47 protein-coding genes and 1 pseudogene (1 of these 48 running past the window's edge) are annotated in these 57,671 nt (G+C 57.9%); 39 read left to right on the top strand and 9 right to left on the bottom strand.

The genetic code is table 11. The features are described 5' to 3' along the window. The 3 genes from ACESLM_RS14210 to ACESLM_RS14200 form a co-directional block, all read left to right on the top strand. Positions 1–316, top strand: the 3' portion of a protein-coding gene (locus ACESLM_RS14210; RefSeq protein WP_372632232.1) for a 2-oxoacid:acceptor oxidoreductase family protein. Its footprint begins 689 nt before the window's first position; the window shows 316 of its 1,005 coding nt (coding positions 690–1,005); its start codon lies beyond the left edge, outside the window; it ends in the stop codon at positions 314–316. 65 nt (positions 317–381) lie between these two features. Next, complete coding sequence (locus ACESLM_RS14205; protein WP_372632230.1) at positions 382–2,691, top strand: thiamine pyrophosphate-dependent enzyme; 2,310 nt, start codon at positions 382–384, stop codon at positions 2,689–2,691. 19 nt (positions 2,692–2,710) lie between these two features. Further along, complete coding sequence (locus tag ACESLM_RS14200; protein WP_372632229.1) at positions 2,711–3,022, top strand: hypothetical protein; 312 nt, start codon at positions 2,711–2,713, stop codon at positions 3,020–3,022. A gap of 118 nt (positions 3,023–3,140) precedes the next feature. On the opposite strand, the gene ACESLM_RS14195 is transcribed toward ACESLM_RS14200, so the two are convergent. Then, on the bottom strand, positions 3,141–3,653 hold the full coding sequence (locus ACESLM_RS14195; protein WP_372632228.1) for a hypothetical protein: 513 nt from the start codon (positions 3,651–3,653) through the stop codon (positions 3,141–3,143). 159 nt (positions 3,654–3,812) lie between these two features. On the opposite strand from ACESLM_RS14195, the gene ACESLM_RS14190 reads away from it, so the two are divergent. Genes ACESLM_RS14190 through ACESLM_RS14180 form a run of 3 tightly spaced genes read left to right on the top strand, consistent with a single transcriptional unit; the run spans position 3,813 to position 7,391 of the window. Continuing rightward, positions 3,813–4,337 (top strand): ADP-heptose synthase, encoded by a 525-nt coding sequence (locus tag ACESLM_RS14190; RefSeq protein WP_094042521.1) that lies wholly within the window; start codon positions 3,813–3,815, stop codon positions 4,335–4,337. 57 nt (positions 4,338–4,394) lie between these two features. Beyond that, entirely contained in the window at positions 4,395–6,359 is a 1,965-nt protein-coding gene (locus ACESLM_RS14185) for a tetratricopeptide repeat protein (protein ID WP_372632227.1), read from the top strand. Between the two features lie 24 nt (positions 6,360–6,383). Next, positions 6,384–7,391, top strand: coding sequence for a CobW family GTP-binding protein (locus tag ACESLM_RS14180; protein WP_372632226.1), 1,008 nt, complete (start codon positions 6,384–6,386; stop codon positions 7,389–7,391). A 51-nt stretch (positions 7,392–7,442) separates the two neighbouring features. On the opposite strand, the gene ACESLM_RS14175 is transcribed toward ACESLM_RS14180, so the two are convergent. From ACESLM_RS14175 to ACESLM_RS14165, 3 genes are read right to left on the bottom strand one after another with little or no spacing between them, the layout of a single operon-like run. Further along, a complete protein-coding gene (locus ACESLM_RS14175; RefSeq protein ID WP_372632225.1) occupies positions 7,443–8,600 on the bottom strand; it encodes a Ger(x)C family spore germination protein in 1,158 nt (385 codons plus the stop codon). 1 nt (position 8,601) lies between these two features. After that, positions 8,602–10,152, bottom strand: a complete 1,551-nt coding sequence (locus tag ACESLM_RS14170; RefSeq protein WP_372632224.1) for a spore germination protein — start codon at positions 10,150–10,152, stop codon at positions 8,602–8,604. Continuing rightward, entirely contained in the window at positions 10,127–11,236 is a 1,110-nt protein-coding gene (locus ACESLM_RS14165; RefSeq protein WP_372632223.1) for an endospore germination permease, read from the bottom strand. The genes ACESLM_RS14170 and ACESLM_RS14165 overlap by 26 nt, the downstream gene beginning before the upstream one ends. Positions 11,237–11,424: 188 nt before the next feature. On the opposite strand from ACESLM_RS14165, the gene ACESLM_RS14160 reads away from it, so the two are divergent. The 3 genes from ACESLM_RS14160 (at position 11,425) to ACESLM_RS14150 (ending at position 14,949) form a co-directional block, all read left to right on the top strand. Further along, positions 11,425–11,868, top strand: coding sequence for a GNAT family N-acetyltransferase (locus tag ACESLM_RS14160; protein ID WP_372632222.1), 444 nt, complete (start codon positions 11,425–11,427; stop codon positions 11,866–11,868). A gap of 139 nt (positions 11,869–12,007) precedes the next feature. After that, entirely contained in the window at positions 12,008–13,969 is a 1,962-nt protein-coding gene (locus ACESLM_RS14155) for a copper amine oxidase N-terminal domain-containing protein (protein ID WP_372632221.1), read from the top strand. A gap of 179 nt (positions 13,970–14,148) precedes the next feature. Beyond that, the gene (locus tag ACESLM_RS14150; RefSeq protein WP_372632220.1) at positions 14,149–14,949 is read left to right on the top strand and encodes a hypothetical protein; all 801 of its coding nucleotides are present in this window, start codon (positions 14,149–14,151) and stop codon (positions 14,947–14,949) included. Between the two features lie 26 nt (positions 14,950–14,975). Here ACESLM_RS14150 and ACESLM_RS14145 read toward each other — a convergent pair whose 3' ends face one another. Together ACESLM_RS14145 and ACESLM_RS14140 are read right to left on the bottom strand one after the other, a co-directional pair. After that, entirely contained in the window at positions 14,976–16,478 is a 1,503-nt protein-coding gene (locus ACESLM_RS14145) for a sensor histidine kinase (protein WP_372632219.1), read from the bottom strand. Further along, a complete protein-coding gene (locus ACESLM_RS14140) occupies positions 16,475–17,167 on the bottom strand; it encodes a response regulator transcription factor (RefSeq protein ID WP_372632218.1) in 693 nt (230 codons plus the stop codon). Before ACESLM_RS14140 ends, ACESLM_RS14145 begins: the two co-directional genes overlap by 4 nt. A 219-nt stretch (positions 17,168–17,386) precedes the next feature. Between ACESLM_RS14140 and ACESLM_RS14135 the strand changes: the two genes are divergently transcribed. The 20 genes from ACESLM_RS14135 (at position 17,387) to ACESLM_RS14040 (ending at position 41,734) form a co-directional block, all read left to right on the top strand. Further along, entirely contained in the window at positions 17,387–18,841 is a 1,455-nt protein-coding gene (locus ACESLM_RS14135) for an efflux RND transporter periplasmic adaptor subunit (protein ID WP_372632217.1), read from the top strand. Further along, entirely contained in the window at positions 18,841–19,554 is a 714-nt protein-coding gene (locus tag ACESLM_RS14130) for an ABC transporter ATP-binding protein (RefSeq protein ID WP_372632216.1), read from the top strand. The genes ACESLM_RS14135 and ACESLM_RS14130 overlap by 1 nt, the downstream gene beginning before the upstream one ends. After that, positions 19,551–20,726 carry an ABC transporter permease gene (locus tag ACESLM_RS14125; protein WP_372632215.1) on the top strand — a complete coding sequence of 392 codons (1,176 nt, stop codon included), beginning with the start codon at positions 19,551–19,553 and terminating at the stop codon, positions 20,724–20,726. The genes ACESLM_RS14130 and ACESLM_RS14125 overlap by 4 nt, the downstream gene beginning before the upstream one ends. 33 nt (positions 20,727–20,759) lie before the next feature. Continuing rightward, positions 20,760–21,329, top strand: coding sequence for an RNA polymerase sigma factor (locus ACESLM_RS14120; RefSeq protein WP_372632214.1), 570 nt, complete (start codon positions 20,760–20,762; stop codon positions 21,327–21,329). 69 nt (positions 21,330–21,398) lie between these two features. Then, on the top strand, positions 21,399–22,097 hold the full coding sequence (locus ACESLM_RS14115) for a response regulator transcription factor (RefSeq protein WP_372632213.1): 699 nt from the start codon (positions 21,399–21,401) through the stop codon (positions 22,095–22,097). Continuing rightward, the gene (locus tag ACESLM_RS14110) at positions 22,094–23,467 is read left to right on the top strand and encodes a sensor histidine kinase (RefSeq protein ID WP_372632212.1); all 1,374 of its coding nucleotides are present in this window, start codon (positions 22,094–22,096) and stop codon (positions 23,465–23,467) included. Before ACESLM_RS14115 ends, ACESLM_RS14110 begins: the two co-directional genes overlap by 4 nt. Before the next feature lie 173 nt (positions 23,468–23,640). Continuing rightward, positions 23,641–26,745 carry an efflux RND transporter permease subunit gene (locus ACESLM_RS14105; RefSeq protein WP_372632211.1) on the top strand — a complete coding sequence of 1,035 codons (3,105 nt, stop codon included), beginning with the start codon at positions 23,641–23,643 and terminating at the stop codon, positions 26,743–26,745. Between the two features lie 24 nt (positions 26,746–26,769). Beyond that, entirely contained in the window at positions 26,770–27,963 is a 1,194-nt protein-coding gene (locus tag ACESLM_RS14100; RefSeq protein ID WP_372632210.1) for an efflux RND transporter periplasmic adaptor subunit, read from the top strand. 38 nt (positions 27,964–28,001) lie between these two features. After that, positions 28,002–28,571, top strand: coding sequence for an RNA polymerase sigma factor (locus ACESLM_RS14095; RefSeq protein ID WP_372632209.1), 570 nt, complete (start codon positions 28,002–28,004; stop codon positions 28,569–28,571). A gap of 101 nt (positions 28,572–28,672) precedes the next feature. Then, positions 28,673–29,830, top strand: a complete 1,158-nt coding sequence (locus tag ACESLM_RS14090; protein WP_372632208.1) for a metallophosphoesterase — start codon at positions 28,673–28,675, stop codon at positions 29,828–29,830. A gap of 476 nt (positions 29,831–30,306) precedes the next feature. Then, entirely contained in the window at positions 30,307–31,272 is a 966-nt protein-coding gene (glpX, locus tag ACESLM_RS14085; RefSeq protein WP_372632207.1) for a class II fructose-bisphosphatase, read from the top strand. 238 nt (positions 31,273–31,510) lie between these two features. After that, entirely contained in the window at positions 31,511–33,580 is a 2,070-nt protein-coding gene (locus ACESLM_RS14080; RefSeq protein WP_372632206.1) for a bifunctional aldolase/short-chain dehydrogenase, read from the top strand. A gap of 24 nt (positions 33,581–33,604) precedes the next feature. Continuing rightward, positions 33,605–33,976, top strand: coding sequence for a sensory rhodopsin transducer (locus ACESLM_RS14075; RefSeq protein ID WP_094042497.1), 372 nt, complete (start codon positions 33,605–33,607; stop codon positions 33,974–33,976). Between the two features lie 26 nt (positions 33,977–34,002). After that, entirely contained in the window at positions 34,003–35,280 is a 1,278-nt protein-coding gene (gene rhaA, locus ACESLM_RS14070) for an L-rhamnose isomerase (RefSeq protein ID WP_372632205.1), read from the top strand. Positions 35,281–35,286: 6 nt separating this feature from the next. After that, complete coding sequence (locus ACESLM_RS14065; RefSeq protein ID WP_372632204.1) at positions 35,287–36,768, top strand: rhamnulokinase; 1,482 nt, start codon at positions 35,287–35,289, stop codon at positions 36,766–36,768. 26 nt (positions 36,769–36,794) lie between these two features. Beyond that, the gene (locus ACESLM_RS14060; RefSeq protein WP_372632203.1) at positions 36,795–37,562 is read left to right on the top strand and encodes a DeoR/GlpR family DNA-binding transcription regulator; all 768 of its coding nucleotides are present in this window, start codon (positions 36,795–36,797) and stop codon (positions 37,560–37,562) included. 482 nt (positions 37,563–38,044) lie between these two features. Beyond that, positions 38,045–38,767, top strand: coding sequence for a (Fe-S)-binding protein (locus ACESLM_RS14055; protein WP_372632202.1), 723 nt, complete (start codon positions 38,045–38,047; stop codon positions 38,765–38,767). Position 38,768: 1 nt separating this feature from the next. Beyond that, complete coding sequence (locus tag ACESLM_RS14050; RefSeq protein ID WP_372632201.1) at positions 38,769–40,289, top strand: LutB/LldF family L-lactate oxidation iron-sulfur protein; 1,521 nt, start codon at positions 38,769–38,771, stop codon at positions 40,287–40,289. After that, the gene (locus ACESLM_RS14045) at positions 40,279–41,007 is read left to right on the top strand and encodes a LutC/YkgG family protein (RefSeq protein WP_372632200.1); all 729 of its coding nucleotides are present in this window, start codon (positions 40,279–40,281) and stop codon (positions 41,005–41,007) included. Before ACESLM_RS14050 ends, ACESLM_RS14045 begins: the two co-directional genes overlap by 11 nt. 19 nt (positions 41,008–41,026) lie before the next feature. Beyond that, complete coding sequence (locus tag ACESLM_RS14040) at positions 41,027–41,734, top strand: FadR/GntR family transcriptional regulator (RefSeq protein ID WP_372632199.1); 708 nt, start codon at positions 41,027–41,029, stop codon at positions 41,732–41,734. 52 nt (positions 41,735–41,786) lie between these two features. Here the strand turns inward: ACESLM_RS14040 and ACESLM_RS14035 are convergent, their stop codons facing one another. Then, positions 41,787–42,224, bottom strand: coding sequence for an alpha/beta fold hydrolase (locus tag ACESLM_RS14035; RefSeq protein WP_372632198.1), 438 nt, complete (start codon positions 42,222–42,224; stop codon positions 41,787–41,789). Between the two features lie 108 nt (positions 42,225–42,332). On the opposite strand from ACESLM_RS14035, the gene ACESLM_RS14030 reads away from it, so the two are divergent. From ACESLM_RS14030 to ACESLM_RS14000, 7 genes are all read left to right on the top strand, one after another. After that, positions 42,333–42,521, top strand: a complete 189-nt coding sequence (locus ACESLM_RS14030; protein ID WP_372632197.1) for a hypothetical protein — start codon at positions 42,333–42,335, stop codon at positions 42,519–42,521. Positions 42,522–42,974: 453 nt separating this feature from the next. Continuing rightward, positions 42,975–43,751: a CPBP family intramembrane glutamic endopeptidase gene (locus ACESLM_RS14025; protein WP_372632196.1), complete on the top strand. Its 777-nt coding sequence runs from the start codon at positions 42,975–42,977 to the stop codon at positions 43,749–43,751. A gap of 32 nt (positions 43,752–43,783) precedes the next feature. Continuing rightward, positions 43,784–44,947 carry a sensor histidine kinase gene (locus ACESLM_RS14020; RefSeq protein ID WP_372632195.1) on the top strand — a complete coding sequence of 388 codons (1,164 nt, stop codon included), beginning with the start codon at positions 43,784–43,786 and terminating at the stop codon, positions 44,945–44,947. 2 nt (positions 44,948–44,949) lie between these two features. Then, positions 44,950–45,618, top strand: coding sequence for a response regulator transcription factor (locus ACESLM_RS14015; protein WP_372632194.1), 669 nt, complete (start codon positions 44,950–44,952; stop codon positions 45,616–45,618). A 140-nt stretch (positions 45,619–45,758) separates the two neighbouring features. Beyond that, a complete protein-coding gene (locus tag ACESLM_RS14010) occupies positions 45,759–46,796 on the top strand; it encodes an ABC transporter substrate-binding protein (RefSeq protein WP_372632193.1) in 1,038 nt (345 codons plus the stop codon). A 3-nt stretch (positions 46,797–46,799) separates the two neighbouring features. Next, positions 46,800–47,549, top strand: coding sequence for an IucA/IucC family C-terminal-domain containing protein (locus tag ACESLM_RS14005; protein WP_372632192.1), 750 nt, complete (start codon positions 46,800–46,802; stop codon positions 47,547–47,549). A 171-nt stretch (positions 47,550–47,720) separates the two neighbouring features. Continuing rightward, the gene (locus ACESLM_RS14000; RefSeq protein ID WP_372632191.1) at positions 47,721–49,460 is read left to right on the top strand and encodes a helix-turn-helix domain-containing protein; all 1,740 of its coding nucleotides are present in this window, start codon (positions 47,721–47,723) and stop codon (positions 49,458–49,460) included. A 108-nt stretch (positions 49,461–49,568) separates the two neighbouring features. Here ACESLM_RS14000 and ACESLM_RS13995 read toward each other — a convergent pair. Both ACESLM_RS13995 and ACESLM_RS13990 read right to left on the bottom strand, forming a co-directional pair. Continuing rightward, positions 49,569–50,473, bottom strand: a pseudogene (locus ACESLM_RS13995) (VOC family protein). 72 nt (positions 50,474–50,545) lie between these two features. Continuing rightward, positions 50,546–52,630 carry a bacterio-opsin activator gene (locus ACESLM_RS13990; RefSeq protein WP_372632190.1) on the bottom strand — a complete coding sequence of 695 codons (2,085 nt, stop codon included), beginning with the start codon at positions 52,628–52,630 and terminating at the stop codon, positions 50,546–50,548. A 133-nt stretch (positions 52,631–52,763) separates the two neighbouring features. On the opposite strand from ACESLM_RS13990, the gene ACESLM_RS13985 reads away from it, so the two are divergent. The 3 genes from ACESLM_RS13985 to ACESLM_RS13975 all read left to right on the top strand — a co-directional run bounded on the left by ACESLM_RS13985 (position 52,764) and on the right by ACESLM_RS13975 (position 57,360). Continuing rightward, positions 52,764–55,859, top strand: coding sequence for an S-layer homology domain-containing protein (locus ACESLM_RS13985; RefSeq protein WP_372632189.1), 3,096 nt, complete (start codon positions 52,764–52,766; stop codon positions 55,857–55,859). A gap of 330 nt (positions 55,860–56,189) precedes the next feature. Next, positions 56,190–56,669, top strand: a complete 480-nt coding sequence (locus ACESLM_RS13980; RefSeq protein WP_372632188.1) for an SH3 domain-containing protein — start codon at positions 56,190–56,192, stop codon at positions 56,667–56,669. Position 56,670: 1 nt separating this feature from the next. Continuing rightward, on the top strand, positions 56,671–57,360 hold the full coding sequence (locus ACESLM_RS13975; protein ID WP_372632187.1) for an AIM24 family protein: 690 nt from the start codon (positions 56,671–56,673) through the stop codon (positions 57,358–57,360). Positions 57,361–57,671 lie beyond the last annotated feature (311 nt).

Raw genomic sequence — 57,671 nt, 5'->3', positions numbered from 1 at the left:
CACGAACCCCGGCAACAGCATCCTGAAGGATCTGAGCATTTCCCGCGCGGGCAAGATGCCGCACTTCGCCGACGACAAGTGCATTCATTGCGCGGCCTGCGACAACGTCTGCCCCGATTTCTGCTTTGTCTGGGATGAGCTCCCGGACAAGAAGGGACGTCCGCAGATGTTCCTGCAGGGCATCGATTACCAATACTGCAAGGGCTGTCTGAAGTGCGTGCAGGCTTGCCCGACGGACGCGCTCTCTTCCGAGCTGGAGGAGGACGGATACGCGGACGGGCACCGCGTCGCCCACAAGTTCCATTTGGCCATGTAAAAGTAAAAGAGAAAGCGCCTTGTGATCTTTCAACGAGAACCCGATAGGAAAGGTGGAGTCTGAACATGTCGATCGACATTCGCAAAGAAACGGTCAAGCAAGGCACCGTCGAGCAACGAATCGTCTACGAATCAGGCAACGAGATGGCCGCATACGCCGCACACCAGATCAACTATCACATCATGGGTTATTTTCCGATCTCTCCTTCGACGGAAGTCGCGCAGTTTCTCGATCTAATGAAGGCTAACGGGCAGCACGACATCGTGCTGATTCCCGCGGACGGCGAACACGGCTCGGCTGGGGTGTGCTACGGGGCGTCGGCGGCGGGCGGACGAGTGTTTAACGCGACCTCCGCCAACGGTTACCTCTACATGCTGGAGCAGATGCCCGTCCAGTCGGGAACGCGGTTCCCGATGGTGCTCAACCTCGTGTGCCGCTCGGTGTCCGGGCCGCTCGACATTCACGGGGACCATTCGGACTTGTATTTCGCGCTGAATACGGGCTGGCCGATCGTGCTGTGCCGCGATCCGCAAGCCGTGTACGATATGAATATCATCGCGCTGAAGCTGGCGGAAGATCCGGAGGTCCGGCTGCCGGTCATCGTCGCTTCGGACGGATATTTCACCAGCCATCAGAAGCGCAGGGTCATGACGTTCACCCATCGCGAGGACGTGCAGAAGTTCGTCGGCGAGCACCCTCCGGAAGGCTTCCAGCACGTGCTCGACCGCGACAACCCGATTACGGTCGGGCCGTATATGAACGAGCCGGATTACATCAACAACTGCTATCAGCAGAGCATGGCGATGTATCGGGCCGAGGCGGTGTACGACCGCATTCAGAAAGAGTACGCGGAATTGACCGGACGGGAGTATCCCATCCTCGAGCTGTACCGGATGGAGGACGCGGACGTCGCCGTCTTCCTGCTGAACTCGTCGGCGGAGATCATCAAGGACGTCGTCGACCAGCTGCGCGGACGCGGAATCAAGGCGGGGGCGATCTCGCCGAACATCATCCGTCCGTTCCCGGCGAAGCTGATCGCGGAGGCGCTCAAGCAAGTCAAGGCGGTTACGGTCGGCGACCGCGCCGACTCGTATGGCGGCCATGGCGGCAACATGGTGATGGAGGTGCGCGCCGCGCTTCAGCAGTACGGTAATTCGTCCACGCTGGTCATCAGCCGCATCTACGGGCTCGGTGGCAAAGATTTCTACGCCGAGGACGGCTTGGCCTTGTTCGAGGTGGCGATCGACGCGATGAACAAAGGGTACGTGGAGAAGCCGTTCGACTACCACGGCGCGACTCCGGGAGATCCGGCGAAAGCGCCGAAGCGCGTGCTGGAGCCGATGAAGTACGAGGATTTGAAGACGGGCCTCATCACGGTTACGCCCGACGAGGCGACGGGCAAAGTCAACGTGCGCATTCCGCCACTGCGTTCCCTGACGAAGAAGCCGAAGCGGATCGCTCCGGGACACGGGGCATGTCCGGGATGCGGCATTTTCTCGGGGCTGGAGCTGTTCTTCAAAGGAATCGAAGGCGACATCGTCGCCTTGTTCCACACCGGCTGCGCGATGGTCGTCACGACGGGGTATCCGTATTCGGCGCATAAGGCGACGTACATTCATAACCTTTTCCAGAACGGCGCGGCCACGCTGTCCGGCGTCGTCGAGATGTTCCACGAGCGCAAGCGCCGGGGCGAGCTCGACCAATACGGGCTGAAGGACGACTTCACGTTCGTCATGATTACGGGAGACGGCGGCATGGATATCGGCATGGGCCCCGCGATCGGCGCCGCGCTCCGCAACCACAAGATGATCATCCTCGAATACGACAACGAAGGCTACATGAACACGGGAGCCCAGCTATCGTATTCGACGCCGATGGGGCACAGGACGTCGACGTCCAACGTCGGCAAATTCCAGGGCGGCAAAGTGTTCCACCACAAGGACACCGCGCAGATCATGGCTGCCACAAACATTCCTTACGTCTTCACCGGCAGCGAGGCGAGCCCGCAGGATCTCGTGCGCAAAGGGGCCAAGGCGCAATGGTATGCGCAGAACGTCGGTCTCGTGTATGGCAAAATTTTGATCACCTGCCCGCTCAACTGGCTGTCCGAGGACAAGGATGGGGCCGACATTATCGACAATGCGGTCAACAGCTGCTTCTTCCCGCTGTACGAGGTCGAGCGCGGCATTACGACGATCACCTACAACCCGGAGGAGAAGGGGAAAAGGGTGCCCGTCGGCGACTGGTTGAAAATGATGGGCAAGACGCGTCATCTGAACAAGCCGGAATACGCGGAGACGCTGCGGGAGTTCGAATCCGAGATCGAGCGGCGCTGGAACGCGCTGAAGGCGAAGCACGAAAATCCGTATCTCTGACCGGGCGGGAGCTGAGACGATGCCGTACGCGCTACGCCATGCGGCCACGGGAACGCTGCTGGCCTGCATGCAGACGAACGGATACAAGCTGAGTTATTACGGAATCGTAACGTGGGACGACGAGCCGGCCGTTCCGGCGATCGCGGAAGCGCTGGCCCGGGCCGGAGTCTCTTCGGAGGACGAGGCGGGGAGGCTGGACGCTTGGGAGGCGCTTCGGCTGCCGGAGCATGCGGCGAAGCTGGCCAACGTCAAGCTGCGCAACGATCCGGGCAGAGTCGTCTACTATCGGGACGGCGTGCTCGGATCCGGTACAACGGTTCCGGAAGCTTAACGGCATTAAATAACAAACAAGCGTCCTTCGGATGTCGAGGGACGCTTGTTCGTTGCGCGGATGCGCTTGATCGTCATGCCGATGCGATTCCGCGCAGATTTCGGGACGGTTCGGAATGTCAAGTTTCCGGAAGCAGCGACGCCGCCCTGCTTCCGTTGACGGACAGAAGATCCGACACTTTCTGCAGGCGCAGCAATTCGTTGGGCTTCAGTTCCCGCTGAAAATAGCCGTACAAATACGCCGCTTCGAGGAACGGCAGGCCCGGATAGCAGACGACTTGCTGGTGCGAATACGGGTTGTCGAGCAGGATTTGCCATTCCCCGCCGCGTTCCGCGACCGGGATGGCGGCCAGCACGTCGTTCTTGATGCCGAAGATGAGTTCGAATTCGTCCCAGACGGCCGCCCAGGAAGGGCTGAACCGCTCCGGATCGGGGAACAGCTCGCGAGCGCGGGACAGCTTGCGGCGGACCAGAGCGGTATCGTCATCGGCATACGTTTTCAAATAAACGCGGAAATCCTCGATAAACCGGTAGAAGGAAAAATATCCTCCCAGGGCGACCCGTTCGCTGTACGTTTGCTCTAGTTCCTCCGGCTCGGCCCGCATATACTGGTGGAAGGCAGACTCCGACATCTCCGACAGCCCCTTAACGGCAATAATATGGAAAACATCATGAATTATTATACCGCAGCCGCGCCGCCATTCAAAGAACGGCGACAGCCGTTTAGGCTTGTGATATAATGTAAAACAATGCGCAAGGCGCGGGAAGATTTGTGGGAGGGAAATGCAAAGATGAGTCGGCGTTTTGTCATCGAGGCCGTCATGATCGCCATCTACGGTCAACTGCTTCTGCCGAAACGTCCTGTCGAGTACAGGATACCTTACACTTCGGTCATGGAGCTCTACGATATGAAAGACAGTCCGGAACCGGTGATGCCGGAAGCGGAGGACGATGCGTACGTAAAGACGAAGATCGGAGAGATGATTGCCTACTTCGAGGATTCGTTTAATAAAAAGAAGATCGAGCGGGCGTTGATGGCGCCTTGGCGGGAAAGCCCGCCTCTGCCGATCAACGACAACGTCTCGCTGATCATCGTGAACGCGGCGGAGAACATGCAGTACGGAGAAGCGTTCGATCCGATCGAGACGGAGATCATTTTATTGGCGAATAAGCTGCAGTGCCCGATTCTGACCGATCAGATCGAATTCCAAGACAAGGTCGTGCAGAACGCGGTTCCCGTGCAGCTGTTCGATATCGACGATTTCGAATATGCCGTCGAGGAAGAAGCGGACGCCGCGGAAGAGTACAAGGAATAAGGAAGCTGCCGAGCCGCTCGGCAGCTTTTGCGTCAAGCCGGAGGGAGGACGAAGCCGATGCTGTATCCGATCGCCCGCTGGATGGCCAAGAGGCTGAGACAACAGCGGAAGCTGGGGCAGTCGATCCGCTGGCACGAGCGTTGGGGAGTCGACAGGATGAGCCTGGAAGAGCGGATCGATTACGCCGGGCTCCTTCACGAATGCGGGAAGTCCGAGCAAGCCGTCGAGCTGCTGACAGCTCTCTTGAAGCGAACGCGATATGCGCAAGCCTATGAAAGACGAGCCCATATCTATAACGAAACAGGCCGGGAAGAGGAAGCGATCGCGGACTTGGACGCCGCGATCGAGCTGGATCCGGAATCTTACATGGTCTGGTATACGAGAGCGATCTCGCACAACAATCGCGGCAACTACGAGCTGGCCGTGCGCGATTTTCTGGAAGTGCTTCGCAGAAGGGAAGATTCCAAAGCTTCCACGCATTACGAATTAGGCAACGTGTATATGAAAATGGGCAAATACGAGTCCGCGGAAGCCAGCTACGCGAGCGCCTGCTCGAACGCGGGCAAGGCGATTCCCCACTACTATTTCCGGCAAGCGCAAGCGCTGGAAATGCTGGAGCGGATGGACGACGCCCGGCGCGCGCTGTCGCAAGCGATCGAGCTGCAGCAAAGCTGGCGCGCCGAGGAGCGGCGAGGCGCCGACCAATACAGAGCCAGGACGAGGTATTCTCCCGCCGCGATCGACACGTTTATCCAAGGAGCGGAGGAAGAATACGGCTTTCTCGTCTATGAATCGAAGCTGCGGGAAGCCGAAGGAGACTTGTCCGGCGCCCTCGATTCGATTCGTCAAGCGATCGACCAGTATCCGGGAGGGGCCGACGTTCAGCTTCGCCACGGACAACTGCTGCGCCTGCTCGATCGTCCGCAGGAAGCGGAGGAGGCGCTGGAGCGTCTCGTCTCCGACAATCCGCTGTGGCTGCCCGGCTATATGGAGCTAAGCGCCCTGCATCGGTCGCAGGAGCGGCCGGAGGAGACGGTGCGCGTCCTGTTGGAGGCCAAGCAGCGATATCCGGAGCATCCGGTCGTCCGTTACTGGCTTGCGGACGCCTATCGCGAAGCCGGTCGTGGGGAAGAGGCGCTTAAGGAGAACGCGGATTTGACGGAGCTGGAGCCCGACGATCCGCTGAACTGGAAGCAGCGGGCCGAAATTCTGATCGACGCCGCCGAGTACGGCGACGCCGACGAAGCATATACGCAGGCTCTGCTGCTGGAGCAATCGGCGGAATGCTATATGCGCCGCAGCTATTCGCGCTATATGGAGGACCGGTACGAGGAGGCCATGCTCGACATTCAGGCCGCCGTAGCGCTGGACGAAAGCCTGCTGAAGGAAAGCAAGACGGCTTACGCGCTGGCGGAGCTGTACATGGGGATGGGCAACCACGAGCTGGCGGATGCCGAATATTCCCGGGCGCTCGCGCTGGAGCCGGACAATCCGCAGATCTACGATCGCCGCGCGCGCTGCCGGTTTGCGGCGGAACGCTGGCAAGCAGCGCTCGAAGACTGCGACCGCGGGCTGCAATTGACGGGGACGAATCCCCGGCTCACGTGGCTTCGCGGCTTGATCCAATATCGGATGGAAGATTTGGAGGGAGCTCTGCTCGATATCGGGGCTTACACGGAGCTTGTCCCGGACGACGCGCAAGGCTTTTACAATCTTGGCCATCTGTACAGCCACCTGGACCGGCACGACGAAGCGATCGCCGCGTTCACGAAAACGATCTCGCTGAATCCGTTCGACGCCCAGGCTTATCTGGAGCGGGCTTCATTATGGTACCATCAATATTTCGATCGAACGCGCGCGGTCGACGATCTGGCGCAATGGCTGCTCTACGCGGAGCCCAGAGCCCATGACGGTGACCGGTTCGAATTGCTGAGCGAAGTGAGAGGCTTCGACGACGAGATGAGAGAGCGCGCCAAAGAGCAGTTTCTGCGCGTGTACGGCAGCTCGCAATATTTATCATAGATTTGCAAAGGGGCTTCATCCCATATGGATTCGCTTGTTCCTGTATACGTGCTAACCGGGTTTCTCGGGAGCGGGAAGACGACGCTGCTGAACCGGATGTTGGAAGAGGCCCGCTCGTCGGGCAAAAAGGTTGCGGTGCTGCTTAACGAAGTCGGCGACGCCAACGTGGAAGGGCAAATGCTGGGCGCGGACGTTCCGATGGCGGAGATGCTGGGAGGCTGCATCTGCTGCACGATTCGGGCGGACCTAGGCATGGAGCTGACGAAGCTCGCCCGCGAACATCGTCCGGACGCGATATGGATCGAGACGACCGGAATCGCCAAGCCGCTCGAAATTATGGACTCGGTCACGGAAGCCTCGATGTACGAGAAGCTGGAGCTTAGAGGCGTCGTCGCGGTAGCGGACGCCCGCCATCTGCTCGATCGGGTCCGGATCGGCGCCGGCAAAACCTACAAGCTGATGAGAGAGCAGATTTCGGCCGCAAGTTTCGTTGTGCTGAATAAATCCGATCTCGTCGGAGCCGCCGAGCTGGCCGAGCTGGAGCGACTGATCGCCGATTGGAATCCAGCGGCTAGGCTCGTCACGACCGTGCGGACGCAGCTCGATCCGGACCTGATCTACGGCCATGAACGGACTTCTCCGGCCATTGGAAGCGAACACGGCGAGGCTTGCCCCCCGGACTGCGATCACGATCATGGCTCGCACTCGCATTCCAACGGGCATCACGGACATGCCGCGCACGATCACGTCAACGCTCTGACGCATTATTTGTCCGGTCCGGTCGACAGCCTCGCTTTCGAGGAATGGGTCGCCGGCTTGCCGGAAAGCGTCTACCGGGGCAAGGGGATCGTCACCTTCCGGGATACGGGGAGCCGCTTCCTGTTTCAATACGCCTATCGGGAGAGCGACTTCGTGCGGATTGCGCCGCAGGGAACCGTACATGACGTCGTCGTGCTGATCGGAGAGCATTTTCCGCGCGAAGGATTGCTGAAGCAGTTGGAGCAACTAACGAAATCCGCGGAGAGCTCATGATGCTTGAATGGATCATCAGCTGAGAATTTCCCGGCAATAGGAGAAGCTCCCTCAGTGAGGCGTCATTCTTCTCTTCATCTTGTACGTTCCGCCATGAGCGATCTTGACGGTCGCTTTCACTTCTCCGAGGCGGACCGGCGCAAGAGGCATTCGGCCGTTCGACGTCAATCGTTTCCAAGTCGCATTATCCCGACGGTAGAGATGATGCTCCAAGTTAAGCACATCGGCGTTGGCCTTCATGCCTAGGCGATGGCTCTTTCGTATCTGATCCTCTATTTCCGCTTCGGCCATTCTCTCCAGCTCCGTTTCGGACTTCGATTTCCACTGCTCCAGAACTCCGGCGGCAACTTCGACCTCGATGTCGAATGTGGGTTCGCGGCCCTGCTTGGAGATCCGCACTTTCGTTCTCGGCTCGGCGAGACGCAAAGTCGCGATGGGTTCATCCCCTTCGGCAAGCATCACTCTCGCTCCTTGCTTTCTGTTGGCGATCCATCTCACCCCGAGCAGCTTCTCGGCCGGCAGCCACTCCAGGTACCGGGTATTGCGAATGACGTAAACGCCGTTGATCTCCAGCTTCGGGTCGGGCTTTTTATCTTGAACCCACGTATGGTCGGTTACGGACAGGGAAGGAAGCAGCGTTGTCTCTCCCGGGTCGCGGATTCCCCTGGCGAATTGGGAGAGCCTCATTGGCGCGATGATTGGACGCTGGCTGTAGTTGGTTTCCGGCGCATATAAAATGGAGTTCATCGGGGACAGGTTGAAGAACGGCTTGGTCGTAAACACCTCATTTAGGGTTCTGTCCGTTCCGTAAATCCAAGGCGTGTAGCGAATCTCCGGAAAACGGATCAAGGAGTCGATAACTCCGAGAAAATCTCCCTTCTTCAAAGCTTTCTTGGAAATGACGATGGAATTGAGGTGTCCCCAAAAGACGGTCTGCTGAGTCGTCTGATACAGCTCGACAACCGCTTCCGAGAGCGTCTTGCCGCTGGCGTGTCCAACCCAGACTGGAGTGGGCTTATCACTCTTACCCGCCTCGGTTTTGGCGACGCCGGAGAAATCGAGCTGCTGTACGTACACCTCGTAACGATTGTTCTCGTAATCGATGCCGATGCCGGTAAAATAATTGACGTCCTGCAGCGATTTAATGTCCCAGCATCCCGCGAGCAGACAGGAGCCGATGACCCAAACGCAGAGAAGTCCTCTTCTCATTTCATTTCTCTCCTTGGCGGGTTGGATCTTGCGGAGCGTTTATGGTCGGCCTCTTCTTATACGAAGTCTCGGGGAATGCCAGCAAGGCGAACAGAGCTTCCTTGAAGCGCAACGGAGAGATCGGCGACAAATACGGCCTACCGAACGAGGTCAGCGACGACAGGTACACGATGATCAGGAAGGCCGAAAGGAAGAAGCCGAGCATGCCGAACAGACTGCTCAAGACGAGCACGAACACACGGATGAACGTCACCGCTCCGCTCAGCGACTGATTGACGAGCGTGAAGGTCGCCACTGCCGTCATCGCGGCTACGACCAGCGTCGTCGGTCCGGTCAACCCCGCATTGATCGCGGCGTCCCCGACGATCAATCCTCCGACGACGGCGACGGTCTGACCGACTGCTTTCGGCAGGCGCATGCCCGCTTCGCGGAACAGCTCGAACAAGCCGATCATCAAAAATAGATCTACCGGGCCCGACAGCGGCAGTCCGAGACGGGCTACGACGATCGTCGCAAGCAGCGGGAACGGGATTTGATCGAGATTAAAGGCGGAGACCGCCACCCAGAACCCGGGGAAGAAGATGGCCACGAGAAGGCCCACGACGCGAAGCAGCCGCTCCAGTGCGACGTAGTAGAAGGGGAGGTGCATGTCTTCCGGCGACTTTAGCAAGGTCATCATGTTGGACGGGGCCATCAGCACCATGGGGGATCCGTCCACGACGATCGCGAACCGGCCCCGCAGCAATCCTGCGGCAATGTAGTCCGGGCGCCCCATATATTCGATAAGCGGGAAGAGAGAATAAGAGGAGTCTGCCAGCGCTTCTTCGAGCAGTTGACTGGACAGTACTCCGTCGATCTCGATTTTGCGAATGCGTTTCCGCGCTTCGTCCAGCAAATCCCGGTTCGTAATATCCGTCATATAGAGGAGGGCGACGGTGGTGACGCTGCGAGTGCCAAGTTTGAAGTATTCGACTCCAAGGGTAGGCGTCTTCAAGCGCTTGCGAACGAGGGCGACGTTCATTTCGACCGCTTCCGTAAATCCGTCGCGCGGTCCCTTGACAGAAATCTCGGTATTGGATTCGCTCGTCTCCCGCTGCGGAATCGCCGCCATCTGGACGACGAACATTTGCTTCGTTTGTTCGAAGAAGAGCACAAGATTGCCGGAGAATACTTGCTGAATCATCTCTTCTACCGCGTCGTCGCCTTCGACGCGATAGAAGTTTTGAGAGCGGAAGGGAAGATCGTCTGTGCCGGATTCGCCGCTTCGGGAATCGTACGAAAGCAAGCCTCTTAGCCGGGCGTACAGGAAATCGTTAAGCATTTGAACGTCGATCATCCCGTCGCAATAAACGAGCAGAGGGTTTAGAGAAACCGGGGCTTCGCCTTCGGTATAATACGCGCGTATGCTTACGTCACCGGATGCGCCGAACATGTCCGTCAGCTTCGCTCGGTCCAGCTCGTCCAGGGAGATCCTGGGCGGAGCCGATCCGCTCCGGACGTCTTGAGCACGTTCCGGGTCGCCGGTTTTACGCAGCGGATGTTTGAGATTCATGGGCACTCCCTCGTTTTGGAATAATCAAGAGCAGCAGGGCAAACGGAAAGGCGTAGAAGAACGCCATGACGATCGGAAAGTAATAGCGGCCGATAAAATGAAAAAAGAGTTGGTCGCTGAGTTTGGCATGTGATGCGATGACGACGAGCAGGCAGCCGGCAACGGCCATTAAGGGAAGCCTCAGTCTGCGTCCGGTCAGATGAAGCAGATCGAACAGGAGATAGAAGGCCAGCGCGACGCGAATCAGCGCCCCGGACAGCCATTGGTAGATGGATAGAAAATCCAGGTGCGAAATAAACTTGCCCAGCAGCACCATTCGCCATTGCTCGAAGGCCGGGTAGCGCTGATCGGCGGCTTCATAGGGGCCGAAGATCGTAATTGATGCGAGGATCGGTCCGAAGACGAGCCCGGTTACGGCGAGCGTAAGAAGAAGCAGCGCGGGCAGTCGGAACCGCTTGCTGAGATGCTGCTGCAATCCGAGCAGCAGAATAAATTCAACCAAGCCGCCAAGCGTATACTGCGTTCCGCGCAAGATCGACGCCGTGTCGTTGGCGAACAGCGGGAGCAGGTAACTGTAATCCTTGAATTGAAAGTTAACGAACATGACGAACAGCCCGAAGACGATGACGGCGGGCAGCAGAACCCCGGCCGCGATCGCGATCGTTCGCAATCCGGCCGCAGCGGCGGCCATGCCCGAGACGACGAACAGGGCGGAAGTAACCGGATAGGGCGTTTTCGGCAGATAGGTCACTTTGGTCCAGATGGTCGTATCCCTGACGGTCACGAACAAGATCATCATGCAAAGGAGAATCAGGGGCAGGACCACAAGCCAGGCGACCGCCGCGTTGTAATGCCGCTTAAACCAGCGGAAGAGCGACTGCTGCCCGGTCAGCTTCATGATCCAATAGACGGCGATCGTCCAGACGATGACCGGCGGGATGGCCAGGAGGGCGCTGATCCAGGAATCCCGGTAGGCGGATTGCAGAATAAGCGGGACGATGATGACGTGGTTCGTAATTCCGATGGCGAGATTGAACATCAACATCGTTTGGATCACGTTGATTCTGATCTGCAGCATAGCCATGGGCAGTCTCTCCTTCCTCCATGTTCCGGTAGTATGAGCGGACGGCTGGAATCGTATGCAAATAATGGAATCGCATGGCCGTTGATCATTGCTGGAGGCTCGGTTATGCTGTAGAAATGCGGGCTATCCGGCCGTCACGCCGGACGGGCCCGGGAACAATACGGATTTGTCGGCAGGAGGGAAGCAGAATGGAATGGATGCGGGTGGAAACGGCCGAGCAGCTGAGGGAAGCGTTCGCCGTTCGCATGGAAGTGTTCGTGAAAGAGCAGGGCGTCCCGGCCGACATCGAGCTGGACGAGTACGACGATTCGCCGGCCGCGTGCCGTCACTATATCGTCCGATCCGAAGAGGAGACGATCGCGGCGGGCAGATATCGCGCCTACGAGCCCGGAGTCGTCAAGATGCAGCGGATCGCCGTCGTTAAGCGCTGCCGAGGGACGGGCGTGGGATCGTTCTTGCTGAAGGCGATGGAGGACGAGGCGAGGGGAGAAGGCTATCGGGCCTCTATTCTCGACGCCCAATGCTCTGCGGAGCCTTTTTATGTCAGACTGGGATACGTGACCGTCTCCGAAGAGCCGTTCCTGGACGCGGGCATACCGCACGTCCGCATGCGCAAAGGATTGGCGGAGTAAAAGAGTCTGGACCGTAGATCCGGAAGGTTTATTTTTTCGCGAAATCTAGCAACCTTTAACTGTTTTTTGCGTTAAATCATATGATCCGGTTTACGGGAGTGGTTAACCCATTGGCCAACTAGATTAGAAGGAGCAGAGTATGAAGAAGAGATTTACGCTTTTGTTGCTATCGGCACTTATGTTGTTATCGTTCCAATTGCCTCGGCCCGCGCATGCCGAAGGCAGCGCAAGCGGCCTGGAGAAGCTAGTCCTTACCCGGGAATCCAAAGAGATGCTTCACAACGGCGTTTCCGTTTCGGCTCCTCAGCCTCTGTCCGAAGTCAAAGGCGTCACTTACGTTGCCGCTCGAGCATTCATGAACGAAATTTACGGCACGACGGCTTACGATTCGAAGAGCAAGAAGTATACGCTGACGAGCGGCGACAACGTACTGCAGCTCGTCGCAGGCAAGTCGTCCTACACGATTAACGGCGCAACGAAGAGCATGACCGGCGCTCCTTATGTTTTGAAAGGGACGCTGATGCTGCCCGTGCGCGTAGCCGCCCAAAGCTTTGGCCTGACGATGAAATCTTTGCCGGCGACGAAGCAGATCGAGTTGACGTGGTCCAACGCTCCGATCGCCAAGTTTTCCGTATCGGACCTGAACCCTTACGCACAGCAGACGGAAGTCCGCTATGTCAACGAATCTTACCATCCTAGCGGTCTGGCGATTATCGAGGAACGGTGGGAGAACAATTATTCGATCTTCGAGCAGCCGGGAACCTACGTCGTCAAGCTCTGGGTTAAGGACGAATCCGGCAGATGGAGCGAGCCTTATTCGGTAACGGTCACGGTCAAACCGCCGAACCAGCCACCGGTCGCGAGCTTTACGACCGACAAGACGACGTACAAAATGGGCGAATTCATTACCTATAGCGACTGGAGCACGGATGACGAGAACCGGATCGTGAGCCGTGTCTGGACGAACGCCCAGCGCGGATTTTTCGAGCCGGGAGAGCAGACTGTCACACTGAAAGTGACCGACGCGCTCGGCGAGGTGGACGAAGTGTCCAAGAAGATTACGATACTCGACGAAGTGCTGTATACGAAGGAAGAGTTCGATCTTCTGTATACGGAGATCGGAGAGAAGTTTGAGATGAGCGGCTCCTCGGTGCTCCAGTGGCCGACGGTTCCCTACATCATCAACGATCGCCAGCAGACGCTTATTCGCGCTAACAGCCCGGAGACGATTCGCGAAGAGGGCATTTACTATGAAGACATGGTGTCGGGCGACGTGAGGTTCCTGCTCCACAATCAGAACGGGCGCTCCAAGCCGGTCAAAATCTACATTATCCTGACGAACAACAATGCGGAGCCGGCAACGGTGCGCATGGGCGCCAAAGGCATGGCCGGGCCCAATCCGATCGTATCGACGGTTGGACGCGCGGTGACGGGAAGATTCCTGGAGTCCCTGCTCTCGACTCAGTACTCGTATCTGCAAGTTCCTGCGGGAGAGAGCCGTCTCATCTTCCAGGAATACAGCGATAAGGCGGTCAAACCGGGCGATGTGTACTCCATGTTCGCGGATGTGTGGATGAGCTCTTCCCTCGATTTCAAGGTCGTCGTCGTGGACGCGGACCGCGACGTCATGAGCGCCCTCCCGAATCTGACCATTCTGCCGAGCAACGATCGGCACGTCCGCGGCACTTTCGACAACGCTAACCGCATCATGTATGTGAACCAGACGCTCGGCGGCGAGAAGAGCCGGATGGTGCTGGCCGACAACATCGTCGATACGAGAATTTCCGGCATCGACAAGACGACCGGCAATCCGGTGCTTAACGCGGGCAACTACGGCGTGCTGTACACGATTCAGTTGAACAACGTGCAGCCGCATACGGCGATCGTGCTCAGTCCGCGCGGAGGCCACTATGCCGGAGCGTTCACGGTGAACGGCCAAGTCGTGTACATGACGAATTCGAGCATTCTGCGCAACACGAACGAGCTCGGTATGCTGTACAAAACGGGAGATTCGGCGGAATCGGTGACGATTACGTTTACCCCGGCAAGCGGCAGCATGCTGCCTATCAATCTCTTATTCATGCCAATGCCGACTCACTAGAGTTCGAGCTTTGCACAAGGGCCGTCCCCGCCAGGAAATCGCTCTCGGATCTTATCGAGACGGATTTCCTCCCGGTGGGACGGCTTTTTTTGCACGAAAGTTGGCGAGATAAAGTTGACACTGATAATCATTATCATTTAGACTGGGGGAAGGTGGTTAAAAGGAGTTGGGGATCCGCGATGCAGCTATCGACAAATCCGGGAGGATTGGCCTTTCATTTCTCTTCGGTCAAGAGATTATCGGATGACGAATTGGTTGCCGCCCCGCTGGGGAAGGGCATTGTTTATAAGAAGGAAGCGGCCGAGGATTGGGTGGAGATCAGCGAGGGGCTGACCGATCAGACGCATATCAATCGGCTGCAATCTTACGAGGATCAACTGTACGCTTGCTCCAACAAAGGCTTGTTCCTATGCTCGGACGGAACGTGGCATTCCGCAGGGCTGTCGCTGGGCTGCTACCATTACAAGCAATACGGACAGGTGGGACTGGCGGCGACGGTATGCGGCCTCTGGTATACGGAGGGCGAGGAGTGGCGCACGATGATGCGCTCGGACGTAACCGTCTACGACTTTCTGTATTTGCCGCAATACGTCGTGCTCGGGACGAACGAAGGCGTGTCGATTCTGGACCGGATGACAACGAGCTGGATCAACTGCAAGCTGGATACGTCCGTGACGAGCCTCGCCGTGCACCGCGGCACGATTATCGGCGCGACGGAGCACGGGGAGCTGTTGGCCGGCAACCGGCGAGGCAGGTTCGATCGTTACCGGATGTCGGGAGCTTTCATTTTCTCGATCGTGTCCCGGGGACAGGAAATATTCGCTTGCACCGATCGCGGCCTGTACCGCGTCAGCTCGATCGGCGGCCGCATCTCTTTAATGGCGTTAAAAATCGGTTGCCAGGTGACGGACGTCGACGTGGACGACCAACGCTACTATATGGCGACGCTGTTTGAGGGCATTCAGTGTATGGCCCGCTAATCGCAGACGGGGGGCGCCTGGGGGGTTCAAGCGTTGTCTGCGTCGGCCGTATCGCCCGCATTGTCCGCGTAAGGGAATAACACGATAAACGAACTGCCTTCGCCGATCCGGCTCTCCACCCGGATCGATCCGCCGTGCAGCTCGGCGAGCGAGCGGCTGATCGACAGACCGAGCCCCGCGCCGCCGTGCTTCCTGGCCCGGGAGTCGTCGATCCGGTAGAATCGCTCGAACAACCGGGACAGGTGCTCCGGCGCAATGCCCGGCCCGTTGTCCGCAACCGTCAGTTCCGCGCCGTCCGGGCGAGGCTTCGCCGATACCGTAATGATTCCGTCCGACGGATCCGTATGCTGGACCGCGTTCTGGAACAAGTTCAGCGCGATTTGTTTGACCTTGTCGGCGTCGAGCGGCAGCTCCGCCGTCTCCGACAAGATCAGCCGAATCCGGCGATTGCCGGCCAATAGTTTGAACTGAGGCTCCATCTCTCCGAGGATGGGGCCTAGCTGCGTAGGGACGAGCTGCGCACCCAAGGCGCGGTCGGTCTTGGCGAGCAACAGCAGGTCCTGCACCAGCTTGTTGATCCGCGTGGACTCGCCGTGCATGCTGCGCAGCGCCTTGTCGAGCTGCTCCGGGTCGGCCGCCGCTCCGCGCAGCAGCACTTCAAGGAAGCCGTGAATCGACGTCAGCGGCGTCCTCAGCTCGTGCGAAGCGTCCGACACGAAGCGACGCATCCGTTCCTGGCCTTCCTGTTCGGCTCTGAACGACCGTTCGAGACGCTCCAGCATCCGGTTGAAGGAGTGGGAGAGCCGATCGATCTCCGCCGGTCCGGCAGGCTCCGGTAGCCGCTCGTTCAGCTTGCCCGAATCGATTCGTTCGACCGTCTCGACCATGCGCGAGAGAGGCGTCAGCGTCTGCCGGATGGCGGGAAGGAACAGCAGCAGCGCCCCGAGGAGAGCTGCGAACGCGAGAGCCGAATACAGCCTCAATTGACGGTACAGCTCCGCCTTCAGAGGCGATGTGCCGGTGGCGACCTGCACGACGCCGCCGCTGCCCTGGAATGAGCGGACGGCTTGCAGCACGACAAGCTGGTTGCCGCTTGCCCCTCTCACGATGCGGTACAGCGGCTTGTCCCTGCGCAGCCGCTCCGCAGCGAGGCGGTAATCGTCGGCGGACAGGCGGGGGACGGAACTCTCGGATTCGGCGCCGTTGGTCGTAAGGACGGTAAAGCCGCCTTGCTTGTTCAAGTACGCGACGGACGAGGAAGGGAAGAAGACGAACGATTCCGCCGGACCGCGCCGTCCGGAGTCGGTCAGGCGCTCCCAGAACTCGCCGGGCACGGACAGCACTTGCCGCTGAATGGCGGCCGCTCGGTTCTGATAAATAAACCGTTCCATGAAGAGATATTGCGTCAGTCCGATGACGAGCAGCAGTCCGGCCAGGATGAGCAGGAGGCGAGACACGAGCTGGTAGCGGAGCGAGCGGGGGAACAGAATCGGCCGCACTCCGCGCAGCCAGGAAGCGAGCCGGGTCATGCGAGATCCACCCGATAACCGGCTCCCCTGATCGTGCGGATTACTCTGTGCTCGCGGTCTTGAAGCTTGTCCCGAAGCGAGCGTATGTACACCTCCACGATGTTGTCCTCCCCTCCGAAATCGTAGCCCCACACCCGGTCCAGAATCGCGCTTTTGCTCAGCACGTGGCCGTGATGGAAGACCAGATGCTTCAGTAGCTCGAATTCGGTCGGCGACAAGTCGAGCACGCGGTCGCGATAGCGGAATTCCTTGCGCGCCGCATCGACCGCGAACGGTCCGATCGACACCTCTTCCAGCAGATGGGGGAATTGATTGCGCACTCTCGCCTGAATCCGGGCCAGCAGCTCCGCGAAGCTGAACGGCTTCGGCATGTAATCGTCCGCTCCGATCGACAGCCCTTTCACCCGATCCTCGACTTCGTCTCTGGCCGTAAGCATGATGACGGCTACCGGCCTTTCGCTTTTGAGCGCCCGGCACACCTCGAAGCCGTCCATTCCCGGCATCATCACGTCGAGAATGACGACGTGCGGTGCGAAGCTCTCCGCGAGGGAGAGCGCTTCGCGCCCATCCTGCGCCGTCGCCACCTTATAGCCTTCGTTGACGAGCCCCAGCTCGATAAACTGCAAAATATTCGGCTCGTCGTCGACGAGCATCACTCGGATTCCTTGCGCTTGCGTTTGCGTAACCATAGTAGTCCTCCCGGCGGCTTGTGCCTCGTTCCTTCCATTATGAGCGATCCAGCTTAACTTGTGCTGAGAGGAAACTGAAAGAATGCTGAAAAGCAGACAGGTTGAACTACCTCTCAAACCGGGATGTTCAGCAAACATTCAGCGCTTCCTCATCTGAAGCTAAGGTTCCGCTTGCATAATAGGCGGTAAGATGAGGAAAAGCGAAGGTGAACCAGTCGGATGAAAAAGAAAATCCTGTGGTGGACGCTCTCCCTCGCCGTGATCGCGGCGGGCGCGTGGGCGGGCTACCGGTATTACGAAGGCAACAAGGAGATCCCGCTGGCGGCCGCTCCGGCGACGACCCAGGTCCGCAAAGGAACGATCGAGGTGAAGGTGAGCGGAACGGGGAACATCCAGCCGTCCGCGAGGGAGACGGTGACGGCCGGCGCCAGCGGCACGGTGAAGAAAGTGCATGCGCAGAAGGGCGATACGGTCAAGAAAGGCGATGTGCTCGTTACATACGAGGAAGAAGAAATCGACAATGCCAACCAGATCAGAAGCAAGGAGATCGACCTGAAGAAGAAAAAGCTGGAGCTTCAGGATTTGCAGACGAAGTTCAAGAGCGCCGCAGACGACGAAAGTCGAGAGTCGATCGCGCTCAGCATTCAGAAGCAGGAGTTGGACATCGAAAGCGTGCAAGCGGATATTGCTTCGCTGAAGGAGGAGACGGCAGACAATGCCGATCCGGTGCTGGCGCCGATCGACGGAATGCTGACGTCGTTTAACGTCAAGGAGGGCGATGTTCTTAACCCGAACTCGACAATAGCGGACATTGTCAATTACGCGCAGCTGCAGATGGTCGTGGGCATCGACGAACTGGACATCCCCAAGGTGAAGCTGGAGCAGGAGGCGTCGATTCTCGTCGAGGCGCTGTCCGATCAGACGTTCACCGGCAAAGTCGTGTCCATCGCCGACGAAGGAACGTCCAGCAACGGCGTCGCTTCCTTCGACGTGACGATCGCCTTGTCGGCGGCCGACAATCTGAAAGCCGGCATGTCGGCGGAGGCGAGCATTCTGACCGCCCAGAAGACGGATGCCCTGTACGTGCCGGTCGAGGCGGTCCAATCCTCGCAGGGCAAATATTTCGTGCTTGTTCCGTCCGCCGCTGCGGGAGGAGCGGAGGAGGACGGTGCCGCGCCGGAGGGCGCCGCTCCAAGCGGACAGGTTCAGCAGGGACAGCGCCCGGGCAGGCAGGGACAAGCCGTCCCGGACGCTTCCGGTGAGGCGCCGCAGACCGGCTCTGGCTTCGGCGCAGTCGGCGCCGACCGGTTCGGGAATATGTCCGAAGACGAGCGGGAGGCGATGCGCGAGCGCTTCATGTCCGAACGCGGACAGGGAGGGGCGCTAACCGCTGCGGGAGCGAGCAACGTCGTCACGTCCAGGGTGGAAGTCGAGGTAGGCGTCAACAACGAGGACAACATTGAAATTTTGTCCGGCCTGAACGAAGGGGATCTCGTCGTGCTTCCGACGACGTCCAGCTCCGGCTCGTCGAACGCGAACATGATGCAGGGCGGCTTCCCCGGCTTGGGGGGCGTAGCCGTCCCGTCCGGAGGCGGAGGCATGTCGGGCGGAGCAGGCGGCGCACGGCAGTTTACAGGCGGCGGAGCGGGAGCAGGCATGGGCGGTGGCCGCTGATGGCAAGCAAGCAGCGTGCGTCGTCCGAAGCATTGATCCGAATTCGTAATCTGAACAAAATCTACCGCATGGGCGGAGAGACGCTGAATGCGCTGGACAACGTCAGCCTGACCGTGAACGAGGGGGATTTCGTGGCGATCGTCGGCCCGTCCGGCTCGGGCAAGTCGACGCTGATGAACGTGATCGGCTGTCTGGACACGCCCTCCTCCGGGGAGTATTGGCTGGACGGAGAGGAGATCAGCCGGCTGCGCGAGAACAAGCTTGCGGAAATCCGCAACCGCAAAATCGGGTTTATTTTCCAAGGCTTCAACCTGCTGACCAAGCTGACCGCGATCGAGAACGTGGAGCTGCCGCTCGTCTACCGCGGAGTTCCTGCCAAGCAGCGCAGGCAGCAGGCCGTCGAGGCGCTGGGCAAGGTGGGGCTAGCCGACCGCGTGCACCACCGCCCGGTCGAGCTGTCCGGCGGTCAGCAGCAGCGCGTGGCGATCGCCCGTGCGCTGGCCGGAAATCCGCCGATTCTGCTGGCGGACGAACCGACGGGGGCGCTCGATACGAAGACGGGCGTCGAAGTGATGGGCTTCATTCGCGAGCTGAATTCGCTTGGGCATACGATCGTGCTCATTACGCACGATCCCGGCATATCACGGCAGGCGAGAAGAATCGTCCGCATTCAGGACGGCCGGCTGAACGAAGAGGGGGCGGAGCCGGAGTGAGCGTCATTCAAGCTTTCAAGATGGCGATCAAGAGCATTCTGTCCAACAAGCTGCGATCGCTGCTGACGATGCTGGGCATCATTATCGGCGTAACGGCGGTCATCTCCCTCGTCGCGCTGGGGCAAGGGGCGACGAAATCCGTCACCGAGCAAGTACGCAGCCTGGGCACGAATCTGCTGACGGTGAACATTCTCGGGCGGGGGTCCGCGAATACGATGGACGCCGGGGAAGCAGCCGAGCTCGGCGAGGAAGTCGAAGGTATTCAATATGTCGCCCCGGCGAACACGCAGAACGCGACGGTCAAGTTCGGTTCGTCGAGCGAAAGCGTCAGCATAGTCGGGACGAACGCCGACTACGCCCACGTCAGGGAGTACGAGGTGGCGTCGGGACGTTTCGTCGCCCAGATCGATCTGGACGTCTACCAGAAAGTCGCCGTGCTCGGCTATACGACGGCAACCGATCTGTTCGGCTTCGCCGATCCGGTGGGAGAATACGTGCTCATCCAAGGCACGCGTTACAAAGTGGTCGGCGTGCTCGCCGAGAAGGGCAGCTCGATGACGGGCTCCAACGACGAGGTCGTCATCATTCCGGAAACTTCGTTCGAGCGGCTGTTCAAGACGAAGGGCGTGCGGACGATCTACGTGCAGGTCGAGACGACCGAGCAGATGGACGCGGTCGTGGCGGGTCTGGAGAAATCGCTCAGCAATCGTTTCCGCGGCAATACGAGCAGCTACCGCGTCTTCAACCAGAGCGACGCGCTGTCGGCGCTGACTTCCGTGTCGGATACGCTGACGCTCGCTCTGGCCGGCATAGCCGGCATCTCCCTGCTCGTCGGGGGAATCGGCATTATGAACATCATGCTCGTGTCCGTCACCGAACGGACGAGGGAGATCGGCATCCGCAAGGCAATAGGCGCGAAGAAACGCGATATTCTAATCCAGTTTCTGATCGAAGCGATCGTGCTGAGCGGCCTGGGCGGGTTGTTGGGCATCGGTATCGGCGTCGGAGCGGCGCAAGGCGCTTCTTCCGCCTTCAATATGGATATCGCGTTTTCGGCCAACGTCATTCTGATCGCTTTCGCATTCTCCGTCGGCATCGGGGTCGCATTCGGCATGTTCCCGGCGAACAAGGCGGCCAAGCTGAAGCCGATCTACGCGCTCAGGTTCGAATAAAGTCACTCGCGTGCGGGAAGGAGGGAGACGGGTATGGGCGCGTACTCCGAATACGAAATCAAAGTGCTGCCTCATCTTCGCGATCTGCAAAACTATTGCCGGTACTTGACGAAGTCGAAGTGGGACGCGGAAGATCTGCTTCAAGAGACGCTGCTGAAAGCTCTCGTATTCTTCCTTCATACCGAACCGTACGTGGACGTGAAGCCGTTCCTGATCCGCGTGGCGAGAAATCTGTGGATCGACGCTTGCCGCAAACGGCAGCGAAGGCGTCTGTTCGCGGAGCGCGAGGGCGCGAGCGGCGTCTTCGAACATAGCGACTACGCCGAGGTCAGGGGGACGATCGAATGGCTGGCCGAGCGGCTGCCCCGGCGCAATATCGAAATTTGGCTGCTGTTCCATTACTTCGGATACTCGATGGAGGAGATCTCCCTGGCGACGAACGTCTCCGTATCCGCGGTCAAATCGCTTCTGCACCGGACGCGCGAGGTGCTTCGCGGCGATAACGAGCCTTCCAATCGGCGAAAGGTCGTCCGTCCCGACGTTGATCGCTGGTCGCGAGCCGTCATGCTGGAGAGGCCTCAATCCGTCTTGTCGGCAGAGTAGCAATTGGAACCGATTCTCGAATCTTACCGTATTACCAAGAGGAAACTCGGATACGGGAGGATTATGCATATGGCAGCTAACGTCCTGATTGTCGACGACGATCCGGATATCGTGGAGTTAATGCGCTTTTATCTGCAGCGGGAAGGGCTAGCGGTGGTCTCCGCTGCCGACGGTCTCGCGGCGCTGGAGGCGGCGGAGCAAGGCAAGGCCGATTTGGCCGTGATCGATATTATGATGCCCCGGATGGACGGCTGGGCGCTCTGCCAGCGATTGAAGACTGAGCATCCGGACATGCCCGTTCTGATGGTGACCGCCAAAGGGGAGACCGGCCACAAGCTGAAGGGCTTCCATCTGGGCGCGGACGATTATCTGGTCAAGCCGTTCGAGCCGTTGGAACTGGCGGCCCGCGTCAAATCACTGTTAAGACGCTACCGCATCCAGTCCCAGATGAAGGTGCAGATCGGCAACGTCCTTCTGGACAAGCATCGTTACGTCGCCTTCGTCGAAGGAGAGGGAGAGGCTCCTTCGCCACCGATTTCGCTGCCGCTCAGGGAATTCGATCTGCTGTTCAAGCTTGCGAGCCATCCGGGTCATATTTTTACGAGGAACGATCTGATCGAGCAGGTGTGGGGCGCGGACTTCGAAGGCGACGACCGAACGGTGGACGTACATATCAAACGGATCAGGGACAGGTTCGCGGAGCTCGACTGCCGCTTCTCGATCGAGACGAAGCGCGGACTCGGCTACAAGCTCGAGGTTGCGGAATGATCAAGTCGCTGTACGTCAGAGTCGTTCTCTCTTATATGATCGCGGTCATTATCGGGTTGGTCAGCACTTATTTCATATCGCTGCTGCTTGTCGCGTCGGTCGGAGATCGGTATGCCGAAAGGCTGCAAAGCCAATTGCAGAAGGACAGCAGGACGATTCGGGAGCTGTACGGTTCGAGTGGAATGGAACGGGCCAGGGAGGAACTGAGCGACAGGCGTTTGGACAACAAGTACGACATTCTGATCTACGATTCGTCCGGCCAGATGATGGCGGATGCGGACAATGAGACACCTGCGCAGCTTTATAACATATCCAATCAGGACATTCGCTCCGTGCTGAATGGAGAATCCCATTTCGGGGCGGACATTTCGACGGACCAACTGTACGTAGGGCTTCCGTACGAGGAAAACGGCGAGCGCTACGCGTTGTTCGTTCAAGTCTCCGAGCAAACGGCCTTATCGCTGGCCTCGAAGCTGCTTCTGTTCGCCTTGGTGATCAATTTGCTCGTGGGAGGGCTGATCATTCTCGTGGCTGCCCGCTATATTGTAAAGCCCCTGCTCGGCATGAAAGCCGCTGCGGAACGGATGGCGAAGGGCGAGTTCAACATCGAGCTGAAGTGGGCCAAGCGCAAGGACGAGCTCGGCCGGCTGGCGCAGAGCATCAACGGTATGGCCGCGCAGATCGGACAATTGGAAACGATGCGCCAAACCTTCGTGTCGAACGTTTCCCATGAAATCCAATCTCCGCTGACCTCCATTTCCGGCTTCTCCAAGGCGCTTCAGCAGAGCGGCCTGTCCGAGGAGGAAAGGAACCGTTATTTGCGCATTATCCAGAACGAGAGCGAGCGTCTGTCCCGCCTGAGCGACAATTTGCTGAAGCTGGCGTCGCTGGACAGCCAGCACCACCCGTTCGAGCCACGCTTCTACGATCTGGACGAGCAGCTTCGCAAAGCCGTCGTCGCAAGCGAGCCCCATTGGGCGACCAAAGCGATCGAATGGCAGCTTCAGCTTCCGAAGACGAAGATCAAAGCCGACGAGGATCAGCTGAACCAGGTGTGGGTCAATCTGATCGGCAACGCAATCAAGTTCACGCCGGAAGGCGGACGGATCGGCATTCGCATCGTCCAGCACTTCGAGCTGGTCGATATCATTGTATCGGATACGGGGATCGGCATTCCGGTCGCGGAACGCGGCAAAGTGTTCGAAAGATTTTACAAGGCGGACCCGTCCCATAACAAAATGAAAACCGGGAGCGGCCTCGGGTTGGCCATCGTGCGCAAAATCGTGATGATGCATAACGGCTCCGTCGTCTTGGGCGGCAACCCCGACGGCGGTACGAACGTTACCGTCACGCTGCCCCATCGAATTTAACCGAACGTCGCCAAAGCCGACGAGCGCGGGAATCTACTTCCCGTCGCCGTCGGCTTTTTTTCTTCACGTCATAATTTATTCATATTCGTGTATTAAGCTGGGTGAAGGCCGCAGGAAAGCTTTACCTGATAACAACGGAAGGATCGAATTTGAAATTGCAGGAGGGTCACCGATTGAAGGCAATCATTGATTTTTCTATGAACAAAGTCGCGGCGATGGTCATTATGATCGTCATCGTGTTCGGGGCGGGGGCCTATTCTGGCAGTTCCTTGAAGGTAGAGAACATGCCGGAATTCTCGTTTCCGTTCGTCGCGATCTCCACGACGTATCAAGCCTCGCCTCAAGACGTCATGAGTCAGGTGACGAAACCGATCGAAGACAAAGTCGCGAATATCGCGGGACTGAGAATGCTATCCTCGACTTCGAGCGACAACTTCTCAAGCATTTTTCTCCAGTTTAACGAAAAGGTCAATATCGATAAAACGAAGCAGGACTTGGAAAGCCTCGTTCAGGACGTCAGCCTGCCGCAATCGGCGAGCAGGCCCAAAGTGTCAACCTTCGGAATGTCCTCGGAGCCCGTATACTATATGGCCATGCACGCGACGGGTTCGATGTCCCAGACCGAGCTGGACCAATTGTTCGAGAAGGAAATGAAGCCCCGTTTCGAAGCCATAAACGGGATCGACCATATGGATGCGATAGGAGCGCGCAAATCCTCGCTCGATATCCAATTGGACGCAGGCGCTTTAGCCGCCTATCAATTGAGCCCTTCGAAAGTGAACGCTTCGATCCAGGCCGCTATGGCGAATGGTTCGGTAGGCGTCGTGAAATTCAACGGCAACACCCAAATGACTCGCGTCGCGGGTAAGCTGGAAAGCCTGTACGAGCTGAAAAACCTGGAAATCGCAACTCCTGCGGGAACGATGGTGCAGCTCAAGGATATCTCGAAGATCGAAGCGGTCAACGAGTCCAACTTTATCGCCCGCCTGGACGACAAGCCTGCGATCGGTATCCATCTGTACAAGACGGCTGCCGCGAACGCAGTCGAATTTTCCGATGCCGTTCAAGCTTTGATCCGCGAATGGGAGCAGACGAATCCGAAGGCGACTTTCAAGACGCTGTACGACAGCGCCAGCGAAGTCAAAGGCTCGATCAAAGGATTGGTTAAGGAAGGGTTTCTGGGCATCGTTCTGGCGGCCCTGATGATCTTGTTTTTCCTGCGCAACCTGAGGATGACGCTGATTGTCGTCGTGTCCATCCCGTTATCGATTCTTATGACGCTTGTCATGATGAAGTACATGAACATTACGTTGAATATTATGTCGCTCGGGGGCATGTTCATTGCGGTCGGCCGGGTCGTGGACGACAGCATCGTCGTTATCGAGAGCATATACGCGAATTTGCAAAAAGCGCAGAAAAGAAATGAATCGGTCGTCATTCTCGCGGTGAAGCAAGTGGCTATGGCGATCAGCTCGTCCACACTCGTAACGGTAGGCGTGTTTCTGCCGATCGGTCTCGTTTCGGGCTTTATCGGCGCCTTGTTCCGTCCGTTCGCGATTACGGTGTCGATCGCGTTGCTGGCCTCGCTGCTCGTTTCGTTAACGGTCATTCCAATGCTGGCCAAGCTCATGGTGCTGAACAACGTCAAGGCGACGGAGGCCAAGGAGCACGAGGGGGGGCGGATGGTTGCCTGGTATGAAAAGGCGCTCGTTTGGAGCTTGAACCATCGGACCGTCACGCTGCTGCTGTCCGGATTCATGCTGGTCGCCACGATCGCAGGCACGGTCCCGGTCCTGCCAAAGGGGCTTCTGCCGTACTCTCCGCCGCCGAAACAGATGAACTATTCGATCCAACTGCCGAACGATACGACCTTCGCCAGCAACGATCTCCAGGCGAAGCAGATCGAAGCGCTGTTGCGCGACGCCAAGGACGAGAACGACGAACCGCAGTTCATGTTCGTGGAGGCGCTGGTCGGCTACGCGGGCAATGCGAAGGAACGCTTTCCAAGTTATTTGCAAATCATTACGGAAGTCCGTTCGGATGCGGATACGAAAGTCGTCCAGGATCGCTATCATAAGCTCATTCTCGCCCAGCTTCCGAAAGGCTCGGAAGTCATGCCCGGTTCGTTCTCGGGGGGCAGCAGCGGACCGGCGGGCCCCGATTTCACCTACGTCATTTTCGGAGACGACCAGAAAACGCTGAAGCAGGTCGCCGGGCAGATCAAAGACAAAATGAAACAGTTTCCCGAGCTTAGAGAAATTAAGGACAACCTGGGAGACGGAAAGAAGGAAGTGCAAATTACGGTCGATCCGAACAAGGCGGGGCAATTCGGATTGGAAGTGACGACCATTCAAGGCTTGACCGCCGAATGGATCGGCAGATCCCAGCTCGGCGACGTTCGATTGGACAACACGCTGTATCAAGCGGCCGTCGAACTCGCGCCCGAGGATAAAAACTCGATGGAGCAGCTCGGACAAATGCCGATTCAGACGGCCGACGGCAGCATTGTCTATTTGAACGAAGTCGCCAAGCTCGAAGAAACGGATGCCCCGACGGCCTTCGAGCGGGAAAGCCAGAAGCTGATGGTGGCGTTAACGGCCAAGATCGATTCGGCCGACAAAGCCGCGATATCGAACGCGGTGATGAACGCGATCCGAGAGGTTGAGTTTCCGCCGGGCGTCACGAACACAACCCGCGGAGCGAACATCGATATGATGGAAGGCTTCAAGGAGATGTTCGTCGCCATGGGCGCCGCCGTTGCGATCGTCTATCTGATCATGGTTCTCTGCTTCGGCAACGCGGGCACTCCATTCGCCATCTTATTCTCCCTGCCATTGGCGATAATCGGCGGCTTGCTGGGGTTAGTCGTGGCGGGAGAGTCGCTCAATATGACGTCGATGATCGGGTTCCTCATGCTGATCGGCATAGTCGTGACGAATGCGATCGTATTGCTTGACCGCGCTCAACAGCTGCGGAAAGAAGGCTATCTCGTACGCCAGGCCCTCATTGAGGCCGGCAAAGTCCGGCTGCGCCCGATTATCATGACCGCCGGAGCGACGATCGCGGCGATGGTTCCGCTAACGCTCGGATTAACCAAGGGACTATTGATTTCCAAATCTCTTGCCGTTGTCGTAATCGGCGGCCTGATTACGTCTACGATTCTGACGCTTGTCGTCGTTCCGATCATCTACGAGATGATCGAATCGTTCAAGGCGCGTATGAAACGTCTGTTCAATCGGAAAGGAAAAATCTCGCCCGAACATGAAATCGGCGTATAAATCGCATTAAGGGAGCGACTGAGCATGAAAGCAAAAGGTTCAAAAACAACCGTTTACGAAAGGGCGAGAAGGCTCTCGTTCGTCATCGCTTGCGCGGTCTGCATCGCGGGATGTTCGGCAGCCTCTACACCGGCTGCCGAAAACGAGGAGAGCGTCAAGACGACGGTCAAAGTGGAGGAAGCCGCCAAGAGGAGCATGGGCGATCCGCGCGAACTGATCGCCGAAGTGAACGCGTCGACGAAGACGGAAATCGTGGCCGAAGCCGGCGGCAAGCTGTTAAAGCTGGCGAGACGCAACGGAGAGCTGGTGAAAGCGGGTGACGTGATCGCCGAGTTTGAAAGCAAAAGCGGGAAGCTGGAGAAAGAGAGCGCCGAGGCTAAACTGTTTGCCGACGAAGCGCTGCTGGAGAAAACGAGAACGGAAATTTCGTCCTCTCGGGTTACGCTTACGAATACGATCAAGGATCTTGAAAAGGAACTGAAGGAGCAGACGGCCCAAGGCGCCTCGGAAGCGGATATCGAAAAGACGAAACGCTCCCTGCAGGCATCGATGCAGCAATTGAACACGTTGGACTCCGGAAAGACCCTTGCTTCGCTTGAAGCAAACGTGGTCACGTCCAGATTAGCGCTGGAACAGGCGGAGAAGGCATGGAACGGCGGCCGAATCGTCGCTCCAGCGAACGGCGTTCTGACGGATGTCAAAGCGGATATCGGCATGAGCGTGCCGTTAGGCAGCACGTTCGGCATCGTCCAGAACACCGACAAAGTGAAAATCAAAGCTAATTTGACGCAATCGGCGGTCGAACTCGTTGGCGACAAGAAAGAACTGATTTATATTGATTCCAACGGAGACGGCAAACCGCGGAAGGCGAAGGTCGCTTATTTGGCCGGAGTGCCCGATACGGGCACAAAGCTGTACGCGCTTGAGTTGGAGGCGGATAATGCCGACGGAGCGTTGAAGCCGGCTTCGAGAGTACGCATCCAGTTGACGACGCCGGAGGAGGAAAACGTCGTAGCCGTTCCGGCGCTCAGCATTTTGAAGGAAGGAACCGACGCATTCGTGTTCGTTATGAACGGGAATACGGCGAGCAAGCGAAGAGTCGAGCTCGGACGGGTGAATGGATCTTACCAGGAAGTGCTCAAAGGGGTCGATATAGGTGAGCAAGTCGTCGTAAGCGGCCAGCACGGATTGGAAGAGGGGCAGACTGTAGAACGATGAGCGGAGCGTTCGTCCAGGCCGGGAGGGAGGCCGATCGTATGGATGCCGCATCGGCGTACGAAGAATGGGTAAGCCCCCACTTGCTCGAGCTGAAAAAATATTGCTACTACTTGGCGGGCTCCAGATGGGATGCGGAGGACTTGCTGCAGGATACGCTGCTGAAATCGTTCGCCTATTTCGTTCAGGAGGAACCGGACTCGGACATGAAGCCCTTTATTTTTCGCATCGCACGTAATCTGTGGATCGACGATTGCCGCAGACGGAAGCGCAGGCGTGCGGCGACGATGGAAATGCCTGAAGTCATCCATTCGGATAGCGACTACGCCGAAATTCGTGGATCGCTGGAATGGCTGGCCGAACGATTTCCCAGACGGAACATCGAGATGTGGTTGTTGGCCCGCTATTTCGGTTATTCTCTGCAGGAGGTGGCCGAGGCGACTGGCGTCACCGTTCCGACCGTCAAGTCCGTGTTGTTCCGGACAAGGAGCATGCTTCGTGGACGGCGCGAGCCCGCAAAGTGCCGCAGCCCGATCCGTCCGGAGGTGGAGCGGTGGTCCAAAGCGGTCATTCTGGACCATCCGGGCTGTCTGCTCGGGGAACGAGGATGATTCTTGATGGCAGCTTGAGCCTTGGGCCGTTACGGTTCAAGGCTTCTTCTATGCTATAATCTCCTTATATTTGATAGGGAAAGTAGGGAGTCCGTGCACTTATGAAAGTTCAACCTCGGTTTATCGTCCTCATTTCTTTGTTGCTCACCGTTTATGCGGCTCTTAACTTTTATATCGGCTGGCATATGACGGAGTGGTCTTCGGCAGTAGGGATCGGATACTCGCCCTACGGATTCTGGATTCCGTTCGCGCTGCTCGCTTACGGGTTTCTGCTGGGAAGAATACCGCTTCCGAATCCGCTCAAGCCGGCCGGAAGGCTGCTGAAGGTCGCGGGATCGGTATATATTTTCGTCATGGAGATCGGTTTGCTGCTGTTTCTGCTGGCGGACGCGGTTCGCCTGGTTTTATGGCTGACGAATGGCGTATCCGAAGCTTATATCGTCGGCTCGGGGACCGTCGTACTGGGCTTGATCGCCTTATTGCTGCTCGTCGGTTCGCGCAACGCTTGGAGCCCTGTCGTCCGCTCGCACGAGCTGCGGATCGACAAGCCTGCGCGCAGGGGGAAGACGGAGTGGACGGTTGCGGTCGCGTCGGACATTCATCTTGGCAATCTGGTCGGCCGCAAGCACCTGCTCCGTCTCGTCGAGCGGATCAACGCGATGAAGCCGGATCTGATTTTGCTTCCAGGCGACGTGATCGACGATTCGATCGAGCCGTTCCTGCGCAATCGGATGGGCGAGCTGCTCGGCCGGCTTCAAGCCGAACACGGCGTCTATGCGGTGCTCGGGAATCACGAATATTACGGCGGGCATATGGAGCGTTATGTGGAGGAAATGAAGGGGATCGGCATAAGAGTGCTTCGGGACGAGACGGTGGAGGTGGACGGCAAGCTGTATGTTGCCGGCCGCAAGGATAAAACCGCCGAAGCGTCCGGACCGGACGGCAGGCTTGCTGTGCGGGAGCTGCTGCGGGACGTGGATCCGCGCAAGCCGGTGCTGCTGATGGATCACCAGCCGACGCAATTCGCGAAAGCGGAGGAGGCCGGAGCCGACGTTCTGCTCAGCGGCCATACGCACCGCGGCCAATTCTGGCCGAACCATCTGTTCACGAAGCGGCTGTTCGAGCTGGATTGGGGTTATATGCGCAAAGGCGCGATGCACGTCGTCGTTTCCTCCGGCTTTGGTTCTTGGGGCCCGCCGATCCGTCTCGGAAGCCGCAGCGAGATCATCCGACTGAAGTTGATTTTGCAGGCTCGTTGACGAAAATTTCAAGAGAAGCGGCCAGAGCGATTTGACATGCCCTATGTGAAATGTGGATGTAGAGATTTGGCGGCGGGGCGTATCGTTCTCAGCCTTATTTGCCGGTATCCCGTCCACTCAGCTTTTCTGTACCGCATTCTGAATACGTAGCGCCTTTTCCGTTCTTTTGCCGATATCCCGTCCAATCAGGTTGGTCGTACGCCTCCTGCGAGCTCGGCCATGCCCAGTTGATCATCCTCAAGCTGTGAATTAGCTTTCAGCAGATTATCCATGTTTAAGAGAGGGTAGCTTTGAGGCTCGAGTCAGTCTGCCAGATCGGGAACTGACCGGAAGGGATAGCGACAAAAGGGGTTACAATATTGCGCTTTTTTCCTTTAATGATAGGTGTATTTAGAAAAATAAACGAATTATATTGTGTCATAAATATTAATATGATATACATTATATAGAAGTCGATGTTTATTGGAGGGGTCGTAATGGAGAGGGAATTGGCACTTGAGATCGTTCGCGTAACGGAATTGGCCGCTCTGGCCTCCGCGCCGTGGATGGGTCGGGGAGACAAAATCAACGCGGACGGAGCGGCGACTTCGGCGATGAGGGCGATGTTCGATTCGATCTCGGTCAGCGGCACGGTCGTCATCGGAGAAGGGGAAATGGACGAAGCGCCAATGCTCTATATCGGCGAACAGGTGGGCAGCATGAACGGACCGGAAGTCGACGTGGCCGTCGACCCGCTCGAAGGCACGGAGATCGTGGCCAAAGGGTTGAACAACGCGATGTCCGTCATCGCGATCGCGGGGAAAGGCAATCTGCTCCACGCACCCGACATGTACATGGAGAAGCTTGCGGTAGGACCGCAGCTCGTCGGCAAGCTGAAGCTGACGGACCCGCTGGAGCTGACGCTCAAGAAAGCCGCCGAGGCGCTGAACAAGAACGTCTCCGAGCTGACTGTCATGATTCTCGACCGCGTCCGCCACGAGACGACGATCAAGTCGCTGCGCAAAGTCGGCGTCCGCATCAAGTTCCTGACCGACGGGGATGTCGCCGGAGCGATGGCCCCGGCATTCCCGGAAGCGGGCATCGACCTGTACGTCGGGTCCGGCGGAGCGCCCGAAGGAGTGCTTGCGGCGGCGGCGCTCAAATGTCTCGGCGGCGAGATCCAAGGACGCTTGATGCCGTCCGACGCCAACGAGTATTCGCGGTGCATTCAGATGGGCATCGAAGATCCGTACAAGGTGCTGACGATGGAAGACATGGTGGGTACGGACGACGTCATCTTCGCCGCGACGGGCGTCACTCCGGGCGAGTTCCTCGGCGGCGTTCGCTACTTGCCGGACGATCGCGCGGAGACGCATTCGATCGTCATGCGCGCGAAGACGAGAACGATCCGATTCGTCAGAGCGCTGCACTATTTGCCGAATAAAAAGTTCATTCATTCCTAAACTACGCAGAGGGCTGTCCCGCAGCGGACCCAAGGCGTCCTGAATCTTCAGTCGGAGAGAGCGAGAGATCCGAATCTCGCCTCCCGATCGTTCAGGACGTCTTTACTTATGTTCGGAATCAAGTGGGAATTTATCCGTTTAATATTTTTGTTTATGTTTGATTTAAATATATTCAAAAATAAACGGGTGTGTTAGAATGGATTCAAAATCAAACAAAACAACATCCGGAGGTAATCTCATGGTACAAAGCTTGTGGCAAGCATCGAAAGCAGCAGAACAGCAATCCGGTCTGGATCAGCTCGTCTACCGCTCGAACATTATCGGCGCGGATCGTCGCGTGTGCAACTTCGGCGGCGGCAATACGTCCTCGAAAACGATCGAGAAGGATTTCCGCGGGCGCGACGTCGAAGTGATGTACGTGAAAGGCAGCGGCTCCGACCTCGCAACGATGAAAGCGGGCAATTTCACGGGTCTGCGCATGGACGACATCCGTCCGCTGTTCGAGAAAGCGGAAATGTCCGACGAGGACATGGTCGCTTACCTGGCGAACTGCATGATCGATCCGAAGCATCCGCGCGCGTCGATCGAGACGCTTCTGCACGCATTCCTGCCATTCAAGCACGTAGACCACACGCATCCGGATTCGATTATCAGCCTGTGCTGCGCCGATAACGGCAAAGCGCTGGCCAAAGAGATTTTCGGCGACCGTTTCGTATGGGTTCCCTACATCCGTCCGGGCTTCACGCTCTCCAAGATGATCGCCGAAGGCGTGCTGAACAATCCGAAAGCCGAACTCGTGCTCATGGAAAAACACGGCCTCGTCACTTGGGGCGAGACCTCCGAGGAATGCTACGCGCAGACGATCAAGATTATCTCCGAAGCGGAAGCGTTCATCGAAGCCCGCATCGACGAGGCGAAAGTGTTCGGCGGCGCGAAATACGAGACGCTGCCGGCCGACGTTCGCAAAAACATCGCGGCCAAAGTGATGCCGACGATCCGCGGCGCGGTCAGCGACGCCAAGAAGATGATTCTGAGCTTCGACGACGCGGACGACGTGCTGCAATTCGTCTCCGGCAACGACTCCGCCAAGCTGTCCCAAGTCGGCGCGGCTTGCCCGGATCACCTCGTTCACACGAAGGTCGTGCCGCTGTTCATCGATTGGACGCCTAATGCGGACGACATCGACGGCCTGATCGCCAAGCTGAAGGAAGGCGTCGCCGATTACAAGGAGCAATATACCGCCTACTTCGAGCGCAACAAGAATGAGGGCGACGTCATGTTCGAAGCCGCTCCTCGCGTCATCCTGATTCCCGGCGTAGGCATGATCAACACCGGCAAGAGCTGGGCGATGTCGCAAGTGAGCGGCGCGCTGTATCACCGCGCGATCGCCGTTATGAGAGGCGCTACGGCGCTCGGCAACTTCGTTTCGTTGTCCGAGAACGAGTCCTACAACGTCGAGTACTGGCCGCTTGAGCTTTACAAGCTGTCGCTGGCTCCGCCGGAAGCCGAATTCTCCCGCCAGGTCGCGTTCATCACGGGCGGCGCGGGCGGCATCGGCAGCGAAACGGCGCGCCGCCTCGTATCGGAAGGCGCTCACGTCGTGCTGGCCGATTTGAACCTCGAAGGCGCAGAGAAGGTCGCAAGCGAGATCAACGCCAAATGGGGAGAAAACCGCGCGCTGGCCGTTAAAGTCGACGTCACGAGCGAGGAACTGGTGCAAGCGGCCTACGACGCGACGGCGCTCGCCTACGGTGGCGTGGACATCATCGTCAACAACGCGGGTCTGGCGACTTCCAGCCCGTTCGACGAAACGTCACTGAAGGAATGGAACCTGAACATGAACGTTCTGGGAACGGGATATTTCCTCGTCGCCCGCGAAGCGTTCAAGATGATGAAGACGCAAGGCATCGGCGGCAACATGGTGTTCATCGCGTCCAAGAATACGGTATACGCCGGCAAGAACGCTACCGCCTACAGCTCCGTCAAGGCGCTGGAAGCTCATCTGGCGCGCTGCATCGCGGCCGAGGGCGGAGAATTCGGCATCCGCGTCAATACGGTATTGCCGGATGCGATTCTGCAAGGCTCCGCGATCTGGAACGGCAGCTGGCGCAACGAGCGCGCAGCCGCTTACGGCATCGAGCCGGACCAATTGGAAGAATACTACCGCAAGCGCACGACGCTGCTTGTCAATATCTATCCGAGCGACATCGCGGAAGGCATCGCGTTCTTCGCATCGTCCAAGTCCGCCAAGACGACGGGCTGCATGCTGACGATTGACGGCGGCGTACCCGCGGCGTTCACTCGATAACAAACATTCGGAGGGATCGTTCACATGCATAGGCCGCAAGGGGAGAAGGTCTGGTTCATTCCGGACGGCTACATTCCCGAAATCAGCTCCGGGCAGCTTACGAGCCACGAGTCCGTCTGCGTGCTCAACACGGCGTCGGAGGACGCCCTGCTGAAATTCACGATTTTCTTCGAGGATCGCGAACCGATGGAGGACATCATGGTCGTCGTCGGGGCCAGAAGAACGAAGCATATCCGAACGAGCTCGCTGCACAAGGAAGGGGCGCCGATTCCGGTCGGCGTTCCTTACGCGATCGAGGTTGTAAGCGATATCCCGGTCATCGTGCAATATAGCCGGCTCGATTCGACGCAATCCGAGAATGCTCTTATGTCCGTCATTGCATATCCCGTAAAATAAAAGAGAGAAACCGAGGAGGAAGGCGCATGCAACAATCCACCGTCAACAACTACGAAGCCGCCAAGCAGCTGTACGCGAAGCACGGCATCGACGTCGATCAAGTGCTGGAGAAGCTGGCGCAAATCAAAATTTCGATGCACTGCTGGCAAGGAGACGATGTCAGAGGTTTTCTGAACAAGGATCAGGATCTGACCGGCGGCATTTCCGTCACCGGCAACTATCCGGGAGCGGCCAGAACGCCCGAGGAGCTGCGCGCGGACTTGGAGAAAGCTTTCTCCCTTATTCCGGGCAAGCACAAAGTCAATCTCCATGCCATCTACGCCGACACCGACGAGAAGGTCGAGCTGGATCAACTGGAGCCGAAGCATTTTCAGAAATGGGTCGATTGGGCCAAGGAGCAAGGGCTGGGCATGGATTTCAACCCCACCTGCTTCTCCCATGAGAAGTCCAGCGACGGCTTCACGCTGAGCCATCCGGACCCGGAAATCCGCCGCTTCTGGATCGATCATTGCAAAGCGTCGCGCAAAATCGGCGCTTACTTCGGAGAGCAGCTCAGCCAGACGTGCGTCACGAACGTATGGGTTCCGGACGGCTTCAAGGACGTTCCGGCGGATCGCCTGGCTCCTAGACAGCGTTTGAAAGACGCGCTCGACGAAGTGTTCGCGGAAGAGCTGAACCCGTCGCACAACCTCGACGCCGTCGAGAGCAAGCTGTTCGGCATCGGTTCGGAAGCTTACGTCGTCGGCTCCCACGAGTTCTACATGGGCTACGGTCTGCGCAACAACAAGCTGATCTGCCTCGACGCGGGCCACTTCCACCCGACGGAAGTGATCTCCAACAAGCTGAGCTCGCTGTCGCTGTTCGCGGACGGCATTCTGCTCCACGTCAGCCGCCCGATGCGCTGGGACAGCGACCACGTCGTCACGCTCGACGACGAGCTGATCGACATCGGCCGCGAGTTGGTGCGCGGCGACCTGCTCGGCAAGACGCACATCGGCCTCGACTTCTTCGACGCCAGCATCAACCGCGTCGCGGCTTGGGTCATCGGCACGCGCAACACGATCAAATCGCTGCTTCGCGCCATGCTCGATCCGATCGAAGCGCTCAAGAAAGCGGAGCTGGAAGGCGACTACACGACGCGTCTGGCGCTTACGGAAGAGTTCAAGTCTTACCCGTTCGGCGCGGTATGGGACTACTACTGCGAGAAAAACGCCGTTCCGGTTCGCGAAGAATGGCTGAGCGAAGTGAAGACGTACGAGCAAGACGTGCTGCTGAAGCGCGGTAATTCATTCAACCGAGGATGATGAGAGATGTCGAGCATACTCGCGTTCGATCTGGGCGCAAGCAGCGGAAGAGCGCTGCTCGGACGGCTGACGAACGGCAAGATCGAGGTCGAGGAGCTGCATCGCTTTCCCAATGATCCCGTACAGGTGGGCGACCGCCTGTATTGGGACATTTTGCGGCTCTATCACGAAATCAAGCAAGGCTTGCTGAAAGCCAAGCACCGGGGCATCGACCTGCAAAGCATGGGCATCGACTCTTGGGCGGTCGACTTCGGCTTTATCGGCAAGAACGGAGAGCTGGCCGGCAATCCGTACCATTACCGCGACCGTCATACGGAAGGGGCGATGGAACGGGTCATGGCCGAAATTCCGGCATCGGTCATTTTCGCCCGGACCGGCATTCAGTTTCTTCCTTTCAATACGATCTACCAGATCTACGCGTTGAAACAGGCGAAGTCTCCGCTCCTCCAGGAGAGCAATCGGCTGCTCATGATTCCGGACCTGCTGCGCTATTTCCTCACCGGGGAAATGCACAACGAGTTCACGAACGCCACGACGACGCAGCTGTACAATCCGGTCGAGGACGACTGGGATGCCGAGCTTCTGCGTCTGCTCGATCTGCCAAGGAGCTGGTTCGGCAACGGCGGCGTGTTGAAGCCGGGAGAGCTTGCGGGCAAGCTGAAGCCGTCGGTGTGCGAGGAAATGGGCATCGATTCGATTCCCGTCTACGCGGTGGCCGAGCACGATACGGGCTCCGCGGTCGTCGCCGTTCCGGCGACGGAGAAGTCGTTCGCTTACTTAAGCTGCGGAACGTGGTCGCTGATGGGCACGGAAGTCGACAAGCCCGTCCTTCACGATCTGGCGCAGAAGCTCAATTTCACGAACGAAGGCGGATTCGGCGGCACGTTCCGGCTGCTGAAAAACATTATGGGCTTGTGGATTTTGCAGGAGTGCCGGAGAGAATGGGAACGGGAAGGCCGTTCGTATTCGTTCCCGGAGCTCGTGCAGCTCGCCTCCGAAGCGAAGCCGCTGGCGATGTTCATCGATCCGGACGACGACCTGTTCCTGCCTCCGGGAGACATGCCGGCCCGAATCGAACAATATTGCGCGCGAACGGGCCAGGAGGCTCCGGGCGCCGTAGGCGAAATCGTGCGTTGCATCTTGGAAAGCTTGGCGTTAAAATATCGCTACGTGTTCGAAATGACGGAGCGGTTGTCCGGACAGAGCTTCGGCGGTCTGCACATGGTCGGAGGCGGCATTCAGAATACGCTGCTCTGCCAATGGACGGCGAATGCGATCGGCAAGCCCGTATGGGCCGGCCCTTCCGAAGGAAGCGCGATCGGCAACTTGGCCGTTCAGTGGATCGCTCAGGGCGCTTTCGCCGATATTTGGGAAGCCCGCAAGGCGGTCCGGGAGTCGTTCCCGGTGGAGACGTACGAGCCGGGCGATTCCGAGCCTTGGATTCGCGCGTATGAGCGCTTCCGGACGCTGACGGGGCTGCCGGACTAAATTCGGTTTGCGAAAAGAGGGTACACATGCTGGTTGCGGAGCGATATGAGAAAATCGTAAGCTTGGTCAACGAAAGGGGAAGCATCCGGGTATCCGAGCTGAGCGAGCTGTGCCAGGTGACGGAGGAGACGATCCGCCGCGATCTGGACCGGCTCGAGCGGGCGGGACGGCTGCGCCGCTCCCACGGAGGCGCGGTCAGCGTCAAGGAGACGGCGGCGCTGCATCCGGAGATTCCTTATGCCGTGCGCGAAATCACGAACGCGGACGAGAAGAAGCGGATCGCCCTGGAGGCGATCAAGCGCATCTCGCCGAAGGACCGCATTTTGCTGGATGCCAGCTCGACCGCCTGGTATATGGCGGCCGACGTGCCCGACATCGACTTGACCGTGCTGACCAATTCGATCAAGGTCGCGACGGAGCTGAGCAGCAAGGAGAAGATCCAGGTTATCTCCACGGGCGGCATTCTCGCCCAGCGTTCCTTGTCTTTCGTCGGTCCGCTGGCCGAGCGTTCGCTGGACGCCTACCATGTCGATAAGGTGTTCCTCTCCTGCAAGGGCGTGCATCTGGAACGCGGCATCAGCGAATCCAACGAGCTCCAGGCCCGGATCAAGGAGAGGATGATCGGCATGGCGGACGAAGTCGTCCTGCTCGCCGACTCCAGCAAGTTCGGAGTGCAGGCGTTCACGCACGTTGCGGATCTGTCCGAAGTCGACACGATCATCACCGACAAGCGCATGCCGAAGGAGATTATCGAGCAATTGGAAGGACGCGGCATCGCAGTCGTTACGGTGTAGCGGGAGACCGGAGGAGCGGAGGGGCAGCGGCTGGCTTCACCCGGTGGGTGCCCCCGCCGGGCATGAACCCGGGTTACGCATGTGAGCGAGAGGCTGGCTGGCTTTGCCGGGCGGTATCTCGCCAAGCTCGAATCCGAGATATGCATGTGAGCGGGAGGCTGGTTGGCTGGAAAATTTAACACGGAAAACCCGCCTTAAATTTACGAATTGACCGAAAATGACCGCTGTAACGCGGAAAACCCGCCTTATTTTTTCAAAACGGTCGTTTCTGCGAAATTAAGGCGGGAAATCCGCGTTACACGGCCCCGAAATGGAGCTGAGGCTTTTTTAAGGCGGAAAATCCGCCTTAAACGGTCTCGAAACGGCTCAGCGACAGTTATAAGGCGGATTCCAGCTGCACGTGGGTGCAGATTCATTCTCGACTTGTCTGACAACCTGATAACCTGATAAGATAAAAATAGAAGCGAAAGGGGTGCGGCACATTGAAGGTTTCTCTGTTTATTACTTGCTTGAGCGACGCGATCTTCCCGCGGGTCGGGGAGGCGATGATCCGCCTGCTGGCACGGTACGGGGTTACGCTGGAGTTCCCCCCGGTTCAGACATGCTGCGGCCAGCCCGCATTCAACAGCGGCTATTGGAATGAAGCGAGGGCGACTGCCCGTACGATTATCGAAGCCTTCGAAGACAGCGACTTCGTGATTGCGCCGTCCGGCTCCTGCACGGGTATGATCCATCATTATCCGAAGCTGTTCGAGAACGATCCGGCGATGCTGGACAAGGCGCTGGCGCTGCAGAGCAAGACGTACGAGTTCACCCAGTTTCTCGTGAACGTGCTCGGCGTGACCAACGTGGGCGCGACGTTCCGGCATAAAGTAACGTATCATCCTTCCTGTCACGGTACTCGCCTGATGGGCATTAAGGATGAGCCGATGGCGCTGATGACCCACGTCAAAGGGCTGGAGTTCGTTCCGCTGCCGCATGCGGAAGATTGCTGCGGGTTCGGGGGAACGTTCGCGGTCAAAATGTCGGATATTTCCGGCGCGATGGTGAGCGAGAAGAGCGACCACGTCAAAGAGACGGAAGCGGAAGTGCTGGTCGGACTGGACATGGCCTGTCTCATGAATATCGCGGGCAATTTGCGTTATCGCAACGAGCCGGTCCGAGTCATGCATTTGGCAGAGCTGCTGTACGAAGGGGTGAAATAAGATGAGCCATGGACCCAAAGGCGGGGCAACGGTTAAAGAACGCGCGGAGCTGGCGCTGAACAACGACTTCCTGCGCAAGGCCGTCAAATTCACGACCGAACGGCTGAAGAACGGTAAGCTGAAGGCGATGGAGGAGCACGGAAACTGGGAGGAATGGCGGGAGAGAGGCCGCCAGATCCGTCTTCATACGATCGCGCATCTCGATTATTATTTGAACTTGTTCGTCGAAAACGCGCGCGCCAACGGCGTTCACGTTCATTTCGCCGAAACCGCGCAGGAGGCGGTCGACATCTCGATGGCGATCGCCGAGAGGGTAAGCGCCAAAACCGTCGTCAAATCGAAGTCGATGGTATCCGAGGAGCTGCATCTTAATGCGGCTTTGGAAAAAATCGGCGTAGAAGCGATCGAGACCGACCTTGGGGAATACATTATTCAACTGGCCGACGAGCCGCCGTCCCACATCATTATCCCCGCCATTCATAAAAATCGGTATCAGATTGCCGAGCTGCTGTCCGAGGATGCGGGAGAGAAGCTGGAGGCGGATACGAAAATATTGGCCGGGTATGTGCGCAGACGGCTTCGCTCGAAGTTTCTCGAAGCCGATATCGGCATGACGGGCTGCAACTTCGCGATCGCCGAGACCGGTTCGATGGTGCTGTTCGAGAACGAAGGCAACGCCCGGATGGTGACGACGCTGCCGAAGACGCAAATTACGCTGATGGGCATGGAGCGGATCATTCCGTCATGGGCCGATCTCGAAGTGATGGCTACGCTGCTGCCTCGTTCGGCGACCGGACAGAAGCTGACGATGTACATGTCGGGCATTACAGGGCCAAGACGCTCCGAGGACGCCGACGGACCGGACGAAATGCATATTATTATCGTCGATAACGGACGCTCGCTGCAGCTCGGAGATCCCGAATTCCAGGAGCTGCTGAACTGTATCCGCTGCGGCGCCTGCCTGAACGCCTGCCCGGTTTACCGGCATATCGGCGGCCACGCTTACGGCGGAACGTACAGCGGCCCGATCGGTGCCGTGCTGACGCCGTCCCTGCAAAAAAATATCGCCGAATGGGACGATATCGCCAACGCTTCGAGCTTGTGCGGAGCCTGCTACGAGGCTTGCCCCGTGAAAATTCCGCTTCACGACATGCTGGTCTACCTGCGCAGGCGCAAAGTGGAAGCCGGACATAGCGACAAGCTGGAGGATGCGGGAATGAAAGGCTTCGCGACGCTGTTCTCGAAGTCTGGACGGATGAGCGCGGTGCTGAAGCTCGGCAAGATCGGACAGAAGTTCGTCGCGCGCGACGGAGGCATCCGCCTTAAGATCGGACCGCTCAAAGGCTGGAACACGTACCGGGTTACGCCGACGCTGCCGAAGAAGAGCTTCCGCCAGCAGTGGGCGACTCTGGACGCGGAAATCCGCGCAGGTCTTCAGGAAATGTCTCCGGACGTCAAGCAGCGAATGGAGCAGGCGGTTCTGGATCGCAAGAAAGGGGGGACGCACGGTCATGGACACTAAAATACAGGAGCAGTGGCTGAAGGAGATGGAGGAGAAGTCTCGCGCTAAGCAGAGTCAATTTATCGGCAACATTTCCTCCAAGTTGAGACGTCCGATGGTGACCGAAGCGCCGCAGCATCCGTTTCGCGGGTCGCCGGATTTCTGGAACGTCTACGAATGGAACGAGCAGGAACGAATCGAACGGTTTACGGAAAATTTCCAAAGCGTGGGCGGTCACGTAGAACGGCTATCGTCGATGGAAGACGTGCAGCAATTTGTAACGAATAAGGCAATCGAGCTCGGGGCGAAGTACATCATCCGCCAGAACGAGCCGGAGCTTGCCGCGCTAGAATTGGAGCAGCGCCTGACCGAAGCGAAAATCTCGGTCTGGAACACCGACGCCGAAGAGAACTGGAAGGCGCGTTCGGCGGAAGCCGACATCGGCGTCGTGCTCGTCGATCATGCGGCGGCATACACCAGCTCGATGGTCGTGCTGTCCTCCAAGGACAAGGGACGCTCCGTTAGCCTGCTGCCGACCGTGCTCATCGCGATTATTCCGCTCGATCGTCTGAAGACGAGACTTGGCGAAGTGATGGCGACGTTCGACGAAGGCGGGCGGGAAAGCCTGCCTGCTGGCATTCACTTTATTTCCGGTCCGAGCCGATCGTCGGATATCGAGAACGACTTGACGATCGGCGTGCACGGTCCGGGCATCGTATACGCGCTGCTCGTCGGTTGAGCGGGAGGCATGCAGACGTATGGCGATGACCCGGTTAACGAAACGGAATCATTACGAGGAGATCAAGGATCAACTCATGCAGATGATTCTGGATGGCAGATTCAAGGTCGGCGATAAGCTGCCTTCGACGAAGGAGATGTCGGAAAGCTTCGGCGTGGGCCGATCGACGACTCGCGAAGCGCTAAGCGCGCTCAAGGCGATGGGTCTCATTGAGATCCGGCAAGGCGGCGGCTGCCGAGTGATCCGCAACGCTCCGGCGGAAGCGGCCGTTCCCGAGCTCGATTCGCTCCGGCTGAACCGCAGCACACTGCTTGAGCTGCTGGAAGCGCGACAGTCGCTGGAAGTGTCCAATGCCGCCATCGCTGCCGTCAAGCGCACGGATGCCGATATGGCCGAATTCGAAGCGTTGATGCACGCGATGGAACAGACGGTCGGGCAGGAGCTGGAAGGGGAACGCACGGACGTTCTGTTCCATCTCACGCTGGCCAAAGCGACGCACAACTCGATCATGGTCCGGCTGTTCGAATCGATCGTCGGCCAGCTCGAGACGGCGATCCGCGACATCCGAAGAGTGGAGATCTACTCCAATCAGGAAGTCGCCGAGCGGCTGTACCGGGAGCATTCCGCGATCTACGAGGCCGTTCGTCTGCGCGATCCCGAGCAGGCCTCGCAGACGATGAAGGGCCATCTGGAGCATGTGGAGAACATTTTGACGAAATATATTTGATCGCTGAAGCCGTCCCTTGTTCATCTCAAAGATGAGGGCGGCTTTGTTTCTTTCAGAGACCAAGCTTGGAACTGACCAGTCTATGAACGAGACTTGCCACCAGTTCCGGATGATTCTGCGGAATCATAGGGGCAACTTCGGGGAGAAGGACAAGCTCCGCGTGAGGGAGGTCCCGTTTTAGCCGCTCCGCCTGGGCTGCGACGGCGAACGGATCATCTTCTCCAACTGCGATTACAACCGGAAGCTTGATGCTGCCGTAATCGAGGCTGTGCTTGGACGCTGCCGGGGGGAAGGCCAGGATGTCCTCGCGGTTGGCTCTAGATACCTGTTCGAACGAAGCCTGGTTGGGCGCGATCAGCCACATCAACACGACTCCGTTTATGAGCGAATGGAGCGCTATGGCCAAGCCCTGAAGATTAGCGTTATCCGCAATCTTCCGGCTGCTCTGCATCTCCTCCAGCATAGCTGTAGTCCCGCGGTTTGACATCATAAATGTTACCATCGACGAACGGGCAACCTTTCTTCGGCCAAGGTGTCTATAAGCATACAAAAGTACAAAAACGGCTGCTCACGGGAGGCGGCGGTGGAGGAAAAGCGGATGAAAAAAGCGCGTGCGATCATGCTGATAGGTTTGGTTGGTTTGGCGTTGGCAGGGTGTCAAGCGGCATCGCCCGAGCAGGGAGGCAGAGGGCGTCTCATCGGCGACGAGCCGATGGTTCAGAAGGCCGTCGTCGAGTATGCGGCGGATAGGGCTCTAGTAGACAGGCATCCCGCATCGCGACATTAGAAACCCGTCTCGGGAAGAGCTCATCCTGGGGTTACGGTCTCGATGCGGCCGCAGGAGAGCGGAGCGGGCATTCTGGATGCCCGCACGCCGGTGTCGGGGAATTCCTCTTGCTCCGAAATAATTTAATGAGCCAAACCGCGCCGTTACGGCGCGGTTTGCCGCGTTCCCGGGCGGCTTCGCGGGCCGCGCGCGCCATTTCGAGATCGCAAATGAACAGTTCCGTTTCCGCTTGACGAATATCGTTCAATTCTTTCAGATGGTTCAACATAAGGTTTCACTCCTTGCTCTCTGTCATGGCTTCATTATGCGCGAGAGAAAAGAGGAATAAAAGTGAACAGTTTTTATTTCCCATTTCACCTTTTCCCTTTATGACGATCGTCAATTCTCATATGACGGTCTTTTTTGTTAGGTTTGTTGATGACAAACAAAAGAGCCGTAGAAGGAGTTGGAACAGTGAATAACGAAACAGAAGTAAAGCAGTATAGCGTCGGCAAAATAATAGGATTATGGGCATTGGTAGCGTTGCCTATGGCTTTCTTCCGATTTGTGTTGATGCCGCTTCTGGTACCGGTCGCCAGCATTCACCCCGGCATATTGTACTGGTTGTTTATGATCCTCGGCATGATCTGGCAGTTCGTCTTGTCCGTCTTGATCCTGAGAAGAGAGCTGGGCGGCTGGTCCTGGGAGAAGCTGAAAAAGAGATTGTGGCTGAACCATCCCGTGCATCCGAAAACGATGAAAATCTATAAGCTCGCCTACTCTTTTACGATTACGATTATCATTTACGCTTTTTTCTTCGAAAGCTCCGGCTTGTTCTCGTTTATCGAAGAGGAGATTAACCGGCTTTTCCCTGCACTCGCGCCAGAGAGCTATACGTTGATCGAAAATTTGGCGACTCCCGAATTCGAGGGCGCCTGGTATTTGCTCGGCATCGCGCTCGTCAGTTGTTTGTTCAATTACTTGCTGGGGGAAGAGCTGTTTTTCCGCGGGGTGCTGCTGCCGCAGATGAGGGGAGCGTTCGGAAAATGGGATTGGGCGATGAACGGCGTCTTGTTTGCCTCCTACCATCTTCATAAAATCTCGGAAATCCCTTTGTTTATCGTCGGGTCGCTCTTCTACGGCTTCTTGAACGCCAAATACCGCAGCTTCTGGCCATCCGTGCTCATTCACGGGGGGGAGGCCATTCCTTTGCTGGCAGCCGTTACCGCAGTTGTTCTAGGCTTAATCTGAAGCCATTCACCGATACGGGATGTGTGAGACTGATGCAGATTTCCACCGTTCATACGCTTAACGATACGAAATTGTCGAAGGTCTTTTTTTACGGATTGTCGTGCGCGTACGTCGTTCTGCTCCTGCTGTACGTTGTCCTGTCGCAGTCGAAGGGCGTCGGCTCCGCGGGGGTTGCGGTTCTTATTGCGCTCTACTTCGTCAGACATTGGGAAAGGGTATTGAACCATCGCAAGTATCACTTGATCGCGATCGTCTCCCCGTTGGCCGAAATCGTCATCTTGTTCGTCTTGTTTCTGCAGAACGGGACGGGGATCGAGACGATCGTGTTCGTGCTCTTCGCCGCCGATCTCATTCTTCATTATAAGCCGTGGTACGCGTTCCCTTTTGCCTATGTGGGATTTGTGACGTACTTGGCGCTGTGGACCGAGGATGGTTCGGATTTGTGGCAGCATGCGTTCGATCTACTAAGCTACTCCTGTCTGATCATCCCGATCTGGAGCACGAAGCTGCTGCTTAATCAAAGGGAGATGAACCTTCGACTAAACGAAGCACTGCTGCAGGAAGCGAAAACAAGGGAAGAGATGGCGGCCTTAAAAGAAAGAACCCGGATCGCGGAAGAAGTCCATGACACGGTGGGGCACAATCTGACGACGGCGATCGTCGCTCTGGAGGGCGCCGGGCTGCTGTTCGACCAACGGCCGGAGGATGCCCGTCACAAAATCCGCGTCGCGCGCGAGCAGTTGAAGCAGGGGCTCGGCAACATCCGCCAGGTCGTCAAAACGTTAAAAGCAGAAGACGGGGTGGCGGGCGGACTGGGGCTGGAGCAAGCGATTCGGACGATCATGGACGGTACGGAGAAGCAGACGGGCGTTCGCTTTCAATTGCGGTACGAGGCGGCATCCGCGCTCATCTCGATTCAAGAATATGTAATGATTAATGCCGTTAAGGAATCGATCACCAACTCCCTTAAGCATGGTCGGGCGAGCGCCATCGAGATTGACGTTATAGAGCGGCAAGAAACGATTCATATGAAAATAAAAGACGATGGAGAAGGAAGCGATTCAATCGTCTACGGCTTCGGTCTGCAATCGATGGAGGAAAAAGTCGAGGCCGTAGGCGGACGGCTAAGCGTGCAAAGCGAACCGAATAAAGGGTTCGAACTGCATATCCGAATGCCGGTCGCAAAGGGGGAATGATAATGGACGGAGAGGCCGCAATCCGCGTGATGTTAGTGGACGATCAGAAAATATTGCTTGAAGGTCTGGAGACGTTGATTTCGTTGCGCTCGAACCTCCAAATCGTGGCGACGGCCCAATCCGGAGAGGAAGCGCTGGAACGGCTTCGCGAGGTCGTGCCGGACGTTGTTCTGATGGATATCCGCATGCCGGGCATGGGCGGCGTTAAAGCGACCGAAGCTATTCTGGAACGTTATCCGCACGTCATCGTTCTCATCCTGACGACGTTCGACGACGAAGCCTATATTATAGAAGCGTTAAGCAACGGGGCTTCCGGATATTTGCTTAAAGATATCGACGGGGAGAAGCTGGTGCAGGCGATCTACGAGGCGCTGTCCGGCAATTTGCTGCTGACCGGGAAAGTGGCGAACAAGCTCGCGCTTAACATCCGCAAGCAGAACAATCGGTTCGACCGACTCGGCGAGGAGCTGGAGTTTTCGCCGAGAGAGCTTGATCTTGCCAGGCTGCTGGTGGAGGGACACAATGCGAAGGAGATGGCCGAAAAGCTGTTTCTGACGCAGGGCACGGTCAAAAACTATTTAAGCGACATCTACGCCAAGATCGGCACCAATGACCGGGCCAAGGCGACTTTGATCTTAAAACGGCATTTATCCGCGCGCGGGGAGAATTAATTTCCGGCTCCCCATGCCGATTGTCGCAAAATCACAAGCGGTCTGTCGCGAACTTTCATTCGAATGGAGCCGAAAAACAAGTAGAATAAAACACGATAATGAGAATCATTATCATATACTAGCAAAAAGGGGATTTGAAAGTGAAGAGATTTCATAAATCGGTTCAATTCGCAACGTGGTTCGTTTGTTTCGCGCTGTTGCTCGCGGGATGCGGTTCAGGCGACAGCAGAAGCAATAACGAAAGTTCGCCAAGCGCAACGCCGGCGGCATCTCCGTCCGCGTCGTCTCCGCCGGCCGAGACGCAGAGCGCTCCTCCGGCGTCCGAAGATAAAGGTTCTTTCCCGGTCACCATTACGCACATGAAGGGCGAGTATACGCTGGAGAAAAAGCCCGAGGTGATTGCGGTTCTGGATACGAAGTTCGTCGACCAACTGATCGCGCTTGACGAGCAGCCGGCCGGGAGCGTAACGGCAGCCGGTTCCGATACCGATTTCCCGGAGTATTTGAGCGACCGGTTGGGAGACGTCAAAGTGTTGGGCACGCGCGACGAGCCTAATCTGGAAGCGTTGCTGGCGCTGAGCCCGGATCTGATTCTCATGACGGACTTCCAGGAGAAGGTTTACGACAGCGTCAGCAAAATCGCTCCGACACTCGTGCTCGACTTCTACGAGGATTGGCGCGCGACTTTGGAGACGGTGGGCAAAATAACGGGCAACCAAGCGGAAGCGCAGGCCGTCACGCAAGCCTATGAAGAGAAAACCGCCAAACTGAAGCAGCAGATTGCCGACAAGCTGGGGGACGACACGGTAGCGCTCATTCGTCCGAGAACGGAAGGCATCCGCGTTCATACTTCCCAGCATCGCACCGGGTCGATCCTGTATACGGATCTGGGCTTGAAAGTTCCCGAATCGGTAGCGGCGGTAGACGACACCGCTTACGAGATTTCTCTGGAGGCCGTTCCCGACATCGGCGCCGATCATTACTTCTTGTTATCGGACGCGATGTTCGCGGACGCGGTCAAGGAGTTGGAAAGCACGAAGATCTGGACCTCCCTGGAGCCTGTGAAGAACAACCGCGTATATCCGGTCGACACTACCTTATGGATCGCTTATTACGGACCGATCGCGAACAGCCTGATTATCGATCAAGCGGCGGCGGCTTTGCTGGGCCAGCCGTAAGGAATGGATCCCTTCTTAACGTCCGACGCTTGGAGGGAACTGTCCGGCGATTACAGCTTGTCCACCGGTGAAGTTTCGCCGCAGAGCATCAAGTCGCTGCCCCTGAGCGAACTGCTGAAGGAGGAGAGTTGCAGAGCGTACATGGAGTGGCTGATGGGACACATCGGCTCTCCAAACATGAGCGTTGCGGCCTCCATGCTGGTAAAAAGGATGGCCAGCCTGCTCGTTGCTCCGCTTCTCAGCGCCATGACTTACTATAACCGGGGAATCGGGGTGCAGTTGGAGCACTGCCGGCTTTTTCATCCCGATGCTTCGGCTGTCGGCACCGCTTTCCCGTTTATGGCTTTGTCCGCAGCCGAGGTTACGGCTCCCGAAACCCGCGATCGGGAAGCGTGGCGGGCGATGGTGGTCAGGCAATTGTTCGCGGAACGCCTGACCCCGGTCATGAAAACGATAGCGGCGGCGGGCTCGGTGTCGATGGCGATATTGTGGGAAAACGTTATGGCGCGCATCGCTCCTGTCTACGGTCACGGCGAAGAGCTAGAAGGAGAGCTGCGCCAGCGAATAAGGGACGATTTCTTCTATATGACCCAAGGCTGTTCGGGCGAGCCGTTCGGCATGAGGAAAAATCCGCTCGCCTCCTTGACGGAGCTGGACGAGAACCGCCGGCTGAGGGGGCGGAGCAAGCGGCTCACTTGCTGCCTTTATTACCAAATGGCGCCCGAGTATTGCTTGAAATGTCCCAAACCGTAATCAACTCATGCAGTTCGGCGTTGCGTTCCGCAGCGGCCGGGCTGCTTTTTTTTGCGAAATATCGCTCGTTCCCCCTTTCTGAAATTGACTGTGAGAATCGTTATCAATTAAAATGACAGAAGAGAAAAGAGACATTACGAACGTATAGCCAAAGGTTTGGAGATGTGGGAGATGCCGTTGCAGAAACAATTATCACTATGGAACGATACGGCGATCAGACTGCTGGACGTTCAGCGTTTAAGTCTGCTTCCCGGCAACGATCTGCGCAATTACGTCTTGCCGGCGAACATGCTGTTTTTGGCGAGATGCGGCCACGGGAAAATGACGGTAGACGGGATGTCGTATACGATTGTCCCCTTCTTCGTGTGTCACGCGGGCAAGGATGCCGTTGTCGACTTTACGGCCGTCACGGAGCCGATTGAATATATCGCCATCTATTACCGGGCCGAGCTGATGCGCTCTTCCGAAGATGAACTCGACTCTCCGGTAGATGAGCGCGATTGGCTGCGAATGCCGTTCGGATTCAGTCCGGCCAAGCGGGTGTCGCTCCATCAGATCGTGGAGCAAATCGAGCGGAAGTGGAGCGCGAGGCAAGGACTGGAAAGCTTTCATGCCAACGCGCTGCTGCAGAGCCTGCTCTATGAGCTGTTGAAGCAGCTGCAGACGGACGGCTATCAAACGCCTTCGGATGCGGTAAGCATCGTGGCGAAGCACATCGATGCCCACTATAACAAGCCGTTAAAGCTCGAATCGATGGCGGAGCTTGTGCATTGCAGCTCGAGGCAGCTGCAAAGATGGTTCAAACAGCAGCAGCAGCTTGGACCGATGGAGTATGTGATCAAGGTCAGAATGGGGCATGCGGCCCGTCTGCTGAAGCATACCGCGGCTACTGTCCAAGAAATCGCTCTAAGCGTCGGATACCGCGACATGTATTATTTTAGCAACGCCTTCAAGAAATATTACGGGACCGCTCCGCTGGATTTTCGGCGCGCCGCCGCCTCCGATACGGACGATGAGCTGCCGGCTTCGGTACCGGTCGGAGCAGCCGCGTCCAGCTACAGCGCGAACGACGGCACGGTCGTCAAGCATGCCAGAGGGGAGCTTCGCTTGCAGCAGCCGCCCAAGCGCATTGCCGTGCTTGACGTTCAGTATGCGGACCAGTTGATTACGCTGGGCGAACTGCCGACCGGCAGCGTAGGGATCGGAGCCTCCGAGATCTGCTGTTTTCCCGATTATTTGCGGGATAAGCTGGGGGGATTCAAAGCGCTTGGAACGTGCGAACAGCCCGATCTCGACGCGATAGCCGCGCTGCGGCCCGATCTCATCGTATGTACCCAGATGCATGAAGAGATTTACGCGCGATTAAGCCGAGTCGCCCCGACGCTTATGTTTCATCGAAACGAGCATTGGCGAACGATGCTGAGTATTTTCGGAGACATTACGGGCAAGAGGCACGAGTCGGGCAAAATGCTGCAAGAGTATCGCGACAAGACGGCGAAATTGGCCGACAAGCTCGCGGAGAAGCTGAGAGGGCAGCGCGTGGCGTTGATTCGTCCGCGCGACACGTTTATTCGCTTGCATACGGCCATTCATCGGACGGGGGCCGTTTTATACGAGGATTTGGGATTGCCGGCTCCGTTTTTTATCGCAGGGGATTTCGTCTCGGATACCGCCTACCATATCTCGCTTGAGAAGCTTCCCGAAGTCAATGCCAACCATTATTTCCTGTTGAGCAACGAGCTGTTCAAGGAACGGGTAACCGATATGCAGCGCAGCGCGGTGTGGAATTCGTTAAGCGCAGTAAAGAAAAAACAGGTGTACACGGTGGATGCTTCGAACTGGATTGGCTCCTATGGTCCTAAAGGGATTAATCGCATTGTCGACGACGTAGCTCAATCTCTGCTGGCCTAATGGCGGGCGCGGATTTTCCCATGAATGTCAAAGGAACCGTTCGGCTGACGTTGATGTCGGCTCGAACGGTTCCTTTGCGATTGCGGCCCATGTTCAGAGCGGACAGGCTCAGTTGCCTGAATACGCCTTTTGCAGCTCCGCAAGGTCGAACTTCTTCATCTTCATGAACGCCTTGGTTACGCGCTCTTTTTGTTCGGCCGTACCGTTGACCATCGCGTCGTCCAGCAGGGGAGAGGAGATCTGCCAGGAGACGCCGTATTTGTCTTTCAGCCAGCCGCACTGCTCGGCCTCGGGGAAGGCGGAGAGCCGTTCCCAGTAGTAGTCGATTTGTTCCTGCGTCTCGCAATTGATCAGCAGGGAAACGGCCTCGTTGAATTGGAAGCGGTGGTTATGCGCGCTGTCCATGGCCGTAAGCCAAGTGTTCTCCAGCATGAAGTCGCTGAACATAACCGTCCCTTCCTTGTCCGGCTCCATGCCGGGGCCGTAGTGGAACAGCGAGCCGGGTTGGGCATTCCGGAAGAACGACAGATAGAATTCCCGCGCTTCTTCCGCCTTGCCGCAATTGTCGCCTACGAACAACAGGGAGGGGATGATCGCGGGCCGAGGCTCTCCATCCGGATTCGTCAGAATCAGCTGCCAGGAGACCCCGTACTTGTCCTCGATCCAGCCATACCGCTCGCTGAACGGATACTTGTCCAGCGGCATAAGCGGTGTGCCGCCTTCCGCAAGTTTGTTCCACGCCTCGTCGAGCATCTCCCTCGCGATCGCCTCCCGGGAAGGGTCGAAATTCACCATAAACGAGATGGAAGGGTTGATCTTGAAGTGCGGTCCGGCGGAAATAGCCATGAACGGCTGTCCCCAGACGCGGAACGATACGAGATCGCATTCCCGGACGGCGTATCGTACAGCACCGTCGAGCTCGTTATACGGGAATCCGGAAATACGGAGCAGTAGAACTGCGCGGCTTCTTGCGCCTCTCTGTCGAACCATAAGTGCGGGGTGATCGGCTGCATGCGGTGGGCCTCCTTTAAGATACGTTTCGTTTTTATTCTATCTTAGAATGAGGGCATTATCGAGTCGCTTCATCAGCCGCCGTTCAGCACGTGCGCCAGATGGCGGACGGCCTGCCGCGAATGGCGGTAAAACGTCGTGCGGCTCATATGAAAAGCCTCGGCCAGCTCGTTTTTGTTCAGATCGCCTCTCAGGAAGCTCTCCCGTATCATGCGCTGCTCGAGCTGCGTCAGGGGGAAGGGCGGCGGTTCCGCGTTCAAGATAGATTGAATGCGGCTCTGTATGTCGGCTGCCGAGAGACGCAGCTGCCGCAAAACGGGAAGCTGCTGCAGTTGTTCGGGATCGAGCCAATGGCGAAGAAGGCTTAGGACGTCGTCTGCCTCGAATGCGGCCCGGTCGGTCGGCTCCGGTTCGCAGTTCATCCGATCCGGATTCGTCTGCCGGAGAACGAGCTGCACCCATTGTTCGAACGTCGTATGGCGGAAGTCCAGCTCCCAGCGAATCATTTCGGGAGCGCCGGCGGCTTCGGGGCGAATGCGCCCTCTTTCTTGAAAGCCCAGCAGGGGCAGCAGGCTGTTTAGTTGCGGGTCTGCCGACGCCATGATGCCTCTCCAGCCGCTTGTCATGTGGATCAGCCACTGCTGCATAAGCAAGGCGCCGAGCTCTTCCGGACGATAGAGAGACTGCCCGGTATCGACGGCGGCGAGCAGCACGCACAGGCTGTCCGCCGTATCGGGAGAAGCTTTGGCGAGCCGCTGGGCTTCCTCCCCGAGCATCGGCAGGAAGGAGGGGGCGTAGCGCTCCAGGTAAGGCACCGTCCCAGCGTGAAGCCGGAATCCGGCGCAGAATCCGATCGGCGTTCCGTTATCGCGGCGCACGACGCAGACGCCTTCCGGACTGTGACGGACGATCTCGTCTAGCACGGCGTGGCAGTCCTCCGCCCGGACCAGCTCGGAATGCCAGTCGGATCTCGCAAGCGAATCTTCCAGAAACCGATGCAGGAACGGCAAGTCTTCAGAACGGTATCGCGGAGGCTCGTCCGCTCTTAGAGGCGCGGAGAAATCGGCGTAGGCGTGAGCGAAAGGCAAATTCTCGCGATACAGTTCAAGCACATGGGCAGCGATATGCGTCTGCGTTCGTCTGTCCGCGTCGTGGAACTTGTCGGCCACCAGCCGGAACGCCTTGTGGCGCAGCGTCTGGAACTGTCCGGGGGCGCGGCGCAGGTAATCTTCCCGCAGCAGACGCGACACGACGTGATGAAGCGACAAGCCTTGAGGCGTGCTGCGAACGAATGACAATCTCCCAAGCTCGTGATAAGCGGCAATGTCGAGCGGCGCATCCAGCAGTTCGTTCAAAGTCGCCTGGTCCGCCGCCGGCAGCAGAGACAGAGCGGTCAACGCTTGGTGTAGAGCCGGAGTGGTCGCTTCGCGTAGCCAATCGCCGCTCAAGATGGCGGGAATGTCGTCCGTTCGGAAGGGAACGTCCTGCCCGCGGGAGCGGAGCAGATCGACGGTCAGGGCAAGCAGCAGCGGATGTCCGTCCGTTCTCCGCGCGACGTCCAGCTGCGTTTCCGTCTCCAAACCGCTTTCCCGCAAGTAGTCCAGAGACTGCTCGCGGGTGAACAGACGGAGGGGGCAGGATTCGATCCTGCTGCTCCAGTATGGATGCGAATGCCACTTCGGAGGTAATCCGCCGCGCGAAGCGATTACGATCAGCATGCCCGTGGAGCGCAGCCGGGGCAGGAAGCTGGACAGGAGCCAGCTCTCCAGCCGGTCGAGACGTTCGCCGTTATCCAACACCAGTACGGTTCTCTGCTTGGACAGCTCGTCCGCGAGATAGGGCAGCAGCGGCGTTCCGGGGGCTCTATGTTTTCCATACTCGTTGGCCAAGCCCGTTTCGAGACTTGCGAGGAAGGCGCCGGACGAAACCAGCTCGGTTTGCCCGTCCAGCCATAGCGTAAGGGCGGTCGAACGCCTGCATCGGCCGACGATTTCCGCGAGCAGCGTCGTTTTGCCGATTCCTCCGATTCCCGATACCGAAAACAACCTTGTTTCCGCCTCTGGGTCGGTCAGCCATTGCTCCAGACGGACCAATTCTCGCTTCAGGCCGATGATGCGACGACGGGCATTCGGATTTGTCAATGTCGATGCGGGTTCCATATCGCACCCTCTTTCCGCTAATGAAAACTTTGAAACAAAAATGAAACACTTCTTCTTCTCTATTTATTTTATACTAAGGGGCGTATGCGATAAAACCATTTCTATCGTACGATGCAAAGGAGAAATCAACCGCATGAATCGCTTAAACGTTTCGTTCGCCGCTCTGCTCGTCTTTACGCTAATATTCGGCCTTCTGGCTCCGGCCGCGCCAGCCGTTCGGGCCGAGGGAGAGCCGGTTCCGTCCGAGGAGCTTGGATGGGTGCTCGTGTCCAATGCGGCAGAGTTGATCTATATCGATCAGAATCAAGCTTCTTATCTGGATCGCAACATTCGCCTGACGAACGACATCGACATGACCGAGTACGAGTGGGTTCCGCTCGGCGGAAACGAAGCTCAGCCGTTCAGCGGCATTTTTGACGGCAGGGGGCATCGGATCGAAGGTTTATCGATCGATGGCGGTTCGCTCTCTTTGGTCGGCTTCTTCGGCAAGCTGACGGGGACGGTCCGGGATTTGAGCGTCTCGGTGCAAGCCGAGGGCGGCAACTACGCGGGCGGATTGGCCGGCCACTTGGACGGAGGCACGATCGTTCGCTCCTCCGCGCAGGGCATCGTGACCGGCGGCGTCGGGGGTTCGGCGGGAGTCAGTGCGGCAGGCGGGCTCGCCGGGGCAGCGAACGGCAATTCGACGATTAGCCGCTCGTATTCGTCCGCTGCCGTTAAGAGCGGAGAGGCGCCCAACCAATATGCCGGCGGGCTGGTCGGTTCTCAAGGAACCGGGTCGATTGACGACGCTTATGCGACCGGCAGGGTGTCCAATTCCGCAGGATCCTACTATACGGCTGGGGGGTTGGTAGGCCAGTTGGTATACGGAACGATATCGAACAGCTATGCGACGGGGACGGTCGATGCGGCCGCAAGCTCGACTTACGTTACGATGGGCGGTTTCGTCGGCTCAGTCAATGCCGGGGCCTCGGTCATCGCCTCGTATTTCGACAACGTCGCCACCTTGCAGACAAGCGGAGCGGGCGATTCAACCGGCGCTGCCGCGCTTCAGCTTACGGGCCGTTCGACGGCCGATATGAAGCTTCAGGCTAACTACGGGGAGCCCGGCAACAGCTGGGACTTCACGGATACGTGGGCGGTTCGGCCCGGCGTGAACGGCGGTTATCCGTATTTGAAGCCATCGGTTCTGACGACCGATCTGCCGAGGGCGCTCAAAGGGGAGGCCTATTCACAAACGCTCCAAGCTTTCGACGGCGCAGGAGGCGGATTGAGCTGGAGCGCGTCGGGGCTCCCTGCGGGCGTGCAGTTGACGGAAGCCGGCGCGTTGCGGGGCGTTCCTGCAGAAGCGGGAGAGTTCACGGTTACGGTAACGGCGACCGATGCAGGATCGACAACCGCCGAGGCAGTTCTGACGCTGCACGTCGATGAGACAGCGCCGGACATTGCCGGCTTCGGCATCGGCCCGGGCGGCTCGGTCGGATCGACGAGGGTGACGGCGACCGTGAGCGGTACGGATCGAGTCTTCGTCTATCTGCTTGGCGATGCGGAGGGCGTGCGTCCGTTAGCGGGAGCAGCGGTGCCGGCCGAGGCAGTTCCGTATTCTCCAGGGGAGGACATTTGGCCTGTAAGCGCGGGGCAGATTCTTCAAATCTATGAGACGGACGGGGATCGGCGCGTTAGGGCGTGGAGCAGCGTTCGGATCGAAGTTTCCCATATGCGAGACGAAGATCCTCCGACCGCGGGCAGCGTGACGGGAACGGTATACGGCGCAGGGAACGCGCCGCTTTCCGGAGCGGCCGTATCCGCGGGCGGACTCGTCGGAGCGACGGACGCCGAAGGGAGGTTCGCGCTGCACGGCGTTGCGCAAGGAACGCATACGCTCGCCGTGTCCGCGGGGGGTTACCGCTCTTATTCGGTCGAGGTGGACGTGGTCGCAGGAGAGGTTGCGGACGCGGGGAGAATCTATCTGACGGTCGTCAACGTTCCCGGGTCTTCAAGCGGCTCGAACGGCTCGCCCGCTTCTCCGCAGCCTTCGGCTCCGAACGAGCTGGCAATTAAGCTGAACGGTCTTGAAGCGCGAGTATCTGTGAAGAGGGAAGTGGAGAGCGACGGCCGGTCTTCGATCCGGCTTGCGTTCGGAGATGAGCTGTTGCGATCGTTGTTTGCCGCAGGAGACGAGGCTGTCATCGAGGTCGACCATGAGGACCCGATCGTGAAGGCGGATTTGCCCGCAGAGACGCTTCAGGCGCTGCTTCGATCGCGTCCGAACGCCGTGATTCGCCTAGAGGTGAATGGAGCCGGATACGAGGTGCCGCTAAGTCTGTGGAGCAGCGTGCGGGTTGGCGCGACCGTAACCGTCGCGATTTCGAGACCGTCGGCAGCCGAGAGAGCCAGGTTGAACGAGGATCTGGTCCGTCAAGGCTATGCGATGCTTGCGGAGCCGATGGACTTCGCCTTGCACATTGACGGGACAGAATGGACCGGAGCCGACGGCGTGTACACGAGGCGAACTCTCTCGCTTGTGGCTGCGGTCGACTCGGACCGCTCTACCGTCGCCTGGATGGACAGGGAAGGGCGGCTGCGGTTCGTGCCGTCCGTGTTCGAGAAGGGGAAGGCGATTTTCTATTCGCCGCATAACAGCTTGTATATCGCGATCCGCTCCGATCGAACGTTCACGGACGTAGCGCGGCATTGGGCGCGGGCCGACATCGAGCTGCTCGCGCACAAGCTCGTTCTGGACGGTGCTTCGCCGGATAAGTTCGAGCCCGACCGTACGGTGAGCCGGGCGGAATTCGCAGCCATGCTCGTACGCGCGCTGGGACTTGCCGGGAAGCTCGGCGGAGATGCTTTTTCGGATGTACGGCCGGAAACCGATTGGTATGTCGGCTCGGTAGGAGCGGCATCGGACGCGGGCCTGATCGAAGGATACGAGGACGGCACGTTCCGGCCGAACGCGCCAGTCACCCGGGAGCAGGCGGTCGTCATGCTGTCCCGGGCTATCCGGCATGCGGGAGGGCAGCTGCCCGCAGCGAACGCGCTAGATCGCTTCTCCGACCAAGCGTCGACGGCCGGTTGGGCCAAGGAAGCGGCGGGGCAATTGTTGGCGGCGAGCATCATCGAAGGCGTCGACGGGGACAGCTTCGCGCCGAAGCAGCTTGCCACTCGCGCGCAAAGCGCGGTTCTGCTGGCGCGGGCACTGCGATACTTGAAGTTTATCGACGGATGACGGTCTGACGGGTCTAAGCAGGAGTATTCCTATTGTGTACGGGCGATTGGCATAAGGATTGTTCGATAAGTCATCCAGAAGGCGACTTATCGGACAATTCTTTTTTTCTACCCCTCCACTGACTTGCAGACTTTCGCCAGTTCCTCATCTGAGCGCCGATGTGCGATTCTTTAGAACAACTCCCAACAACGGCGGGCAGAGTTCGCGCGCATCCCCGTGTTAAGGAAATTGAAACCAATCTCCGGCCTGCTCCGTCATATGATATAGTAGGATAATATCGAGAAACGTCGAAATCTGCGAAAAGATAGAGTCGGAAGAGGAGGAGTGGAGATGGGACAACGCAAACCGACGATCATCCGGTCCGTTCTGGCGCTGCTCCTGTTCGTCTCGTGGCCGCTTCCGGCGGATGCGAACATGATGGATCGGATCCGGGACATCTATAACGCCCCGGACAAGGTGGACGAGCTTCGCGAGCAGTACGAGGAGACCGCCCGCACGCTGGAGGAGCAGCGGCAGAAGCTGACGGAAGCCGAAAGCTCGCTGGAGTCGTACGCCGCGCAGCAGCAAAGAATGCGGGAGGAGAATGAGCTGTACCGGCAGCAGAACGAGGAGCTGCGGGCGCAAAACATGCTGCTGACGGACAGGCTGGAGCAGCTGGAACAAGACAAAGCGGACAAGCAGGCGACCTACCGCAAATGGATAACGGCGATCGCAGCGGCCGTCGCGCTTGTCGCCGGATATGTGCTGTCGATCCGATTGTGGCGGTATTCGGTATGGCGCAGCAGAAAACGGACGGACGGAGGAATTTGACATGCGGCTGGAGACGCCTCCGAATACAGGCCATGTGAGGATCGAGCTCGAAGGGGAGGACGCGCTGCATCTGCTGCATCCGAAGGCGCTGCTGGCTTTCCAGGGAAATCCCAGGCACCGGGAGGACCGGTTCATGGATCTGTCGGGGATGTACCGCAAGCGCAAGTTGATCCGTTCGCTTCTTCGCGGTCCGGCGCATCTGGTTCTCGGCATGCCCCCGAACTGCATGCTGGAGGCGGCCGACATTCCGGGTGACAGCAACCTGCTGTTCGATTTTCGGCATGTGCTGTTTTATACGGACGGCATGGCAATGAGGAGCAGGGTGCAGACGTTCAAGAACGCCTGGATTACGCGGGAGTGGGTGCGCATGCGCTTTACGGGGCCGGGGCGAATCGGTCTGCTGTCGTCCGGTTCGATCGCGACGCTGCAGCTGGACCCGGAAGTTCCGCTGTACGTGGAGGCGGGCTCTCTCGTCGCTTATCCGGAAGACGCGAACATCAAGCTGTCCGTTTACGGCAATCAGCTGGCTACCCAGCATATGAACGTGCAGTGGGAAATGACGGGAACCGGGCCGATCCTGATGCAGACGGGTTTTCGGGACGGCCATCTGGAAGACCAACTGCACAAGGACAGCATCGTAAGGAGAACGCTGAGGGAGCTTCTCCCTTTCGGCGGCGTATATATTAGATAGATCAGGACCGAACGTAGTCTGCGTGTGCTACGTCAACGATCCGCGCCGAGAATGGAGCGGCGAAAGAAATGGCGGTGCTGGAGGGAGGAATACCACCACCCAGTACCGTCATTTCTGGTTTATGGTCCTCAGCGAGGAAACAGATTCGGGATTGCTATTCTTCTCGGCTTTCTTTATGCTGAGCTCAGTAGCGTTGCATTAAATCTCACATCGAAATGTGTCGGGTATTACCCGTCTAAATTGTGCTAAATATGTAAAATATAAGTCGTGCACAATAGAAAAAATCTCCTAAAATTAGAGGTACAGGTAGT

Origin of the sequence: Cohnella sp. (genome assembly GCF_041641335.1) — a bacterium.
Classification (GTDB): Bacteria; Bacillota; Bacilli; order Paenibacillales; family Paenibacillaceae; genus Cohnella.
The sequence above is the reverse complement of the archived record's forward strand: the minus strand, read 5'-3'. Positions and strand labels throughout refer to the sequence as shown.

Bases quoted from the DNA above. Each gene is read 5' to 3' on its own strand.
- ACESLM_RS14205 (WP_372632230.1), top strand. From the start codon at position 382: ATGTCGATCGACATTCGCAAAGAAACGGTCAAGCAAGGCACCGTCGAG.
- ACESLM_RS14200 (WP_372632229.1), top strand. From the start codon at position 2,711: ATGCCGTACGCGCTACGCCATGCGGCCACGGGAACGCTGCTGGCCTGC.
- ACESLM_RS14195 (WP_372632228.1), bottom strand. From the start codon at position 3,653: ATGTCGGAGTCTGCCTTCCACCAGTATATGCGGGCCGAGCCGGAGGAA.
- ACESLM_RS14190 (WP_094042521.1), top strand. From the start codon at position 3,813: ATGAGTCGGCGTTTTGTCATCGAGGCCGTCATGATCGCCATCTACGGT.
- ACESLM_RS14185 (WP_372632227.1), top strand. From the start codon at position 4,395: ATGCTGTATCCGATCGCCCGCTGGATGGCCAAGAGGCTGAGACAACAG.
- ACESLM_RS14180 (WP_372632226.1), top strand. From the start codon at position 6,384: ATGGATTCGCTTGTTCCTGTATACGTGCTAACCGGGTTTCTCGGGAGC.
- ACESLM_RS14175 (WP_372632225.1), bottom strand. From the start codon at position 8,600: ATGAGAAGAGGACTTCTCTGCGTTTGGGTCATCGGCTCCTGTCTGCTC.
- ACESLM_RS14170 (WP_372632224.1), bottom strand. From the start codon at position 10,152: ATGAATCTCAAACATCCGCTGCGTAAAACCGGCGACCCGGAACGTGCT.
- ACESLM_RS14165 (WP_372632223.1), bottom strand. From the start codon at position 11,236: ATGGCTATGCTGCAGATCAGAATCAACGTGATCCAAACGATGTTGATG.
- ACESLM_RS14160 (WP_372632222.1), top strand. From the start codon at position 11,425: ATGGAATGGATGCGGGTGGAAACGGCCGAGCAGCTGAGGGAAGCGTTC.
- ACESLM_RS14155 (WP_372632221.1), top strand. From the start codon at position 12,008: ATGAAGAAGAGATTTACGCTTTTGTTGCTATCGGCACTTATGTTGTTA.
- ACESLM_RS14150 (WP_372632220.1), top strand. From the start codon at position 14,149: ATGCAGCTATCGACAAATCCGGGAGGATTGGCCTTTCATTTCTCTTCG.
- ACESLM_RS14145 (WP_372632219.1), bottom strand. From the start codon at position 16,478: ATGACCCGGCTCGCTTCCTGGCTGCGCGGAGTGCGGCCGATTCTGTTC.
- ACESLM_RS14140 (WP_372632218.1), bottom strand. From the start codon at position 17,167: ATGGTTACGCAAACGCAAGCGCAAGGAATCCGAGTGATGCTCGTCGAC.
- ACESLM_RS14135 (WP_372632217.1), top strand. From the start codon at position 17,387: ATGAAAAAGAAAATCCTGTGGTGGACGCTCTCCCTCGCCGTGATCGCG.
- ACESLM_RS14130 (WP_372632216.1), top strand. From the start codon at position 18,841: ATGGCAAGCAAGCAGCGTGCGTCGTCCGAAGCATTGATCCGAATTCGT.
- ACESLM_RS14120 (WP_372632214.1), top strand. From the start codon at position 20,760: ATGGGCGCGTACTCCGAATACGAAATCAAAGTGCTGCCTCATCTTCGC.
- ACESLM_RS14115 (WP_372632213.1), top strand. From the start codon at position 21,399: ATGGCAGCTAACGTCCTGATTGTCGACGACGATCCGGATATCGTGGAG.
- ACESLM_RS14110 (WP_372632212.1), top strand. From the start codon at position 22,094: ATGATCAAGTCGCTGTACGTCAGAGTCGTTCTCTCTTATATGATCGCG.
- ACESLM_RS14100 (WP_372632210.1), top strand. From the start codon at position 26,770: ATGAAAGCAAAAGGTTCAAAAACAACCGTTTACGAAAGGGCGAGAAGG.
- ACESLM_RS14095 (WP_372632209.1), top strand. From the start codon at position 28,002: ATGGATGCCGCATCGGCGTACGAAGAATGGGTAAGCCCCCACTTGCTC.
- ACESLM_RS14090 (WP_372632208.1), top strand. From the start codon at position 28,673: ATGAAAGTTCAACCTCGGTTTATCGTCCTCATTTCTTTGTTGCTCACC.
- glpX (WP_372632207.1), top strand. From the start codon at position 30,307: ATGGAGAGGGAATTGGCACTTGAGATCGTTCGCGTAACGGAATTGGCC.
- ACESLM_RS14080 (WP_372632206.1), top strand. From the start codon at position 31,511: ATGGTACAAAGCTTGTGGCAAGCATCGAAAGCAGCAGAACAGCAATCC.
- ACESLM_RS14075 (WP_094042497.1), top strand. From the start codon at position 33,605: ATGCATAGGCCGCAAGGGGAGAAGGTCTGGTTCATTCCGGACGGCTAC.
- rhaA (WP_372632205.1), top strand. From the start codon at position 34,003: ATGCAACAATCCACCGTCAACAACTACGAAGCCGCCAAGCAGCTGTAC.
- ACESLM_RS14065 (WP_372632204.1), top strand. From the start codon at position 35,287: ATGTCGAGCATACTCGCGTTCGATCTGGGCGCAAGCAGCGGAAGAGCG.
- ACESLM_RS14060 (WP_372632203.1), top strand. From the start codon at position 36,795: ATGCTGGTTGCGGAGCGATATGAGAAAATCGTAAGCTTGGTCAACGAA.
- ACESLM_RS14050 (WP_372632201.1), top strand. From the start codon at position 38,769: ATGAGCCATGGACCCAAAGGCGGGGCAACGGTTAAAGAACGCGCGGAG.
- ACESLM_RS14045 (WP_372632200.1), top strand. From the start codon at position 40,279: ATGGACACTAAAATACAGGAGCAGTGGCTGAAGGAGATGGAGGAGAAG.
- ACESLM_RS14040 (WP_372632199.1), top strand. From the start codon at position 41,027: ATGGCGATGACCCGGTTAACGAAACGGAATCATTACGAGGAGATCAAG.
- ACESLM_RS14035 (WP_372632198.1), bottom strand. From the start codon at position 42,224: ATGATGTCAAACCGCGGGACTACAGCTATGCTGGAGGAGATGCAGAGC.
- ACESLM_RS14030 (WP_372632197.1), top strand. From the start codon at position 42,333: ATGAAAAAAGCGCGTGCGATCATGCTGATAGGTTTGGTTGGTTTGGCG.
- ACESLM_RS14020 (WP_372632195.1), top strand. From the start codon at position 43,784: ATGCAGATTTCCACCGTTCATACGCTTAACGATACGAAATTGTCGAAG.
- ACESLM_RS14015 (WP_372632194.1), top strand. From the start codon at position 44,950: ATGGACGGAGAGGCCGCAATCCGCGTGATGTTAGTGGACGATCAGAAA.
- ACESLM_RS14005 (WP_372632192.1), top strand. From the start codon at position 46,800: ATGGATCCCTTCTTAACGTCCGACGCTTGGAGGGAACTGTCCGGCGAT.
- ACESLM_RS14000 (WP_372632191.1), top strand. From the start codon at position 47,721: ATGCCGTTGCAGAAACAATTATCACTATGGAACGATACGGCGATCAGA.
- ACESLM_RS13990 (WP_372632190.1), bottom strand. From the start codon at position 52,630: ATGGAACCCGCATCGACATTGACAAATCCGAATGCCCGTCGTCGCATC.
- ACESLM_RS13985 (WP_372632189.1), top strand. From the start codon at position 52,764: ATGAATCGCTTAAACGTTTCGTTCGCCGCTCTGCTCGTCTTTACGCTA.
- ACESLM_RS13980 (WP_372632188.1), top strand. From the start codon at position 56,190: ATGGGACAACGCAAACCGACGATCATCCGGTCCGTTCTGGCGCTGCTC.
- ACESLM_RS13975 (WP_372632187.1), top strand. From the start codon at position 56,671: ATGCGGCTGGAGACGCCTCCGAATACAGGCCATGTGAGGATCGAGCTC.